This window comes from Psychrobacter sp. PSi21 (assembly GCF_054960615.1).
The window spans coordinates 1-57,671 of the sequence record NZ_JBHNYR010000001.1 but is presented as its reverse complement, the minus strand read 5'-3'; the positions used below and the strand labels follow the sequence as shown (position 1 = coordinate 57,671).

53 protein-coding genes and 1 tRNA gene (1 of these 54 running past the window's edge) are annotated in these 57,671 nt (G+C 46.1%); 37 read left to right on the top strand and 17 right to left on the bottom strand.

Going from position 1 to position 57,671, the window contains the following annotated elements; all coding sequences use genetic code 11:
- On the bottom strand, positions 1-354 hold the start of the coding sequence (gene hflX / locus ACFI32_RS00270) for a ribosome rescue GTPase HflX (protein ID WP_462624486.1). Its footprint begins 1,050 nt before the window's first position; only the first 354 of its 1,404 coding nucleotides appear in the window; its start codon is at positions 352-354; the stop codon falls past the left edge of the window.
- A gap of 305 nt (positions 355-659) precedes the next feature.
- On the opposite strand from hflX, the gene ACFI32_RS00265 reads away from it, so the two are divergent.
- A complete protein-coding gene (locus tag ACFI32_RS00265) occupies positions 660-1,457 on the top strand; it encodes a lysophospholipid acyltransferase family protein (protein WP_462624485.1) in 798 nt (265 codons plus the stop codon).
- A 102-nt stretch (positions 1,458-1,559) separates the two neighbouring features.
- On the opposite strand, the gene ACFI32_RS00260 is transcribed toward ACFI32_RS00265, so the two are convergent.
- Complete coding sequence (locus tag ACFI32_RS00260; RefSeq protein WP_462624483.1) at positions 1,560-2,600, bottom strand: aldo/keto reductase; 1,041 nt, start codon at positions 2,598-2,600, stop codon at positions 1,560-1,562.
- A gap of 67 nt (positions 2,601-2,667) precedes the next feature.
- Entirely contained in the window at positions 2,668-3,165 is a 498-nt protein-coding gene (fkpB, locus tag ACFI32_RS00255) for an FKBP-type peptidyl-prolyl cis-trans isomerase (protein WP_462624482.1), read from the bottom strand.
- 234 nt (positions 3,166-3,399) lie between these two features.
- Here fkpB and ACFI32_RS00250 point away from each other — a divergent pair, with 234 nt between their 5' ends.
- The 20 genes from ACFI32_RS00250 (at position 3,400) to ACFI32_RS00155 (ending at position 26,793) form a co-directional block, all read left to right on the top strand.
- A complete protein-coding gene (locus ACFI32_RS00250; protein WP_462624481.1) occupies positions 3,400-4,050 on the top strand; it encodes a DUF1294 domain-containing protein in 651 nt (216 codons plus the stop codon).
- Positions 4,051-4,704: 654 nt separating this feature from the next.
- The gene (locus ACFI32_RS00245) at positions 4,705-5,130 is read left to right on the top strand and encodes a hypothetical protein (RefSeq protein WP_462624480.1); all 426 of its coding nucleotides are present in this window, start codon (positions 4,705-4,707) and stop codon (positions 5,128-5,130) included.
- A gap of 19 nt (positions 5,131-5,149) precedes the next feature.
- A complete protein-coding gene (locus ACFI32_RS00240) occupies positions 5,150-5,857 on the top strand; it encodes a hypothetical protein (protein WP_462624479.1) in 708 nt (235 codons plus the stop codon).
- 63 nt (positions 5,858-5,920) lie between these two features.
- Entirely contained in the window at positions 5,921-6,430 is a 510-nt protein-coding gene (gene tssB, locus ACFI32_RS00235) for a type VI secretion system contractile sheath small subunit (RefSeq protein ID WP_462624478.1), read from the top strand.
- A gap of 7 nt (positions 6,431-6,437) precedes the next feature.
- Positions 6,438-7,916 carry a type VI secretion system contractile sheath large subunit gene (tssC, locus tag ACFI32_RS00230; RefSeq protein WP_462624477.1) on the top strand — a complete coding sequence of 493 codons (1,479 nt, stop codon included), beginning with the start codon at positions 6,438-6,440 and terminating at the stop codon, positions 7,914-7,916.
- Between the two features lie 53 nt (positions 7,917-7,969).
- A complete protein-coding gene (locus ACFI32_RS00225) occupies positions 7,970-8,473 on the top strand; it encodes an Hcp family type VI secretion system effector (protein ID WP_462624476.1) in 504 nt (167 codons plus the stop codon).
- Between the two features lie 153 nt (positions 8,474-8,626).
- Positions 8,627-9,106, top strand: a complete 480-nt coding sequence (tssE, locus tag ACFI32_RS00220) for a type VI secretion system baseplate subunit TssE (RefSeq protein WP_462624475.1) — start codon at positions 8,627-8,629, stop codon at positions 9,104-9,106.
- Positions 9,107-9,242: 136 nt separating this feature from the next.
- Positions 9,243-11,066, top strand: a complete 1,824-nt coding sequence (gene tssF, locus ACFI32_RS00215) for a type VI secretion system baseplate subunit TssF (RefSeq protein ID WP_462624474.1) — start codon at positions 9,243-9,245, stop codon at positions 11,064-11,066.
- Positions 11,030-12,022 (top strand): type VI secretion system baseplate subunit TssG, encoded by a 993-nt coding sequence (gene tssG / locus ACFI32_RS00210; RefSeq protein WP_462624473.1) that lies wholly within the window; start codon positions 11,030-11,032, stop codon positions 12,020-12,022. The genes tssF and tssG overlap by 37 nt, the downstream gene beginning before the upstream one ends.
- 126 nt (positions 12,023-12,148) lie before the next feature.
- Entirely contained in the window at positions 12,149-14,962 is a 2,814-nt protein-coding gene (tssH, locus tag ACFI32_RS00205; RefSeq protein WP_462624472.1) for a type VI secretion system ATPase TssH, read from the top strand.
- Positions 14,962-16,083 carry a type VI secretion system protein TssA gene (gene tssA / locus ACFI32_RS00200; RefSeq protein ID WP_462624471.1) on the top strand — a complete coding sequence of 374 codons (1,122 nt, stop codon included), beginning with the start codon at positions 14,962-14,964 and terminating at the stop codon, positions 16,081-16,083. The genes tssH and tssA overlap by 1 nt, the downstream gene beginning before the upstream one ends.
- A 100-nt stretch (positions 16,084-16,183) precedes the next feature.
- The gene (locus tag ACFI32_RS00195; protein ID WP_462624470.1) at positions 16,184-19,066 is read left to right on the top strand and encodes a contractile injection system protein, VgrG/Pvc8 family; all 2,883 of its coding nucleotides are present in this window, start codon (positions 16,184-16,186) and stop codon (positions 19,064-19,066) included.
- Between the two features lie 2 nt (positions 19,067-19,068).
- Positions 19,069-20,502 (top strand): hypothetical protein, encoded by a 1,434-nt coding sequence (locus ACFI32_RS00190; protein WP_462624469.1) that lies wholly within the window; start codon positions 19,069-19,071, stop codon positions 20,500-20,502.
- Positions 20,502-20,921 (top strand): hypothetical protein, encoded by a 420-nt coding sequence (locus tag ACFI32_RS00185; RefSeq protein WP_462624468.1) that lies wholly within the window; start codon positions 20,502-20,504, stop codon positions 20,919-20,921. Before ACFI32_RS00190 ends, ACFI32_RS00185 begins: the two co-directional genes overlap by 1 nt.
- Positions 20,922-20,955: 34 nt before the next feature.
- A complete protein-coding gene (locus tag ACFI32_RS00180; RefSeq protein ID WP_462624467.1) occupies positions 20,956-21,414 on the top strand; it encodes a hypothetical protein in 459 nt (152 codons plus the stop codon).
- Entirely contained in the window at positions 21,415-22,881 is a 1,467-nt protein-coding gene (locus tag ACFI32_RS00175; protein WP_462624466.1) for an RHS repeat domain-containing protein, read from the top strand.
- 397 nt (positions 22,882-23,278) lie between these two features.
- Positions 23,279-23,644 carry an IS630 transposase-related protein gene (locus tag ACFI32_RS00170; RefSeq protein WP_462624818.1) on the top strand — a complete coding sequence of 122 codons (366 nt, stop codon included), beginning with the start codon at positions 23,279-23,281 and terminating at the stop codon, positions 23,642-23,644.
- Complete coding sequence (locus tag ACFI32_RS00165) at positions 23,619-24,146, top strand: IS630 family transposase (RefSeq protein WP_462624465.1); 528 nt, start codon at positions 23,619-23,621, stop codon at positions 24,144-24,146. Before ACFI32_RS00170 ends, ACFI32_RS00165 begins: the two co-directional genes overlap by 26 nt.
- A 245-nt stretch (positions 24,147-24,391) precedes the next feature.
- Positions 24,392-25,546, top strand: coding sequence for a DUF6708 domain-containing protein (locus ACFI32_RS00160; RefSeq protein ID WP_462624464.1), 1,155 nt, complete (start codon positions 24,392-24,394; stop codon positions 25,544-25,546).
- A 26-nt stretch (positions 25,547-25,572) separates the two neighbouring features.
- Positions 25,573-26,793 (top strand): DUF6708 domain-containing protein, encoded by a 1,221-nt coding sequence (locus tag ACFI32_RS00155; protein ID WP_462624463.1) that lies wholly within the window; start codon positions 25,573-25,575, stop codon positions 26,791-26,793.
- Positions 26,794-27,171: 378 nt separating this feature from the next.
- Here ACFI32_RS00155 and ACFI32_RS00150 read toward each other — a convergent pair whose 3' ends face one another.
- From ACFI32_RS00150 to ACFI32_RS00135, 4 genes are all read right to left on the bottom strand, one after another.
- Complete coding sequence (locus ACFI32_RS00150) at positions 27,172-27,504, bottom strand: protein tyrosine phosphatase family protein (RefSeq protein WP_462624462.1); 333 nt, start codon at positions 27,502-27,504, stop codon at positions 27,172-27,174.
- Between the two features lie 147 nt (positions 27,505-27,651).
- Positions 27,652-27,978, bottom strand: coding sequence for a protein tyrosine phosphatase family protein (locus tag ACFI32_RS00145; protein WP_462624461.1), 327 nt, complete (start codon positions 27,976-27,978; stop codon positions 27,652-27,654).
- 158 nt (positions 27,979-28,136) lie between these two features.
- Positions 28,137-29,852 carry a SulP family inorganic anion transporter gene (locus ACFI32_RS00140; protein WP_462624460.1) on the bottom strand — a complete coding sequence of 572 codons (1,716 nt, stop codon included), beginning with the start codon at positions 29,850-29,852 and terminating at the stop codon, positions 28,137-28,139.
- A gap of 69 nt (positions 29,853-29,921) precedes the next feature.
- On the bottom strand, positions 29,922-30,317 hold the full coding sequence (locus tag ACFI32_RS00135) for an ArsR/SmtB family transcription factor (protein WP_462624459.1): 396 nt from the start codon (positions 30,315-30,317) through the stop codon (positions 29,922-29,924).
- Positions 30,318-30,603: 286 nt separating this feature from the next.
- Between ACFI32_RS00135 and ACFI32_RS00130 the strand changes: the two genes are divergently transcribed.
- Both ACFI32_RS00130 and trxC read left to right on the top strand, forming a co-directional pair.
- Positions 30,604-31,494 carry an MBL fold metallo-hydrolase gene (locus ACFI32_RS00130; protein ID WP_462624458.1) on the top strand — a complete coding sequence of 297 codons (891 nt, stop codon included), beginning with the start codon at positions 30,604-30,606 and terminating at the stop codon, positions 31,492-31,494.
- A 177-nt stretch (positions 31,495-31,671) separates the two neighbouring features.
- A complete protein-coding gene (gene trxC, locus ACFI32_RS00125) occupies positions 31,672-32,106 on the top strand; it encodes a thioredoxin TrxC (RefSeq protein ID WP_462624457.1) in 435 nt (144 codons plus the stop codon).
- Between the two features lie 121 nt (positions 32,107-32,227).
- Here trxC and ACFI32_RS00120 read toward each other — a convergent pair whose 3' ends face one another.
- From ACFI32_RS00120 to ACFI32_RS00105, 4 genes are all read right to left on the bottom strand, one after another.
- Positions 32,228-32,629 carry a hypothetical protein gene (locus ACFI32_RS00120; RefSeq protein WP_462624456.1) on the bottom strand — a complete coding sequence of 134 codons (402 nt, stop codon included), beginning with the start codon at positions 32,627-32,629 and terminating at the stop codon, positions 32,228-32,230.
- A gap of 143 nt (positions 32,630-32,772) precedes the next feature.
- Positions 32,773-33,132 (bottom strand): SirB2 family protein, encoded by a 360-nt coding sequence (locus ACFI32_RS00115; RefSeq protein WP_462624455.1) that lies wholly within the window; start codon positions 33,130-33,132, stop codon positions 32,773-32,775.
- 29 nt (positions 33,133-33,161) lie between these two features.
- Positions 33,162-33,515, bottom strand: coding sequence for a BolA family protein (locus ACFI32_RS00110; RefSeq protein WP_462624454.1), 354 nt, complete (start codon positions 33,513-33,515; stop codon positions 33,162-33,164).
- A 280-nt stretch (positions 33,516-33,795) separates the two neighbouring features.
- Complete coding sequence (locus ACFI32_RS00105; protein ID WP_462624453.1) at positions 33,796-34,608, bottom strand: M48 family metallopeptidase; 813 nt, start codon at positions 34,606-34,608, stop codon at positions 33,796-33,798.
- Positions 34,609-35,237: 629 nt separating this feature from the next.
- On the opposite strand from ACFI32_RS00105, the gene ACFI32_RS00100 reads away from it, so the two are divergent.
- Positions 35,238-35,312, top strand: a tRNA-Gly gene (locus tag ACFI32_RS00100).
- 203 nt (positions 35,313-35,515) lie between these two features.
- Here the strand turns inward: ACFI32_RS00100 and pnuC are convergent.
- Together pnuC and nadR are read right to left on the bottom strand one after the other, a co-directional pair.
- Positions 35,516-36,265, bottom strand: coding sequence for a nicotinamide riboside transporter PnuC (pnuC, locus tag ACFI32_RS00095; protein WP_462624452.1), 750 nt, complete (start codon positions 36,263-36,265; stop codon positions 35,516-35,518).
- Positions 36,266-36,346: 81 nt separating this feature from the next.
- Entirely contained in the window at positions 36,347-37,459 is a 1,113-nt protein-coding gene (gene nadR / locus ACFI32_RS00090) for a multifunctional transcriptional regulator/nicotinamide-nucleotide adenylyltransferase/ribosylnicotinamide kinase NadR (RefSeq protein ID WP_462624451.1), read from the bottom strand.
- 622 nt (positions 37,460-38,081) lie between these two features.
- Between nadR and ACFI32_RS00085 the strand changes: the two genes are divergently transcribed.
- Together ACFI32_RS00085 and glyQ are read left to right on the top strand one after the other, a co-directional pair.
- Positions 38,082-38,282: a PspC domain-containing protein gene (locus tag ACFI32_RS00085; protein ID WP_462624450.1), complete on the top strand. Its 201-nt coding sequence runs from the start codon at positions 38,082-38,084 to the stop codon at positions 38,280-38,282.
- A gap of 352 nt (positions 38,283-38,634) precedes the next feature.
- Positions 38,635-39,573, top strand: coding sequence for a glycine--tRNA ligase subunit alpha (gene glyQ, locus ACFI32_RS00080; protein ID WP_462624817.1), 939 nt, complete (start codon positions 38,635-38,637; stop codon positions 39,571-39,573).
- A gap of 8 nt (positions 39,574-39,581) precedes the next feature.
- Here the strand turns inward: glyQ and ACFI32_RS00075 are convergent, their stop codons facing one another.
- Entirely contained in the window at positions 39,582-40,040 is a 459-nt protein-coding gene (locus ACFI32_RS00075) for a DUF6998 domain-containing protein (protein ID WP_462624449.1), read from the bottom strand.
- A gap of 120 nt (positions 40,041-40,160) precedes the next feature.
- On the opposite strand from ACFI32_RS00075, the gene glyS reads away from it, so the two are divergent.
- Positions 40,161-42,260, top strand: a complete 2,100-nt coding sequence (glyS, locus tag ACFI32_RS00070) for a glycine--tRNA ligase subunit beta (protein WP_462624448.1) — start codon at positions 40,161-40,163, stop codon at positions 42,258-42,260.
- A 360-nt stretch (positions 42,261-42,620) separates the two neighbouring features.
- The gene (locus ACFI32_RS00065) at positions 42,621-42,917 is read left to right on the top strand and encodes a hypothetical protein (RefSeq protein ID WP_462624447.1); all 297 of its coding nucleotides are present in this window, start codon (positions 42,621-42,623) and stop codon (positions 42,915-42,917) included.
- A 150-nt stretch (positions 42,918-43,067) separates the two neighbouring features.
- Here ACFI32_RS00065 and zapA read toward each other — a convergent pair whose 3' ends face one another.
- On the bottom strand, positions 43,068-43,520 hold the full coding sequence (zapA, locus tag ACFI32_RS00060; protein WP_462624446.1) for a cell division protein ZapA: 453 nt from the start codon (positions 43,518-43,520) through the stop codon (positions 43,068-43,070).
- Positions 43,521-43,634: 114 nt separating this feature from the next.
- Positions 43,635-44,075 carry a hypothetical protein gene (locus ACFI32_RS00055; protein WP_462624445.1) on the bottom strand — a complete coding sequence of 147 codons (441 nt, stop codon included), beginning with the start codon at positions 44,073-44,075 and terminating at the stop codon, positions 43,635-43,637.
- A gap of 177 nt (positions 44,076-44,252) precedes the next feature.
- Between ACFI32_RS00055 and ACFI32_RS00050 the strand changes: the two genes are divergently transcribed.
- The 6 genes from ACFI32_RS00050 to ACFI32_RS00025 all read left to right on the top strand — a co-directional run bounded on the left by ACFI32_RS00050 (position 44,253) and on the right by ACFI32_RS00025 (position 50,718).
- Positions 44,253-44,906, top strand: coding sequence for a UPF0149 family protein (locus ACFI32_RS00050; protein WP_462624444.1), 654 nt, complete (start codon positions 44,253-44,255; stop codon positions 44,904-44,906).
- Positions 44,907-45,095: 189 nt separating this feature from the next.
- Positions 45,096-46,301 carry an acetylornithine deacetylase gene (gene argE, locus ACFI32_RS00045; RefSeq protein ID WP_462624443.1) on the top strand — a complete coding sequence of 402 codons (1,206 nt, stop codon included), beginning with the start codon at positions 45,096-45,098 and terminating at the stop codon, positions 46,299-46,301.
- A 327-nt stretch (positions 46,302-46,628) separates the two neighbouring features.
- A complete protein-coding gene (locus ACFI32_RS00040) occupies positions 46,629-47,342 on the top strand; it encodes a LysE family translocator (RefSeq protein WP_462624442.1) in 714 nt (237 codons plus the stop codon).
- 800 nt (positions 47,343-48,142) lie between these two features.
- On the top strand, positions 48,143-49,357 hold the full coding sequence (locus ACFI32_RS00035) for an RtcB family protein (RefSeq protein WP_462624441.1): 1,215 nt from the start codon (positions 48,143-48,145) through the stop codon (positions 49,355-49,357).
- A gap of 132 nt (positions 49,358-49,489) precedes the next feature.
- A complete protein-coding gene (locus ACFI32_RS00030) occupies positions 49,490-49,726 on the top strand; it encodes a hypothetical protein (RefSeq protein WP_462624440.1) in 237 nt (78 codons plus the stop codon).
- Between the two features lie 143 nt (positions 49,727-49,869).
- A complete protein-coding gene (locus tag ACFI32_RS00025) occupies positions 49,870-50,718 on the top strand; it encodes an SDR family oxidoreductase (RefSeq protein WP_462624439.1) in 849 nt (282 codons plus the stop codon).
- Between the two features lie 90 nt (positions 50,719-50,808).
- Here the strand turns inward: ACFI32_RS00025 and miaB are convergent, their stop codons facing one another.
- On the bottom strand, positions 50,809-52,281 hold the full coding sequence (miaB, locus tag ACFI32_RS00020) for a tRNA (N6-isopentenyl adenosine(37)-C2)-methylthiotransferase MiaB (RefSeq protein ID WP_462624438.1): 1,473 nt from the start codon (positions 52,279-52,281) through the stop codon (positions 50,809-50,811).
- 848 nt (positions 52,282-53,129) lie between these two features.
- On the opposite strand from miaB, the gene ACFI32_RS00015 reads away from it, so the two are divergent.
- From ACFI32_RS00015 to ACFI32_RS00005, 3 genes are all read left to right on the top strand, one after another.
- On the top strand, positions 53,130-55,106 hold the full coding sequence (locus ACFI32_RS00015) for a lytic transglycosylase domain-containing protein (protein ID WP_462624816.1): 1,977 nt from the start codon (positions 53,130-53,132) through the stop codon (positions 55,104-55,106).
- A gap of 480 nt (positions 55,107-55,586) precedes the next feature.
- Positions 55,587-56,309: a T2 family ribonuclease gene (locus ACFI32_RS00010; protein WP_462624437.1), complete on the top strand. Its 723-nt coding sequence runs from the start codon at positions 55,587-55,589 to the stop codon at positions 56,307-56,309.
- 336 nt (positions 56,310-56,645) lie between these two features.
- Entirely contained in the window at positions 56,646-57,629 is a 984-nt protein-coding gene (locus ACFI32_RS00005; RefSeq protein ID WP_462624436.1) for a malate dehydrogenase, read from the top strand.
- The last annotated feature ends 42 nt before the right edge of the window (positions 57,630-57,671 follow it).

The following is a 57,671-nucleotide window of genomic DNA, read 5'->3' as shown; positions in this document are numbered from 1 at the left end:
ACGGGCGCGCTGAGCAAAGATGTCCAAGATCAACCCTGTACGGTCAAGCACGCGGCACTTGGCCAGCGCTTCAAGGTTACGCTCTTGTGAGGGCGATAGACTGTGGTTAAAAATGACAATGTCCGCATCATGCAGGCGTACCAGCTCAGCAATCTCTTCGGCTTTACCTGAGCCGACAAAATACTTGGCATCAGGCTTTAAGCGTGAGCCAGTCACCAGTGCCAAGCGATCTGCTCCTGCAGAATCCACCAGCAGCTCAAACTCTCCTAAGTCATCAGGGTCTTGAATTTGGCGAATGTCCAAATGTACTAAAATGGCGCGTTCGCCACCTTCATATCGATCAAAATATTCCAAAAATTATCACCTATTATTCAGTAAAAAGTAGTGCTTAAAAGCACGTGGGTCGTGGTTTATATGTGGTCTGCCTCACTGATATTAAAGCGTATTTACACAATTTGCGCAGATTTTATGTTACGGCATTGCCTGTTAATGGTGTCATGATTGAAAAAAATCGCCACCTGCAATCATGCTTGGTGAACAAATCGTCACTGAACAAAAGAAGTTTGTTATACTTGCTGAGTTTTTTATCGACTCACCAGTTGTCAGTGGTCAGCAGCGCCTGACTTGATTTACAACGACTTCAATTATGAGGGATACAGATGAGCCAATATCGTTCAGGCTTTTCAGTCAAGCGGCAGCTAAACCGCAGCAAAAAAATCGTTGGCATGACCACCACCATCGCAGGCGGATTTCGTGCTGCGCAGCGTATCGGTGCGTTTCGTCAGCCACCGCGCGATAAGCTACCACGTTATATTCAGACCTTTTGTCGCAAAATGGCAGGCTCTTTTGGGGTAAAGGTGGTCGAGGTTGAGCCAGTGCCGCAGTATCATGGCCTATGGGTATCAAACCATGTGTCATGGATGGATATTCCTGTCGTAGGCACAGTCAGCCCTGCTTTTTTCTTATCAAAGGCAGAGATCGGTGATTGGCCTGTGTTTGGCAAACTGGTGCACGCTGCAGGGACGCTCTTTATTCAGCGGGGCTCTGGTGATGCAGGTTCCGTTGCCACCCAAATTGCCAGCTTCTTAAAAGACGGTTTTCCTGTGATTTTCTTTCCTGAGGCGACCACCACTGATGGTACAAAGGTGAAGCGCATTCATGGCATGTTATTGCAGTCGGCCATTGATGCCAACGTGCCTGTACAGCCGATTGTGCTGTGTTATGTCAATAAAGATGGGGCGCTGAGTAAAGAGCTGCCGTATTATGGCAAAATGACCATGAAAGACAGTCTCAAGCGGGTATTGGACAGCAAGGATGTGACCGCTTATGTGTTGCCGCTTGAGCCACTGGATCCTGCGGGCAAAAGCAAAAGCGAGTTGACCAACCAGCTCCAAAAACAAATGCAAGAGGGCTTAGCGGAGCTACAGTCGCGCGTCGTGACTACGAAAGCGCCATAAACCGTTGTTAGGGACATACCCCAGTACAAAAAATGGTAGGTAAAAAAGGCGTGAACCTTAAAAGTTCACGCCTTTTTATTGTGGTGTCAGTAACCTGATGCCTTACGGTGCAGGGTTGGGCTGGTGTGCATGAACGGCGTCAATGGCGTCCAATACGTCCTGGCTCAAGGTTAGACTGGCACTGTCGATATTGCTTTGTAGCTGCTCGATAGAGGTGGCACCGATGATGTTACTGGTAACAAAGGCGCGCGAGTTGATGAATGCTAAAGCCATTTGCGCCATATCCAATCCAGCATCGCTGGCGATTTTTGCATATTGCGCCGTTGCCCATGTGGACTCGTCACTGGTATAGCGCGCATACTGGTCGTATTCTGTCAAACGTGCGCCTGTGGGACGTTTGCCATCCAAGTACTTGCCTGATAACACGCCAAACCCTAGCGGCGAGTAGGCCAGTAAGCCGACGTTTTCGCGGTGCGAAATTTCGGCCAAGCCTACTTCGTATAAACGGTTGAGCAGGCTGTACGGGTTTTGAATGGTGATGGGTGGGATCAGACCATTTTTGTCCGCTTCCCATAAATAACGCATGATACCCCACGGCGTATCATTGGATAGCCCATAAGCGCGAATGCGGCCTTTTTTGATTTCATCATTAAGGACGCTGATGGTTTCTAAAAATGGCGTCAAGTCATCAACAGATTGTGCGGCCATGGCTTCAGTATAACCACGTTTGCCAAAAAAGTTGGTCTGGCGTTCAGGCCAATGCAGCTGATAGACATCAATATAGTCGGTCTGTAAGCGCTGCAAGTTGTTATCAATGGCTGCGCTGATGTGCTCGCTATTAAAACGTGTCTGACCATCTCGCAAAAAATCCATGGGCGAGATTTTACTGGCCAAAACGACCTTATCTCGCTGCTGGTATTTTTGAAACCAAGTACCGATAAACTGCTCAGTCGAGCCTTGCTTGTTTTTGTCGGCAGGCGAGGGGTACATCTCTGCGGTGTCCCAAAAATTGACCCCTGCATCGAGTGCGAAGCTCATTTGCTCATGGGCTTGGCTCTCACTGTTTTGTTGACCCCATGTCATCGTGCCCAAGCAAATCTTAGAGACTTGCTCATCAAGCTGCGGTAGTGTTGCATACTGCATAGTCATGTCCTTTTTTATTGTTTATGAATGTCTATTTGTGGTGTTGTCGGGCGCACAGCATGACCGATTACATCAGCTGTATGCCTGTTACTCCTGGCGGCGTGACTTTAAAAATTTGAACTTTAAACAAGACGGCCTGTCCTGCTAAAGGATGGTTAAAATCGACCTCGACCTCATCTTCAGTAATGGCGCTGATGACACCGGGTAAGGTGTTTTTACCCTTGTCTTCAAACTCCATCATCATGCCAATCTCAGGCGTACCCGATGCATGAGTAAATTGAGTGCGGTTAAAGGTCTGGACGTTATCTGGGTTCCAGTCGCCAAACGCTTGCTCAGGATCAAGATGAGCGCTGCGGGTATCGCCTGCGCGTAGGTTCATCAATACCTGCTCAAACCCAGACAGCAAGCTTTCATCGCCAATGGTCAATGCCACAGGCTCAGGACGAGTAAAGGTAGAGTCGATCACCGTGCCGTTTTCGAGCGATACTTCAAAATGCAGTTGTACGCGGCTGCCTTGAGTGATGCGGGTGTCTTCATTTGGATTGATAAATTGAGAGTCAGTCATAAGCGGTCTTAGCAAAAATAAAGAAAAATCAAAAGTGATAGGATGCTCAGTTTAGCATATGCACTTTATTCCCGACTGTTATGTAATGCTAAAAATCAATCATGCCGTTCGTGATCTGGTATGCAACCCCGTATACTCAGTACTATCAGCTGAGTGGTACAGGTAGTGGGCAATGTCGTGTTAGCGGATTTTATGCTTTGAATATTGTTTTTTTGGGATATTAGGTGGGTGGTTATGAGTGATAGGCAGCAAGGCCGGATCAAGCAGTGGAAAGCGGATAAAGGGTTTGGTTTTATCGAAACAGAAACGGGCGACGAGGTGTTTTTTCACATCAGCGCCTTCAAAGCGCCGCGCCATCCTGAAATGGGTGAGTTAGTGGTCTTTAGCTTAGGTCGTGACAAGCAGGGTCGCCGCCAAGCCACGCAAGTACAAGAACTGAGCTTTGTACAGCAGCAAATGGCGCAAAAGAATAAGCAAATCCGCCGCCGCAACGCGCAGCGCCGGCAACAATCTGACTTTGCCGTTGGACAAAAAAAGCGGCTGTTTATCGGGATTGGGTTTTATGTGGTTTTGCTGCTGTTAGTATTTACAGGGGCGCTCAGTTGGCTGGTGGTAGGTTGGTATGTGCTTATTGGTATCATCACCTATCTGACGTATGCCAAAGACAAAGCTGCCGCGCAAAATAATCAATGGCGCACGTCTGAATCTACGCTGCATGTGCTCAGCGCGCTGGGTGGCTGGGTAGGGGCCATGATCGCGCAGACCTATCTGCGCCATAAGTCACAAAAGGCCGAGTTTCGGATGACTTACTATCTGACTGTACTGATTAATATGGCAGTGTTACTGGTTATATTGGCAAAGCCTAATTTCATTGGCATGCTCTAGTCAGCATCATCATCATAGCCTGAGCGATGATAAAAAAACGCCCATCCAGATAGCGGATGGGTGTTTTTTTATCGTAGTCACCACCAAATGCGTTTTTGATCTTACCGATTATCATACGTTATTATGAGAGACAATCGTTTGGTCTGGAGGATGCCGCTGAGCGCTCAATCTCATCAAGTGTGTGTTCTTGATAAGCACTTATATATCCATGCGATTATCTATGTTTAGTGAGTATTTATAGAAGATTAATTAAATAAACAAAAGTTCATATAAATTTAAGGGTATTAGGTATTTTATATTCTCTACGCTTATCGTGATAAAAAGTCAATACTTATGGCGAAAAATTATATTTGGTCATATTTTGGTGATTTATTGGTATGGACGGATTGTTTATTCAGATAAGTGGTCTATCAAAATACAGACGAATTGATGCTAATGATGTTACGATAAGGCATAACTGGTCAGATATATTAAGATTTTTTAAATAATTTCATTATAAAGTGCTTGGTTTTATTGAAAAATTGTCAACTACATGTATAATCTAACGCTTGTTGGTACAAGTAAACTTTTGCTCTACCGTGCATCATCGTAAACATGATCAAACCAACTTATTGTTTTACCTTCCACAAAATATACTTTATGAGTAGCTTACCCATGACAAAGCAGTCTATAAGATTGGTGGCATTAACTTTTTTGTCTTCAGTGGTGGTTTTGACCGGATGCAAAAGTAATCCAAAACAAGCCTCTATGGTAGTCGTGCCCGATTTTCCTGAGCCTTCACTGCGATATATGGCCCAAGATACTGACCCTAATGACATCAAAGCTGAGCAGTGGTTGAGCATAGCGCAGACAGAGTTTGCAGAGAAGCACTATGCAAGAGCTTTGCGCGCTGCGAATGAAGCCCTAAGAACACAAGGCGATCTCAAAGAAGCACGCAAAATCGCCATGTTGTCAACGATCAAGATCACGCAAAACTACAGCAAGGCCTATCATGATGCGGATGTGATGTCTGTAGAAGGTAGCGAAAATTTTAGAGAAGATCTGGCCCGTGTCACCACACTGATCAATACGGCAAAATAGGAAGAGGCGATAATTGAGCATGGCAAACGGTCGATATAACTCCCAACAATATGTCAAAAAAGTAGCAACTGGGCTCAGAGCAGTCTTTGCCAGTACCGTGCTGATGGGTCTGACCCTGACAGCAGTACATGCAAAAGATGGCGCTGACCAAGCTGCAGTCTTGACTGAGAAGTATAATGCACTTGAGGGCGCTGACTATGAATCAGAAGCCTTGCACGAGCTGGTCGATGAGCTGAACTACAGGGTACATGAGCATCCTGAAGACTTTAAAGCTTGGGAGATGTTAGCAAAAATCTATGATTACTATGGTGATTATGATTATGCAATCTATGCGGCCAGTGAGGCAGTCAAGCTAGGTCACCGCACAGACACCCTACAGCGGGTGTTACTGAGCAGTAGTGTCAGTATGGCGCGAGATCAGCTACAAAGTGGCTATCAAGAAGGCATTGACGATAAGCTGTTTTTACAAAATTATCAGGCGGCGCTGAGCAGTATTTATGGTGAGGTTCACACCTTCAATTATGATGAGTCGCTTCCTAAAAAAGTCCGTACCTATCGCCCAAAACGTCAATCAAGAAAAGTCAGAAGACACTCTCGTGTGAAACAGAGGGTCTCTATACCGACGACTAAAAAGCGCGCACGTACAAGGTCAACTCCTGCGCCTGTTCAGAGAGCCAAGCCGACAGCACCCAAGCCAAGATATCCTTTCCGTATATTGGATCAATAGGATCCGAAGAAAAACTGACTACAGAAACTTTATTTAACCATTCAATACTTTAGGTAATTCACTATGGCCAAGCAAGATAGCGTTCAAAAAAAACTATCCAAAGTTCGTGCGCCTCGCGTCCACCTGACTTACGATGTTGAGATCGGCGACTCTATGGAAACCAAAGAGATTCCATTTGTCGTTGGGGTGTTGGGAGAGTTCTCAGGCGATTCAACATTAGCGCAACCAAAGCTTAAAGACAAAAAGTTTGTCGAAATTGACTTGGATACTTTTGATGAAGTCATGTCAGGCCTTGCACCGCGCTCGACCTTTAGGGTTAAAAACGAGCTGAGTGACAAAGCAGGTGATTTTTCAGTTGATTTGGCATTTAACGGCATTGATGATTTTCGTCCTGAAGCCGTTGCCAATCAAGTAGAGCCGTTACGTCAGCTGGTAGAGGCTCGTGACAGACTGGCCGACATTAGAAATAAAATTTCAGCCAATGAGAAACTTGAAGATCTGCTGGATGACGTGCTCAAAAACACCGAACAAGTCAAAAAAATGGCAGAACAGAATGTAAGTGACGGGGAGTAACCAAGCAATGAGTGCACAAGCCCAACAACAAGCGGTAATGGATGATGAATACGATCTACTCGAAGACATTGTCAATCAGAGCAACATTGCACAATCTGTAGATGAAAAAACCCGCGCTAAAAATCAGATATCAGAATTGGCCTCTGAGGTGATGCAAGGTACGGTCATCATGTCTGATAATTTGGCAGCCTCTATTGATACGCGTATTGCCGAAATCGATGCACTGATCTCAAAACAGTTAAGCACCATTATGCATGCCCCTGAGTTTCAAAAGCTTGAATCTAGCTGGCGCGGCTTGCATTACTTGTGTAGCCAGACGCCGTCTGAATCGATGCTCAGAATCCGTATGCTCAATACCAACAAACGTGAGCTGACTAAAGATTTTCAGTCTTCTATTGATTTTGATCAAAGCACATTGTTCAAAAAGATATATGAAGAAGAGTTTGGTAGCTTTGGTGGTGAACCTTATGCCGCCATCGTGGGCGATTTTGAATTTACACGCCAAAATGCAGACATGTATTTGCTTGAACAGATGTCTCACGTCGCTGCTGCTGCTCATGCGCCGTTTGTGTCGGCTGCGTCATCTGAGATGTTTGGACTCGATTCGTTTACAGATATCGGACGCCCAAGAGATTTGTCCAAAATCTTTGAGACGGCAGAATATATCCGCTGGCGCGCCTTTAGACAGTCTGAAGATTCACGCTATGTGGCGTTGACCGTTCCTAGCTTTTTGGGGCGCCTGCCTTATGATCCAAAAGATGGCACTGTGGTTGAAGGTTTTAATTTCACAGAAGACGTATCAGGTACTAACCATGACGACTATCTGTGGGTCAATGCCGCCTATGCTTTTGCCTCGCGTTTGACGGATGCATTTTCTGACTACCGCTGGTGTGCTGCTATTCGCGGTGTTGAAGGTGGTGGTCTGGTTGAAGGCTTGCCTGTACATACCTTCAAAACAGATGAAGGAGATCTGGCTTTAAAATGCCCGACTGAAATTTCGATTACTGACCGCCGCGAAAAAGAATTGAGTGATTTGGGTTTTATCCCATTGGTGCATTGTAAAAATACCAACTACGCTGCCTTTTTTGGTGCGCAATCGGTTCAAAAAGCCAAAACGTATCAAAACGATGATGCTAACGCCAATGCAGTACTGTCCACACAGCTGCAATATATCATGGCAGTTTCTCGTATTGCGCATTACCTAAAAGCGATGATGCGCGACAAAGTTGGTAGCTTTTTGTCTGCTGGCAATGTCGAGACTTTTTTGAACGATTGGATATCACGTTATGTCTTGCTCGATGACGGCGCGTCTCAAGAAGCCAAAGCGCAATATCCGCTGCGCGAAGCTTCGGTACAAGTTGTAGAAGTGCCAGGCAAGCCTGGTGTCTACAAGTCGGTGGTTTTTTTAAGACCACATTTTCAACTTGACGAACTGTCTGTTTCTCTGCGACTGGTTACTCAACTGCCGCAGTCTAGCAACAGCTGATCGTCTTTATCTAACCTTAAACTTAACTTTAATGACTTTTCAAGGGTCCTAAAATGAAAGATATTTATATCCAGTTCCGTGGTAAATACAAAGTTGACGGTGAGTCTCGTGACAGTGAGCATAAAGGCTGGCTTGAGGTGAACACTTGGGATCATTTGATCCGTCAACCAAAATCAGCCACTGCTAGTAGTGTTGGTGGTCATACCTCAGAGCGCTGTGAACATGCTGACATGACGTTCTTGAAAGACTTGGACTCTACCAGTCCTAAGCTTTGGGAAGCCTGTTCTGCTGGTTACACCTTTGATGAAGTTCAAATTGACTTCTACCGCGCTAATGGCGACAAGCGTGTTAAGTATCTTGAAATCAAACTCAAACATGCACTTATTTCTCATGTAGATCCTTCAGTTCAACAAGAAGGTGTGCCAACTGAAGAAGTAGGTATCAAATATGCTGCTGTTGAGTGGACATACACTCAGCAAGATATCAACGGTACTGCCAAAGGCGCAGTTACTAAGAAATGGTCATTGGCTAACAACACAGCGACCTACACGGCGTAAGGTTAGATGCCATTATGACGTATCCTATAATGTAAAAAGAGAAAGGCTTATCAGTAGGCCTTTCTTTTTTCGTATTAAAATACAGGTATGACTCCAGACAGTTTTTATCAGTAAAACTGCCATATCAACACCCAGATATAGGTTGCTACGAACATGAATTTTGGGAAAAAAGACATTGGATTTAGACCAAATTTGTTTGAGCAGTTGTTTGATGATCAGCCTAAAAAAGCAGGTCATGACATAGTGGTGAGGCGTCTAAACATTGAAGAGCTCAAGTCTTCTGTAGCAAGAGACTTAGAGTATTTGCTAAACACCCGCTCTGTATTTTCAAATAAGTTATCAGAGTATGAGCATGTAAACTCATCGATACTAAATTTTGGTATATTAGATTTTGTGGGGTTGAGTAGTGCCAATCCCAATGATTGTGACTATATCTGCCGCCAAATTGCCAGCACTATTGAGTGTCAAGATACACGCTTACAAAATGTGCGAGTCAGTCTAGATATTGGTGCAGTAGAAGTGAATCAGTTGTGCTTTTCTATTGAAGCATTACTAAGGGTTTATCCCTCACAAGAGCTGGTCAGCTTTGATGCCTATTTTGAGCCAAGCTCACAGCGCTATCAGATTACATGAGTTGATGTGTCAAACAGGTTACATGAGACTGAGTTAATGGCTTTGACGGTAGTATCAATATTCGGTATTAACATGGTTGGATTGATGACTAGTTTGGTTTACAGATCACACCGCTCCTAGATGAGTAAGAGGTAATATGGACAGTTTGCTACCCTATTTTGAGCATGAGCTTGGTTTATTTAACAAGCAATCAAAAGCTTTTGCAAAAAAATATCCCAAAATTGCCAATCGTTTGCTTATGGCACACGATACGGTGGACGACCCGCATATTGAGCGTTTGATTCAAGCGTTTTCTTTGATTAGCGCGCGCATTAATAAAAAGCTTGATGACTCTTATGCTGACTTTACAGAGTCTTTGTTACAAGTCGTTTATCCTGATTATCAAAAACCTTTTCCATCGACGTCGATTGCCCAATTTAATTTGGGCGTACATGGTAATACGCTGAGTGAGGCGGTAACCGTTCCGCGCCATGGCGGCTTTGTGACTCAAAAAATAAAAGGAACGGCCTGTCAGTTTCAGTCAACCCAAGCGGTCACTTTATTGCCCCTGGGCATAGATGATGTCAGTTTTGATACCTCTCAAGAGATCTATGATCCAGCGAGTGGTTATTTAAATGGTTGTATCAAGATTAAGTTTGCAGCTTTGAACTCAGGCTTTGATTATAGTGCGTTACTCAAGCACCCCATAGACATTTATATCGATGCTGATGCCAGTCAAGGTACGAGCTTGTGGGATTTGTTGTGCTGTGATGTCAAGTTGACACACATTCATGGCAATAATACGCAAAAGCTCGTGGACAGTCCTTTTGAAATACTGGGGTTTGAGCCTGAGCAGCAGTTGCTGCCGAGTCACAATGTGAGTAATGCTGCTTCAGCGCTGTTAAAAGAGTATTTTTACTTTCCAGAAAAGTTTAATTTTTTACGGTTGAACCTCGGACAGATTGCTCCAGCGCTCAAGCTTGGTGCATCGGGATTTGAGCTGCATTGTTTTTTTAAATTTGACAAAAAGAACACCATTAAGCTCAAAAACTTGCAGCAACTGAGTGCCAGCAGTATCAAGTTATTTTGTACGCCAGTGGTCAATTTATTTCAATCAGCGGCCAAGCCGATTCAAGTCAACCACAAAAAGGTGTATTACGATCTGGTGCCAGACACACATGCGCTATACCAGCATGAAGTCTATGATGTGCTAAAGGTGATCGAATCCAAACAAGAAGACAATCGCTTACAGCAGCGTCGTTATTATCCATTTTATGCGCTCAATCATTATGAGCAACAAGATGAAGGGCGTTATTACCATATCAAACGTGACAAAGATATGGCTGATTTTCATCAAGGTTTTGAATATCAGATCATGTTTATCGATAAGGCACGTGATACTTCATCAGGCACTGTCAGTATGAGTGCCTCATTACTATGTACCAATAGAGACCTGCCATCGCAAGTCAGCTTCGGTCAAAGCCGTGGCGACTTATTTAGTGACAGTATGACTGGATTTAGTGGCTTGTCGTTACTCAAGCAGCCGACCAGAACGGCAAGATTTGACTACACTGGTGATGAGCGCTGGCGCTTGATATCTCTTGTCAGTCTTAATTTTTTATCGCTCGCGTCACAAGATGCTGAGCTTCTAAAAGAATATTTGAGTTTGTACGATATCGCAGGTTCAGCCGCCAATAAGCTGCTAATAGAAGGGATTTCTGCAGTCTCAACTCATGTCAAAACCCGCCGTATACATCGCTATCCCCAGCCGGGATTTGTACGGGGTACAGCGATTGATATCAGTATCAATCAAAAGCAGTTTGCTGGCGTTAGTATTCGTCAGTTTGCTCACTTGATGGCATACGTTTTTGGTTATCATGCCAGTTTAAACAGTTTTGTAGAAGTGGCCATGATTGATGCGACGACTAAAGAGGAGATTTATCGATGCTACCCACGCAGCGGCCTCAGTCCTCTTATCTAACGGGCCTAACGACCAACCCGCAGTCTTATGAGCTGTTGCAAGCAGTTCGTTTGATACGTCATGCGGCGACCAGTACCAATGAGCCAATCTCGGTGCGCTATCGCTCATCGCTGTCTTTGGCCTTTCCTTTGGCTGAAATTGAGTCAATGACGTTGACCCCTCAAGACAGCATGAGCCCTGACGCTTGCGATATCGAACTTTATCCCAGCATCATTGGACTGACAGGCCCGATATCTGCGATGCCGGCGCTATATACAGATTATCTGGCGTCTCGGGTCAATCATGGCAAAGATACCGCCGCCCCTGCCTTTTTAGATTTATTTAACCATAGGCTAACGCATTTGTATGTAGAGGCGAGCTGGTTTTACAACCTGCCACTGCAATATGAGGTGGGCGCCGCTGATGACAAATATCTGGTCAGCTTGCGCAGGTTGGCACGGCAGCCCAAAAAAGTAACTAAGTTAGATAGCCTGATTGCTTATGCTGGCATGATCTCGCCTGGACGTTTGACAGCCGATCAGCTCTCGCATGTGTTGTCTAAGTTTTTGGATATCTGCGTGAGTGTCGAACAGTTCGTCGCTGAATGGTTTGATCTGCCAGCTGAAGAACAAACAGCGTTAGGTAGGCAGCATGCCAAGCTGGGAATGTCTACTTTTTGTGGCAGCCGTGCAGTGCAATACGACAGCAAAATCAGAATCGTGTGTCATCAACTGAGTGCCGAGCGTTACTTGAGGTTATTGCCAGCAGGAGACTTATATCAAGTCATCATCGACTTTGTACGCAAGTGGTGCGGTGTGACACTGGCGGTCGAGATGCAACTTGAGCTGGATAAAACACATATCAAGCCCTTATCTTTAACCGAGCAGCGGTTTGGCGGTTTGGGCCGTGGTGGATTTTTGGTGTCCCAGCCCGCAACGCAGCATCATGATGACACTCGTTATCTGCTGCCTATTTGATACTCCTAAAGGTAATGCAGCCAGCTGCATAACTGTTAAAACATAGTAGACACGTTGCTGATGGATGTTGCCATCAGCACTCATAATAGTGATTAAAAAACAGTCAAATTCAAAAGGATATGCTCTATGAGCCAATTAAAAGCGGTTATCACTCGTCTGAGTCCAAGTTGCCGTCAATGCCTGCAGCAGGCGGCGCGGTTGTGTATCAATATGGGTCACAAGGAAGTTGGCGTGGTGCATTTGCTACATGAATTGGTGAGCACGCGGGGTAACGATGTCGACCTCATCTTAGACCATACCAAGATTGAGAAGCGCGCTTTATTGGCAGGCATGACAGATTATCTAGAGAGCATGAGTCAAGCGGCGGGTTCAACGCCAGTATTCAGCGAGCGTTTGATTACCTTGTTTGAGGATGCGTGGCAAGTAGCAGCCAGTCAGCCAAACATAGATGCCAGCCATGTGCAAGTCCGCTCAGGACATGTGCTATTAGTGCTGCTGACTTTTGATGCCTATGACGCCTTGCTAAAAATATTGCCTGATGAGCTGGCATATATTGATCGTTTCACCTTAAAGGATGATTACGAGCGTCTGTGTCAGGGCAGTATCGAGTTTGATGTGTCGAGTACAGCCAATAACACTCAGCCCAGCTCAGAGCAAGTTGATGCAGATAGTACGGGTACAGACAGTGTCTCCGATCACCCTGCACTGGATAAATATACGTATGATCTGACGGCTAAGGCCGCTGCTGATCAAGTCGATCCTGTGATTGGGCGCGAGTTTGAGATCCACCAACTGATCGATATCTTGATCCGTCGTCGCCAAAACAATCCGATTTTGACTGGTGAGGCTGGTGTGGGTAAAACGGCAGTCGTCGAAGGACTGGCGCAAAAAATCATTGAAGGCAGTGTTCCCGATCAGCTCAAAGACGTGTGCCTTCGCAGTCTGGATCTGGGACTGTTACAAGCAGGTGCTAGCGTCAAAGGTGAATTTGAAAACCGACTCAAACAAGTGATCGAAGAAGTACAAGCTTCACCAAAGCCGATCATCTTATTTATTGATGAAGCGCATACCTTGATCGGCGCAGGTGGTCAGGCAGGACAAAACGATGCGGCCAATTTACTCAAACCAGCACTGGCTCGCGGTGAGCTGCGTACCATCGCAGCGACGACATGGCTTGAATACAAAAAGTTCTTTGAAAAAGACGCCGCATTATCCAGACGCTTTCAGGTCGTCAAAGTAGAAGAGCCAGATATTGATACAGCAGTGGCGATGATTCGTGGTTTGAGTGCAAAAATGCAGGATCACTTTAACATCATGATTGAAGATGATGCATTGCAAGCCGCCGTTGAGTTATCGGCGCGCTATATCAGTGATCGTCAGCTGCCTGATAAAGCGGTCAGCGTTTTGGATACTGCTGCTGCACGGGTGAGCTTGTCTAAGACGGCCGTGCCCAATCAGCTCGACAAGCTATACGCTACAGATAAGCAGCTCAAGCTGCATATCAACCATCTAGGACAACAGCTCGAGCGCATTGGCAACGTTGATGAAAAAGAAAAACTCACGCAGCAAATCGCGCTATTGGACACGCGCCGTCAAGACAACCAGCAGACCATCGCTGCGATGACTGAGGCGTGGCAAGAGCAGCAACGACTGAATCAAGCACTTGATGCGCTAAGTACCGAGCTAAATGGTCAGATGGATGCTCAGGCGCGCCTTGAAAAACAATCTGAATATCAAGCCTTAGAACTGGCGTTAGAGCATGCGCAAGATTCATATCGCCTAGTACATGCGGTGCTTGATCGCGATGTGGTCAAACAAATCATCTCCGATTGGACAGGTATTCCGCTCAATGATATGGCTGGTGACGAAAAAAATCACTTGCTGAAGCTGGCAAGTACGTTAGCACATCGTGTAGTGGGTCAAGACCATGCCATCGACGCTATTGTCAAACGTATACATACCGCAAAAGCACATCTTGATGACCCAAGCCGTCCTCAAGGTATATTTTTGCTGGCAGGGCCAAGCGGTGTTGGTAAGACAGAAACGGCACTGGCATTGTCTGAGGTGCTCTATGGTGGTGAGCGCAATCTTATCACGATCAACTTATCAGAGTACCAAGAGGCTCATAGTGTGGCGTCTTTAAAAGGCTCGCCTCCAGGTTATGTTGGCTACGGAGAGGGCGGCGTATTGACTGAGGCCGTCAGACGTCGTCCTTATAGTGTACTGCTGCTTGATGAAATCGAAAAAGCCCATCCTGATGTTTTGGATTTGTTTTATCAGGTCTTTGATAAAGGCGTCATGGAGGATGGAGAAGGTCGCCTTATTGACTTTAAAAACACGCTTATTCTGTTGACCAGTAACGTGGGTTCATCTGCCATCATGCAGCACTGTATCAATACCGATCCTGATAATACTGAGTTTACGATGCCTGATAGTGATCAGCTAAAGCATCTATTAAACCCGCATTTGTACAAATCGTTTAAGCCTGCGTTCTTGGGCCGCTTGACGGTGATCCCTTATTATCCATTAACCGATGATGCACTCGCGGCCATTATTCAGCTCAAACTCGACAAAATAACGGCACGTATCCGCAGCCACTATGATGTGACATGCAACATTGATCCTGAGGTGATTGAGCTTATCTTATCGCGCTGCCATGAAGTGGATTCGGGCGCGCGTAACGCGGATGCCATTATCAGCCATACCTTATTGCCACAGCTGGCAAGTGAACTGCTGGCGCATGATAGTAGCAAGAGCGTACTGACCAATATCAATATTACCGTTGATGAAAACGATGCTTTTGTCTGTCAAGTGATTGGGGAGCCTATTGTTTCTGTGAATCATATGGCCTCATCGAGCGATAGTGATAATGAATCATCAGCTACTGATAGCACGGATGCCAAGTCTGAGTCGCACGCTAAAGAGAAGGAGTCACTATAATGACGACCAGATCACATGACTTACCCAGTATCGAGCAGTTGGTTGCCCCCATTGAAAATACACACCAAGGTGTCGGTGAGGATCTGACCTTTGACCCACGGTTAGATGCCATTGTCGCTGCCCGCATTGAAGATGATCCGTTACTCGCGCAAGGTGACTGGGTGACTGATCTCAAAGTTGCGGATTGGGATTTTGTCAATACGCAATGCGCTGAGCTGCTCACCACAACCAGTAAAGATTTAAAAATAGCTTTGTGGTATGTGGATGCGCTCAGTCATACCGATCATTTGACAGGCATTGCTCACGGCTTGGCAATGCTTGAGGCCTTGAATGATGAATACTGGCTGACCATGCATCCACCGTTAGATGGTGATGACGACAGTATGGATATCCGAGCAGGTCTGCTGTCTTGGTTCGTCAAAACGCTGAGCGATGATCTTAAGCAGCTGCCATTAGCAGACAGCAGTCAAGGTGGCTATAACTACAATCATTTTTTGAGCGCGCGTGAGCACGACAAACAGCGCCAGCAGAGTCATGAAGTAGACAGTACGCTGTCACTGAGTGATTATAACCATGCAATAAGACACAGTGAGCCTAACTGGCAGCAGACATTATTGAGCGCGCTTGAGACCACCAGTACACGCTGGCAAACGCTAACTGACCAACTTAACGATCTCATGGGTATGGATGCGCCAGTTTTCGCCCCAGTGACGGAGCTGTTAGGAACGCTAAAGCAGCATCTGACCCCGCTAGTGCCTCAATATACAGAGCAGCCAGCGGTGGAAGATACGGCAACCACCCATAGTGATGAGACGGGCAGTACAGACATGTCAACCTCATCAAATAATGCGGCAGTGGTATCTGGCTTTAATCCACAGAATCGAGACCATGTGGCAAACCGTCAGCAAGCCTTAAAACAAATGGCCCAAATTCAAGATTATTTTGCCATCAATGAGCCACACAGCCCTGTCACCTTTTTGCTGGGCCGTGCTATTGAATGGGCTGATATGCCACTGGATCAATGGCTTGCGCGAGTCATCAAAAGTGAAGACCAACTGTCTCTACTCTCTGACATGATTGGTATCAAACCTGCACCCCCCCAGCAGGACAGTGACTATTGATATCCCTGATGGTTCTTATAAGGCATACCAGTATCAGTCGGAGCGGCGCAGTGCTGCTACAGGCACACTCATAAATCATAACAAACCATAGGAGCCTGATATGGCTTGGACACAAGGGCATCGTCATATACAGCTTGGCTGCGATCATCCTGATATTGCCACCAGCATAGTGAGTAAGGCCGCCTTGGTAGAGAGTTTACTGGGCGCCGATCTACCGAGCAGTGTCTGGGACGATGACACACTAATGCCCACGCCTTTGGCGTACCCAAGCCCCTATCATCTTGACCAGCGTGCGCAGCCTTACCAAGCGCGTCAGCAGGCGCTATATTGTGGTTATCGCTACAGTATCACGCTCGTGCACGAGCGCGCAGGGTTGAACATTGCTGAATGGATTGGACAGGGCTTGACCCTGTACTGGCACACCGGAGATCACGCGCAGCCGCAGCAGACGCGCCACGGCATCATCACTGAAGTGGCCGCGCTGGGCAGTAACGGCGGTATGGCGACTTACCGCATCATCTGTGAGCCCGCGCTCCATCAGTTGCGCCTAAGCAGTCACAACCGCCGCCATCATCATCTCAGCCTTGCCGATCTGGTCACCGAAATCACCGCGCCGTTTGATCTTAATATCGACATGGATGATCGGTTAAAAGACTGTCATATCCAGCACAGCGTCCAATACAATCAGACTGACTTGGCCTACTTGCAGCAGCATTTGGCGCGCTTTGGCATTACAGGATACTACCACCATGAGCAGGACAACCATACCCTGAGGCTCTTGCCGCACGATGCCGAGATACTCAGACCAAGTAGCGCTGATATCCACAGCATACTCAGCCAAAACCCAGCAAGCCTCGCCGATCGTCAAGACCGTATCATCACCTTAACCCCCAGCACGCGCCATCACCTAAGTGAGGCGCAGCTGTATCGCTATGACAATCGTCTGCGCGGTCACCACAGCGGCGCGCATCAAAGCGATCAGTCGCCAGCGCACCCCAGCACCCATCATCGGTTTATGCACAGTCACACCCATATGGATGATGCGTCCTTGACCGCGCTGGCCACCCGCTACCAGCAGTACCAAGAACAAGTCGCGCACCAAGGCGTCATGACAGGTAACATCCGCCATCTAAAGCTGCCGCATGCGTATCTGGTTGAAGGCAACCCCTTTGTGACTGAGCCCATCAGTTTGGTGGCGATTTATCATCAGATCAACAACCATCTGCCTATCGACTGGCTGGGTAAAACCCCCATTGACCCCATTACCTTGCAGCCCAGCGCGACCAATAGCAAGGTCAATATGGATAAACAGGCCGATCAGGTACATCATGTCAGTGCCCTATATCAGCCTTATCCCTATCACCATCACATTCCCTTTGGCAGCGACCTTGCCCAAACGGGCGCAGCGCACCCCAGTCTCACAGGCCTGATGAGTGCCAGCATTGTGGCCAATGACAGCAGCCGTATCACCACCGACCGCAATCACCGCGCTCACATTCGCTATCACTGGCAACATGGCAATGACGCCTCTGGAGCTGATAACGAGCACTGGGTGCCTATCGCCAGTCATCTGGTCGCTGATCATATGGGGCAGACCCACCCACTGCGTCATGGTCAGCACGTACTCATTGACTTTATCGGTGGCGATCTTACCCATCCCATCATCATCGGCAGCACCCATAACGGCCAAGGCAATCCTGATGCCCAGCACAACAGCATCGTCAGTGATAGTGATGCCATTGATGCCACCAGCCCGACATGGTTTAAGGGATCAACCCATGCCCATCCCATCGATGGCATCAAAACCCAGAGCATCGATTCAAGCCGTACAGGGGAAGCGACCAAAGACAGCGCCGCCAATGGCTACAACCAGCTGCTCTTTGACCACTATCCCAGCCGCGAACAAATCTCCTTGTATAGCAGCAGCCATCAAAGCAGCCTCAATCTTGGTCACCTGCACCAGCATACCGACCATGTCCGTGGTCTGGCACGCGGCCGCGGTATCAGTATCGAAACCCAAGCGGCAGGTAGCGTGCAGGGCAGTACTGGTATGCATATCAGTAGTCATTCGCCAGCCAGTCACCATATGAGCCATGGTAGCCACAGCAAGCTACAAACCGCCGATCAGCACCAAAGCGCCTATCAAACACTGATGAGCACCCATCAACCCGTGGGTCTGCAAGGCAGTAGCAGTACTGTGGCAGAGGACGGCCAAACCCCTTATGCCTTGTTCAGCAAAGACACCGCCGATACGGCCATTGATGGTGCAGGCGCATGGCAACAGCGGCACATACTGATCGACTCACAGCACGACATGGGTATCATGACGGGTCAGCACAGCCAGCATAATAGTACACAAAACACGCATAGCCATGCCACAGCGCATACCCATCACCACAGCCAAACCCAGATCAACCAGCTGGTGGCAGGCGATATACACTACTATGCCAATAAAGCACAAATCCACACCGCAGCCCACGGTGACATGACGATACAGGCGCATCAAAGTGAAATGCGTCTGGACAGCGAGCAGATCTTGCGTATCCATAGCCGCAGTAGTATTGACATCATCGCCCCTGATACGTTAACGCTAAAAGCAGCAGGTAGTGGTATTGAAATATCAGGTGGTAATGTGACGTTTATCACGTCAAGCCAAGTGGGTTATAAGGCAAGTAAGGTGGATTGGGGGAGTGGGGGTGGAAGTGGCTCTCCTAATGTATTCTTACCAAGAGCAAAATTACCCGAAAACTTAGACTTCTATCTTCGTTACATTGTTAAAAACCAAGATGATGAACCACTTCCTTTTACTAAATGTCTGCTTATCAAGCCTGATGGTTCGACTGAAGTATGCACAACTGACTATGAAGGTAAGCTAAAACTTATTGTAGATGATGAATCAAAATATTATGCGTTACATGTGATTACTAATGAAGTCGATGAAGCCATAGAACCAGATGAAAATGATACAGAGGTTGGAGAATAAATATGTCCAATTATTATACCAGACTTAAATTAACGTCATCTATAGTCATTGACATGAGTTCAGTGAAATATGATCTTACCGTTACTTATAAAAATTTATACCCGAAACCAGGAAGTAAAACGCCATCTATTAATGAAACCAACTTGAGTTTTGATGAAAATGGGTTATCTCAGATACAAAAATTATCCAACCGTGAGATAGAAGAAATAATGTATTACATCACAGATAGCTCAGGTAGTTTAGTAAAAAAGGTTACGGCTAAGCGCTTGTCTAAAGCGGGACGGAGCAGTGTTTATCCCTTGAAGTTATCTGAGAGTAAATCATTAAATGATCCGAAAAATAATAAAATAGTTGGAGTAGATGATACAGAAGTTGGATGGATGATTATAGAGAAGCAGGAGACACTACATGATTTTCTAACAAGAATATATCAGTATTCTTATCGTAAAAATGTAGAAGAAGTAAATTTTCGAAAAAATAATTCGCATCTACAAGGAAATCCTATTCTTAACCTCTATCCTGGAGACTTTGTTATTATATCTAACTCTTCAAATGATAAAAATAAAGAACTGGCGAGAATGAAGAGAGATGCTAAAAATGCGAAGACTGAGTTCGATAAAACAAAAAAAGAGTTCGGTTTTGAGAGTGAGCGGTTCGCAAGAAACATGGATTTCTTACATGATGTATTATCAAGCTCAGAATACGTAGCACTAACTGAAAAACCTGAAAATCAGTCAAAGCCTTCAGATGATGTTAACTACGCTGCTGTTGCAGCAGGAACTTCTCAAGGAATAGTTACTTTCAACGAAGTAGCCAATAAGAAAGTCACAGAAGCATACTCAAAAATTGTTGAGGCTATGGAACATGAGAAATCTAAAAAGACTAAACTTTCGAATCCTAAAAACTTCAAGTTATTTAAGCAGAAGTATAGTCAGCTATTCAAAAATTTTGATAACTCGTTTTCACAAAGTTATTTTAAATACAATGCGGGAGTACAGACAGATAAGCTAAGACGTCAGATAAAGAAAAATGTCTATGCGCGCTCTCCTACATATAAGGGGGGAATAAAAGCTTATGTGAAAAACTTTAGAAATATGGGGAAAGTAGATAAGTTCACAAAAGTAGGAGGTAATTTGCTTGTGGCTGTTAGCGTTGGTGATGCAACTATGAACGTAAAAGATGCATATGGTACAGGAGATAGCAGTCATACTCAGAAAACTATTATTAAAGAAACTTTGAAGCTAGAAGGAAGCCTAGGTGGAGCAGGTATTGGATCAGGAGCAGTAATGTTAGCCGCAGGCGCATTTGGTATTGGAACTTTCGGTATAGGCTTTATCTTAGTTGGAGTAGTTGCTGCTGGAGTAGGAGTCGCAGGAGGTATATATGGAGCAGGGTTAGGTGAAGATGCTGCTGAATTTATTAATAAGAGAATATGATGAAACAAAAAGATATTTTAGAACTGATTGCTATTTTTATTTTTATAGGAGGAATGTTTAGTTGGATGACTACATACCAATTGAGTGTTATTTATTTTAGAAAATATAAGAAAGATATTTCTATGATTTTATACTCAGATGAAACGTATTATGATAAAAAGATGGATGGATATGATATCCATTTTTTTATCATCGCAATGGCTAATATTTATATGAATTATCATCTGAAATATAAAAAATATGGCTCATTTAAAATACCACAATTGGCTTGGTATCCTAAAATTAGTGATAAAAGTGCGCTTAAAATTTACAAGAAACATAAAAAGCTAGTCATGGGTTCGTTTTTAACTTTTTCATTAATGGTTTTCTGGTTTGTTGGCAGTAGTTTATTTATTTGGTTAGCTAAAAAAATAGGATGATATTAACATAAGAGCGTTAGTTTTATTGAAAAATATGAAGACAGTAGTGATACCAAAAGCGCGCGGCAGTAGTGATCAGACCGAACGCACGGACTATACCTTTAATAAAATAGGACAGATGCTAACAGCAACAAATGAACACAGCCAACTCAGCCTAACCTATGATGCCAATGGTCAATTGATTAAAGAGCAGCAGTCAAGCTGGTTAACTATCGATGGCGTAGAGCAGAAATACAATCTTGAGCTACAGCATCATTATGATGAAGTTGGCAATCGCACCAAAACCATCCTGCCAGACGGTAAAGAAATCAACCAGCTCTACTATGGCTCAGGACACCTGTATAACCAAAGCCTATACAACCCCAGCACCGAGCAGCATATTGAGCTGCGTCATAGTGAGCGTAACAAACTACATCTGGAGATCAGTCGTCAGCAGGAGGCTATTACCCACACTTATGAGCACAGTCCTGTAGGGCAGTTGTTGAAGCAGTAAGTGCATGTACCGCAGCATCTTGCCATTGAAAGAAGCTATCAATATGACCCAATAGGACAGCTCATTGATGTACAGCGTCATACGTCATTGGCGAGTGGCTCTGAATTAGGATATAGCCAAAGTCATAAGCATCATTATCAATATGATGCAGTCGGTCGTTTGATTCAACATGATGCGTTAGGCGACCATTCAAACTTTACCGAACGCTTCGACTTCGATCCTAGTGGCAATCGCCGATCACTCCACAGTAGCCATCTTGATAATGACCGTGCAGCAAATCACAAGACGCCAGAGAGCTATCAGGCAAATGGTAGACCCAGCGAAATTGTCTCTGATGATCAACTTATCCGTTACCGCTATGATGAGCACGGCCGAGTATCGCACAAAACTATAGTTAAACGAGGCTCAAGCGATAGCATAGTACCGTCGCAAAAAGCGCTGGTCATGAACTATAACGCTAACCATAAACTCAGTGAGTCTATACTCACGGTTCAGGATGGTCAGCAGTCTACGGCGACGACCACACACTATTACCATGATGCTTTAGGCAGACGTATACATAAACACAGCATCACTCAAAACAGCGATCAGGTGCAGCAGCGGCAAATGCACATACTCTGGAGTGGTGATGCGCCTATTCAGGAATATACAGATAGCCACGTATACAGCACCATCTATGATCAAGACAGTTTTGTCCCTATTGCCAGACTGGTATGGGCACAAGCAGACGTCGAGTATGATTCGGACATACGAACTTATTATTACAGCAATGATCAGCTAGGTACACCGCAAGAGCTGGTTGATGATACAGGTAAGTTAATCTGGCAAGCCAACTACCAAGCATGTGGTAAAGTACAGGCTCAAATGTATTGGGATAGTACGACAGCTAGCTATCAAGAATCAGCTCCTGATACGGTGTGGGTAGACGATGTGGAGCTGGAGTATTTGCAGCCTATTAGGTTCCAAGGTCAACATTTTGATAGTGAGACAGGACTACATCATAATGGCTTTCGTTATTATGATCCTGATATGGGAATGTTTACGAGTCGTGATCCAATCGGGTTGATGGGTGGTGATAATGTGTTTGCCTATGCACCAAATCCAACAGGATGGATCGATCCGCTAGGGTTGAAAGTATTTGGTTGTAATGCTATCAATAAAACTGGAGGAGGGAATGGTGAAGTTGAAATTGATGGTGAATTTAGAAAGGTGTGCACTTATTCTTGTACAGGTCCATCTGCTGGAAAAGTTACTATTAAGTCTAGTAGTAGCATGGGAGTTTCAGGATCAGAATATTGCAGAGGTGCAAGGCTTAACACTATTGTCACACCTAGCGGTAAAGTAACTGAAACAACAGATGGGTTTGGAAAGTTCAAGATTAATACAGATTCTTGGTATTGGGATGGTTGGGGAAGAACAGATGATATTTATAATAAATTGAAAAACCTTAGTGAGCGTGATGAATAGAGGGAAGTTATGAGTAGATTAATTTTTTTACAAATTGTTCTTTTACTTCCGTCATGTGTATATTATATGGAAGTGGCTTTATCTATAAATAAAAGCTATGGCGTAAATATATATAAAGCAATGAATTTTTATTTTTTCTTTTGTCTTTAATGGTTATTATTATCGGTATTAAAATAATTTATAAAAATTTTAAATATGAAAAAAATAATATTATCGGTATTTTTATCTTTTTTAGCTATATTTTTTGCTTTTTTGGAGTTTAAGATTGTATATTACATGATAAAGGATTTTTTTTATATAAATAAAAATAATGTCTATGTTAGTATTATCTGTGATTTTATTATCAGTCTATAATAAATCTTATATAATATCGATACAATAGCTATAATAAAATCATATAACAGTATTAACCACGACTTATTCAATCGACTTTCGCAAGCAAGTATTACGTAGCGTTAAAGAAGGTATGACTATTCGAGAAGCCGCTATCTTTTATGAGCTGAGTACCAGTACTATTCACAGTTGGCAGCAGGACTTAGTGCCTAAAATAACTAGAAATAAAGCACCAACTAAAATACCTAATGAAGCCTTATTGAAAGACGTTGAGCAATATCCTGACGATTATATGTACGAGCGAGCACAGCGTTTAGGGTGCAGTAAATCAGGCATTGAGTCAGCTTTAAAACGCCTTGGTATCAGTCAAAAAAAAGACCTTAAAGCATCCAAAAGCCTGTCCGATGAAGAGAACGATATATCAGAATAAGCTTGATAGCTTTATACAGCAAGGCTATCCCATTATTTACATAGATGAAAGTGGCTTTGAGGCTGAAACTATTCGTCCTTACGGTTATGCGCCGATAGGTAAGCCTTGTATCGATAGTTACAACTGGCAAGGTAAAAAAAGAACTAACGTCATTGGTGCTTTATACAAAAAGATGCTGTTTGCACTAAATTACTTTGAGCAGAATATCAATGGCAACATATTCTATGATTGGTGCAAATACACATTGATTCCAAGCTTAAATACTTCATGCGTGATCGTCATGGATAATGCCAGCTTTCATAGACGAGTACAAAGACTACTCAACAGGCACGGTCACAGGCTTTTATTTCTACCGCCTTATAGTCCTGATTTGAACCCTATCGAAAAAAGTGGGCACAGGCAAAGTTTCTGCGCCAAGGATGGACGGAAAATAATCTGCCTAAACTGTTTCATGATATGGGATGTTCTAGTTTTATTGTGGATTGACTATACCAGAAGGTAATCTGGAGCAAAGCAACAAGCCCTTTTGGAAAACTGTCATTAACCTGATTATGTTTTTATGTGCGCTGATTCTTCTATTGTTTATAGGTGCTTTTCTTCTAGATATGATGGGTGCTGCAAGACCACACGGGGACTATCCAAGTTTGGTCGATAAACTTTGGTATGTGGTTAGTTTGGGTTGGTTATAGCTTAATCAGAGTTCTATTACGCTGCGTTCTTTACTTTAGAAAATAAGTGAATAAAACGATGATCGATATGACAGGACGTGGTAAAAACAGGACTTATAGCACTATCGGTAAGACGTACCATACAGAAAATTTGCAATACCAGCTCATCCCATACCGACGGCTTGATTATCCCTTACGCCCTCAACGCACTGTCGTACAGTTTAATAGTACCTATATGGAGCTGATTGACATGTGGGATTTCAGTCGTGGTGAGATTGTTTGGAGTCAACTTTTAATTCTATCTGTTGCTTTGTTTGGTCTAGGTACTTTTAATTATATGGTGTTTCTAGAAGTAAATAGAAATGGCATTGGTTTATTTATTGTATTTTTATGCATAATGATTGCGATTGTATTCGGAATGGTCTATGCAATATTAAGGCGTCTTAGCCGAGAGCTGTTTACCTATACCTATTTTCCTATACGTTTTAATCGAAAAAATGGCAAAGTCTATGTAATCGGTAATAATAAAAAGGTAGAAACTTACGATTGGCAGGATTTAAACATACATATGGATGCAGAGGTTAATGCGCCTTGGGATGTGCGTTGCTGTGATGTGGATGACAAAGGCGTTATTCAGCGCACTTTTAGTCTACCTTTCCGTTATCAGAGAGTTCATAAGGTCTTATATGGACATTTCGAGTTTGTTAATCGCTATATGTCTGCCAAAGATGATAAAGAGCTCGCCGAGGTCGCCAGTAGTATTCGTCATATATTCCCCATTCATAAGCGTAAAGAAACCTTTAAAGAAAGTGTGCAACGTTCCTTACTTGAATATCATTATAATTTTGATGATACAGAGTTTCCAGAAAAAACGTTACAATTAGACTGGTTATTTGCCATAAATATTCCCTTTTGGCTTTTAAAGTTATTAGGGCGGCGACTGTCTATATTAACCTCAAAAACGCCTTATTTCCCAAGCGAGATAGAAGCCCAATGCGACGTAGATCCTAATGACAAGTTTGACCTAAATAAAAACCCGCCTGTATCAGCGCTTATTAAAGCTACCACAGTATTAGAGAAAATCTTTTATGCGATTATGATAGCAGTCGTAACGCTTGCATCCTTGTCTATACTCGCCTTAATCATTGATATCATCGGTGCCATGCGACCACATGGCGACTATCCAAGTTTCTTTAAGATGCTATGGGATATGTTGTTATTTAGATGGTTATGATTCATAGATAGAGACTACTAACTCGTATGATACACGCTAATGGCAGACACCCCATTGCTAAAATGGGTTACTTAGAAGTCGGAAAGCAGATTGGTGTTACTTTAGGACATATCAATATCAATAAGTGCAAAGGAGGAGGCGATTTTACATGGCTTAAGCAAGAAGGCTATCCTGATATTACGGAGCTACTACCACAGCGCACAGTGGTACAGTTCAACTCGACTTATATGGAGCTGATCGGAAGACACGATAGAGTGAAAGGAACTGCCACTGCTTGGATGATATTTTTTATTGGTGCTTGGGGATATGGGATCTATTATCTTACATTAATATTTCTTTCAGCGATTGAAAAGAATGGTGTACTTTTTTTGAGTTTTATAGGGTGTATAATTTTATTATTTGTAGGGTTTATATCAGTCTTTATTAGAGTGCTTTTTACCGAAATTTGTACCTTTACCTATTTTCCTATTCGTTTTAATCGTAAAACCCGCAAGGTTTATGTGCGTCAAGCCAATCGCAAAGTTGAAGTCTTTAACTGGGACGACTTGCAGTTCTACATGTCTACCAGCAAACCTGCTCATGATGGCGCTGATATCAAGGCATTGGTGACCACAAATGATGGCGCAACGGTCAAGCAGATGTTTGCCTTTCCCTTTGTCAGCGACACAACGGCAAACGAAAATATCGGCGGCAAACAACTCAAGCAGCATTTTGAGTTTGTACGCCGTTATATGGAAGCGTCAACGGATAAGGAGCTTGAGGCAGTCAAAGATGCCATTCGCTATATCCATCCTGTGCATGAAAAACGAGAAAATCCATTGGTCTCTTTTCAAAGAGTGGTGCTGGGTGGGCATAATACCTACAGTAACATGGAGTATCCAAAAACCTCTTTTACCCCTGATATCTCTTTATTAGCGATTACCCCGATTTTATGGCTGCGCTATTTGGGTCGTCTGCTTTCTATCAATACCAGTATCACGCCACGCTTTAGCGAGGCTATAGAGTCCGAGTGTCAGATTGACCCCAATGATCCTTATGATTTAAACAAACACCCGCCTGAGGGAAGCCGCCAAGACAAAGTATCACTTCGATACAAGCTTGTTTTTGCTGTTGTCTTATTTGTGTCTACTATTATCATGCTGATTTTCTCAGCATCTTACATTGATATGCTAGGCGAAGTGAAAGGTGGTGATTATCCAAGTTTGCTTGATGGGCTGCTTCGTATTTTATCTTTTGGCTTGTTATGAAGTGATAGAGTGAAAGAATAAGATAGTGATGTTTATCATAGTACGTATAATACTGGCATTATCCGACTTTTGTTTTATTTAATATGATTTTACCTATATTTATCAATCGACTGTCAATCCTACCTTGCATCATGAGGTGCAAAACAAACTAATCTGGGAGCGCAAGCACAATTCTTATGATATTTTGCCTGTCACCGCAGAGCTACAAGCAGCGTTTGCCAATCAAAACTAAACCGTTAAACGCAAATGGTATTCAGGTATGACGGTGAATGCGATATGGTTTATCGGGTAGATGCTGATTATTGCTTAATATTTTGATAATAAAAAACGCCCATCCAAATAATGGATGGGCGTTTTTTTTGTCTTGATGACTAACAGTTAGTCGTCGAGCAGATCCATTTGTTTTGCTGCTTCATAGATACCTGTTGAGCGGTTACCCGTGCGGCAAAATAACAAAATAGGCTGTTCAGCTTGGTTAAAAAAGTCAGCAAATGCTTCTACGTGCTGTTGGTTCAGCTCATGCCCTGCAAAAGACACTTCTTTATAGGCAAGCCCTGCGTCTTTAGCAGCCGCCTCGATCTCAGCGCTGGTTGGTTGTCCCGCTTCTTCACCATCAGGACGGTTATTAATGATGGTCTTAAAGCCATTTTCAGCAATCATTGGCACTTGATCGGGGGTGATTTGGCCAGTCATACTCACTTGATGACTCATAAAAACTCCTTTGTGGTTATTAGTGGGCACTCAGTATATTGCACTGAGTGTAAATAAAAGGGGAAAAGATCGATAATAGCGCGTTCCAGCGTATGCGGACGGGCGCGGTTTTTAAAGGCATATTCTGTAAATACCGCCTTGTCAGTGCTATAGCAATCCTTGCATCAACGCACTTTGATACAGCAGTTTGGCGCGTGCCCCTGTGCCGCAAAACATCAATACAGGTTTTGGCATGGCATGGTAGTAGGCAGCGAATTGCTCAACTGTTAGTAGGCTCAAACGCTCATCGTCAAAGGGCAGATAATGATACGTCAGATTGGCATGCTTAGCCGCCGTCGCTAAGGCGCTACTAGGGGGCTGCGTATCGACTTCGTTATCAGGGCGAATATTGAGCACTGAGCGGTAGCCCAGCTCGGCCAATTTGCTGCACTGACTGGGGTAAATTTGCTTATAAATCGTTAGCTCATTGGTCATAGATAAGGTCTGTTATGGTCATAGATAAATAAAAAAGCCATCGCACTGCGCGATTGAGGACAAATATTCCAGAGCACGCAAGCAGGGCAATGGCCGTGACCTTACTATAACTTATCTGAAAACACCAACGGTTATCATCACGTTAGCGTATTTTGCTGTCATGGCTCGCGCTTGGTCAGCGCATTGACCGCGTCCATGGTGCTCAAATAGACCTGCCCTGACAGCTTAGTGATCAGCGGAGTATACTCGATGATATCCATCACAGGGCCTTTGATAAAGCTAAAGTGTAGCCGCTTGTCTTGCGTAGCCAGCTCTTGGTTGAGCTTAATGAGCATCTCTTGAGCCGTCAGATCAATATGGTTGACCGCTGCCATGATAAGGATGATGTCTTGCGCGTCGGGATATTGTTCACTGGCTTGGACGATACGCCGATGTACCGATTCGCTGTTGCCAAAAAATAAGCTTTCATCAATGCGCAGCATCACCAAATTGTGAAAAGTGATCACATTATGCCGATTGATATTGCGAAAGTGCCCCGTGCCTGCCAGTTGCCCAACGATCGCCACATGCGGCTGGCTAGACTGCCATATCAAACTGGCAAACGACACCATCAAGCCAATAACCAGCCCAGTATTGAGTCCAAAGGCGAGCACACCAATAAAGGCAGCCATAAAGCTGGCAGCATCAAGGCGGTCGCGCTGCCATGCAGACCTCAAAGTTGCGATGTCTATCAGGCCAATAATCGAGGCCATGATGGTTGCGCCTAATAATGCATAGGGTAGCGGGGCAAGGGCATTGCTAAATGCGATCAGCGCCGCCACCATCACCAAGACGGTGACAAGGCTGGCCAGTGGCGTCTTGGCACCTGAGTCTACATTGATGGCGGTACGTGAAAAGCCCCCTGCCACTGCAAAGCTTTGAAACAGTCCACCTGTCAGATTGGCCAGCCCCAGTCCTGTTAATTCTCTATTTGCATCGAATGCCTCACTGCGCAGCCGCGCATAAGTGCTGGCGACCGAGCTACTCGACACAAAGATAATCAAAGCCATCAGCCCTGCAGTGGGCAGCAAGTCCAAAGCGTCGTGAAAGTCCGCCAAATAGGGCAGGGTTAATGTTGGCAAGCCTTGTGGAATCGCCCCGATAGTATCCACGCCAGACCGCGACCAATGCAGCAGCATGCTAAGCACGATAGCAAGGCACAATAGCAGCAGCGGAAATAGGCGCTCCGCCCATTTGGCCATCGACGGCCCAAGCCATGAGTGCCACACCCAACGACTGCCATAGCGGTTGGCAACGAGTAAGCCAAAAGCAATGATACCAATGCACAAGGTGAGTGGATGCCACTGTTCGGCATAGGTTTGCATACTTGATAAGTAGCCGACCAAGCTGCTGCCACTGACAGGAATTTGGGTCAAATATTTGAGCTGACTGACAAAGATCAGTACCGCCGCGCCGCTCACAAAGCCTGCCGACACGCCGCGACTGATAAACTGCATGATCCAGCCGAGCTTAAGCCGCCCCGCTATCCACAGCAGCGCCCCTACCATTAAGGCCAGTAGACTGGCCATCAGCGCATATTGCTGCGGCCCTTGATCGACGTAAGGGTGCAAGCTACTGGCAGTCATGATGGCGGTGATCGCCACAGGACCGACGGCTTGTACATTGCTGGAGCCAAGCCATGCATAGACGATAACGGGGACAATCGCTGCATATAGGCCGTACACTGGCGGCAGTCCTGCCAAAACCGCATAGCCCAAGCTTTGCGGAATGACCAACACTCCAACCACAAAACCTGCGACCACATCAGTCGGTAGTGCGGCTATTTTATATTGTCGCAGCCAAGTAGGTATCAGACGCGCAGCACGAGCAACCATGAGTATGTCTTATCCTCTTATATGAGTGATGCCCAACGTGGCATCCACGTCATACGTTTCTTCGCACGTTTATTTTGTAGTGGCACAAAAGCGTTGATAAAGCAGCTGTAGTACCGCAAGCGCGTCTTCACTGGCAATACGGTAATAAATCTGTTTGCCCTCACGGCGCGTGGCGACCAGCTGGTCTTTGCGCAAGATACCCAATTGCTGCGACAAACTCGGTTGTCCAACACCGACCAAAGACTCAAGCTCGCTGACGCAGTATTCTCCTTGCGTCAGCTGACAAAGCAGCAGTAACCGATCTGGGTGTGATAACGATTTAAGCAACTGGCTGGCTTGTTGTGAGGCGGCCTGCATCTGTCCTGCTAAATTAGATGGCGTCATGTCATCGTCAGGTAGGTCACTAGGGGCGGGGTCATTACTTGACCTACCAAGCACATCGTTCACATGGGTATTTGTTGTCATTTTAATATCCAAAGTTATTCACAAATTATCAAAGGTGTTTACTGATGGCGCGGTCATTGAGCGGTGACCAGTAATTGGCTATTTAATCGCCCCACTTAGCAAACAAAAGTGTCACTATAATATAAGGTCAATTATCAATGATATAAAGGAATATATCAAGTTATATTTTTTTACATTATATAAATTGATATATTATAAAGATATTGTTATCTTAATGATTAAATAAATAGCATTATTAGGCGTATATCCAGTGCGCATCATCACTTTCATATAGATTAGGACCGCTATGCAAGTTCATTCTTTTTTACATGCAGATACCGAGACTTATACTCATGTTTTGGCCGATGCCGAGCAGCAGCAGTGTGCGGTAATCGACCCTGTATTGGATTTTGATCCAAAGTCGGGGCACACGGGCACGTCAGGCCTGAATGAAGTGATCGACTTTATCCGTACTCAAGACTGGGCGCTGGCCTATATTATTGAAACACACGCGCATGCCGATCATCTATCAGGGGCAATCCCGCTCAAATCAGCGCTGGGCGGTGAGCTAGTCATGGGGCGACACATCACTGAAGTGCAAAAGATTTTTAAGCAGGTGTATCACTTTGATACCCGTTTTCGTACCGATGCCAGCCAGTTTGATAAGTTAACCGATGAGGGTGACACTTTTATGCTCGGAGGTATCAGTATCACAGCCATGCATGTGCCTGGGCACACACCTGCGGATATGGCTTATGTCGCCAGTGACGATCAAAAGACAGTGGTCTTTGTGGGAGACACGCTATTTGCGCCTGATGTGGGTACAGCGCGCTGTGATTTTCCAGGGGGTGACGCGGCTACTTTATATCGCTCTATCCAAAAACTGCTGGCACTTGATGACGATACGGTCATCTATTTGTGCCATGATTATCCCAATCAAGGCCGCAAGCATTGCCCGACCACCACGGTAGCGGCAGAAAAACAAGGCAACATTCATGTCAAAGACGGCATCAATGAGGCTGAATTTGTACAAATGCGTGAGCGCCGCGATGCCACGCTTGAGATGCCACGGCTGATTATCCCCTCGGTACAAATCAATATTGACGCAGGTCATCTGCCAGAGCCAGAAGCCAATGGCACCCGCTATCTCAAAGTTCCGCTCAATGTACTGGGTAACAAATCATCAGGTGATCAATAATTGGGCGGTGCATAATAAGCAGGTACGGATAAACAGATACGGCAGATTAAAGTATCAATATATAATCGCTGTTATCATGAAGATAATATTATAAGCGGCTAAGCTGATAAGCAGGCTCAAACATCATAATAACCGCCTACTACCAGCCTATCATCAGTATTAAAAAGGAGTGAGTACATGAGTGTATCAAACCATCATATTGTTTGCCCGCATTGCCATGCGACCAACCGCGTGCCATCTGATAAGCTTAGTGATGCGCCAACGTGCGGCAAATGTGGTCACGCGCTACTAACCAGAAGCGTGCAGGAATTAAACGCGCAAACCATCAGCAAAGTCGTACAAAAAAATGACGTGTTGACCATCGTGGATTTTTGGGCGAGCTGGTGTCAGCCATGTTTGATGATGGCGCCGCAATTTAAGAGCGCAGCCAGTCAGTTGCCGCAAGTGGTGTTTGCCAAATTGCAAACCGACAAATACGAGCAGGCTGCCGCCCCTCATAACATCCGCAGCTTGCCCACTATGGTGGCGTTTCGCAACGGTAAAGAGGTCGCGCGTCAATCAGGCGCATTATCCAGTGGTCAAATCATCCAATGGATCAACAGCTTGTCATGATTTTTGGCAAAAAGTGAACAATAAAAAAGCCAGTATCATTGGTGATACTGGCTTTTGTGTGTGGTCAAGTTGTAGCGGCCATGCGCCCAGTGTTAGCCCAGCGGTGCTGATCGTTTATGCATTACTCACCATAGATTTTTAGGCCAGTGACAAAGTTACAGCGTTTCATACGCCCTGACTGGACAATGGCATCACGCTCACCATAGAGCCGTGACAGCTTGGCATCACGCGCTTTGGTATTGTTACTTTTACCCAGCCCAAAGTTGATGTTGGGTGAGATGCCCCAGCGCCCTGCAGAAATGCCGACACCAACCCCTGAAGCGGATAAGGTTGATTGCTCTTTACGGGTTGCTTCAGCGTAGCGATTGACGCGCACATACTCTTGGTTTAACGCTTGGCAGTCATAGCTTTGGTAGTTGTTCGGCGGTATGTATTGCGGAGTGATATTACCCATTGAGGCGCAGCCTGTCAGGATGGCGACACTGGCAGCGGCCACGAAGGCGATGGTAAATAAGGGCTTCATAATGACTCCATCAGGCTCAAATAAGGTATCCATTTAAGATAGCAAAAATAGCACCAGCAGGATACCAAAAACACTGATCGCATCAAAATAGCGTTGCGTGTTTTCGTCGCCGTCTGCCGTTGTCACATTCCCACCGTCGTTGATTAAAATAAATTGTCAGGCTTGACCACAGCCAGCACCACAATGCCCACATAAGCGAGCGCGGCGATAAAAATACCTGCCTTGCTTTGGATGCTGGTTGCTTGTGGGTTAAACGCTTTGATGCTGGCGCTGATCGCTGCGACCAGTAAGATGATTTTGGCAAACACCCACTGCACAGGCGCATTGACACTCATCAACTGCATCAGCATCCAACCACCTGATAGAATCAGCAGCGCGTAGACGATATGAGTGGCAATCTTGATAGGGCGCGGCGCACGGTTACCAGCACTCAGCACCAGATAGCTTTGGTACAAAAATAGCGCAATCACCAAGGCTGCCATCAACATATGTAAGTGTTTCATAAACTCTCAATCCTTAATCTTTACCCTTATTAACCCGCGTTTTTGCCAGCGCATAGTGGGCTGTCAGGGCTTTGTCCTTGCCACTCATTGGGTGTATAAGCATGAATGGCCAAGGCATGCACGCTACCGCCTTGTGAGGTCAGCTGCTCTGATACCAACTGATACACAAGCTGGTGACGTGCCACCAAGCGCTTACCCGCAAAGTCATCACTGACGAGAGTGAGCTTAAAATGACTCTCTTTTCCCTCAAAGTAGCCCGCATGATTCATCGACTCATTGAGAAGCTCAATGTGTTGCGGCTGTAGAGGCGCTAGCGCTTGATGGAGCGCTGTTGCAACAGGAGCAGAAGAGGGGTGGTCAGTAGCAAAGCTGGGCGTATTCATAGCGCTCCTTTTTGGAGTTTGGGTCACATTAGGCCAAATAGAAATGGTGACATGATGGGTCATGCGTTGATAACGGGCACAAACTACCATGCCATGATGCCGCTCATTATAGCAGAGATGACCATAGTAAAAGATAATGGTCAGTGATATCGCTGACGGTTAGGCGTGCCCTTGGTGTGCAGTCTACAAGTACCTAACTGACTAAAAAAACAGAGCGCCTACGACCGCTGGCGCTCTGCAATAAAGATAGTAAAAAATCAGCAAGCTAATATGCGTATTGTTAGCGGCGCGTTTTTTGATATAACGGCAGCACTTTAGGCATTAAAGATTGCAACTGAGAAATACGGCTGCTGCTGCTTGGGTGCGTGCTCAAAAATTGTGGCGGCTCGCCTTGGCTGGCGCGCTGCATTTTTTGCCATAGCGTGATAGACGCTTGCGGGTTGTAGCCTGCACGTGCCATCAGCTCAAGCCCCATCTGATCGGCTTCACTCTCTTGAGTGCGGCTGTGCGGACGGCTGATACCAACATCACCTGCCAAGTTGGCCAATTGCGCTTGACCTTGTGATAAGCCAAAGACGCTAGCGGCAATGCCGATACCGGTCTGCGTGGCATATTCACGCGAGAGGCGCTCACGTGAGTGCTCACGCAGCGCATGTGCCATCTCATGCCCCATAATCGCGGCGATCTCATCATCGCTCAGGTTTAAGCGGTCAACGATACCGGTATAAAACATCACTTTACCACCAGGCATGACAAAGGCGTTGAGCTGATCGGATTTGATGGTATGCACTTCCCATTGCCAGCCTGCCGCGTCAGGGCGGTACGTTCCTACGTGAGCGACCAAACGGTTAGCGATGCGTTTGAGACGGTTCAACTGTGCTTGATTGGTATCAAGTAGCCCCTTTGCGCGCGCTTCTTGGATACTTTTCGCGTAGCTTTGCGCAGACATTTGTAGCACTTGCTCGCTCGATACCAATAAGAGCTGTTGACGGTCAACGCCAACCGCGCCGCTATTGGTAGTGCTGGTACAGCCTGTCAGGCTCATGGCTGAGACTGACGCGGCAAGTACCGTGGTGGTTAAGAATTTTTTCATCAAATTATCCTCACGACTTATCATCAATTATAAAATCAAACAAAATATAAAATGGTGACCAATCTCTAACCCACTTAATGCGGTTAGATGCCATGCGCTGTTATGCAACACTGTCGGCCACACTAATAACACTGAGTATAATAATGCGCCGTAGACAAAACCAAGAGGTGAAAAGTAACAAAGCTACCTATCATTGTAAGTATGTTGCACAAAGCAGTAGCGCATCGGTATAAAAACAATCATTAAGCCATGAGACATTACCATCAAAATACGGCGCAGCCATCAATTAGTAAGATAATAATGAAGCAGATCTTGTCAGTAAACCCAAACGGCATCCTATGGCCGATACTGAATCAAAAAGACATAACCTGCGCCTTGCTCTGTTGCTAGAAATTTTTTAAGACGGCTATTTGAGTCAATTTTTGAAAATATATTTTAAAATCAATACTCTGTGTTATGGTTGATTCATAGTAGCGCTGACCTTGCAAAATAAATTTAAAAAAAAATGAAAAAAGGTGTTGACGCCCTCAGAAATTCTGCTAGAATATCCAGTCTATCGAGACAACAGCATTACAGAGTAAGCCTGCAATCATTCGCAGCAACGATGTAAACCAGCTTATTCGATATCAGCGGGATTAGCTCAGTGGTAGAGCATAACCTTGCCAAGGTTGGGGTCGAGAGTTCGAATCTCTTATCCCGCTCCAAATATGGCTTGCAAAAGCACCAAAACCTCACTTCTTATCTAAGAAGTGAGGTTTTTTTTGTCTGTGGTTTTTATAGCAAACTGTATTTTTAGTCGCGCGGCATAGCCATGGATTTTTATCAATAACAGCGCCATCTACATGGGTATATGGCATGGATAGACGGCGCCGTTAGATAAATTAAGAAGATATATTGATAAGTTCGCTTACGTAGTGGCACCAAGTGCTGCTTGCTCACTGCGATGCCACTCATACAAGCCGATAAAGGCATTGACTTGGTATACCATGGTTTGGATGGCAAAGATATAGTTGCCTGACATCAAGTTGACGATCAGCCAGACAAAATTGACGATGATCCATAGCCACCAGTTAAATGAATAGCGCAAAATCATCGCTGCCTGCGCGGTGATAGACAAGACAAACGCCACAACGTTGATCCAAAAGAAAGAAATCACTCCCAAAAACTTGCTGTTATCATCCTCAATCACGCCAAAGCCGTAGCTGGCCAATAAGTCATTGACTGTCGGGAACAAGGCCAACCCTATGACGATAAAAGCCGCGGTGATAAGCCATACCCACTTGCTGGCAGATTTGGGCACCATATCACCATCAGGGTCAGTGTGCTTAGACCAATAAAAAATGCCATAAACGTGGGTAAAGAAGTTAAATAGCGGTGCGAGCATCAAACCCACTGCGCCCGAAGTGGCCTGTACCACCACTTCACCTGCGGTTGCTGCCATGCCCAGACCGTTACCCATAACGTTTTTGCGAAAGGATAACGACACCACACAGATCAAGCCGATAAACGAGACCCCAAGATAAAACATGTCCAGACCAGTATGGTCGGTGGTGAGCCAAAACCCTGTTGACAGGGCGATCACACCGCAGATGAACCAAACGATGATCCATTGCATGGCCCATTTGCCAGTAATATTGTCTAATAATTGAATGCGCATAGCTTCATTGTCCTCAAAAAATCATCGTGCCGTAACTCAAGTCATTTTGTTTTTAATCGTTGTTTCTAAAAGTGGTTTTTATTATTTTGTTTTGCCATAAATGTGTTGATCGATAAAGGATAGCGCCTGCTGGTAGCGTGCGTCATAGTCCGGCTCATCGATCAAATAAGGCGTTATATCATGCCGCGCAAAGATATCGACCAAGCGCTGCTCAAAGCGGCCACGTGACGCGGCATCACCCAAAGAGCGCATCCCATCGGCGACCCACGGCGTATTGTTGTCCAACATGATGGTAAAATCAGCGCGAAACTCGTCAATACAAGCGCTAACAAAGGGATGCGTACGTCCTTCGTATTCTTCACAAAAAGCTTGCGTGGTGACAAAGTCCGTATCAACGATGGTCACAGGCGCTGTAGCCGTTTTGGTTGCTGCGCGCATCGCCTCAGCATGGTCTAACGCAATCGGAGCATAGTCACTGTATTGAAGTCCGACCTCGCTGCCGCCCAAGTCTGTACCGACATATAAGCGGCCCATCTCAAGCGCAAAGCTGGCACCGTAGTAATTTGCCAGTTTATGTACCAGCGTGGTCTTGCCTGAGCTTTCACCGCCGACGATGGCGACCGTTTTGGTATAGTCGCCGCGTGCTTGCGGATGAATGGCAGGCCAATGTGCGATTGGATCACAGGCGATGGCAAGCGAGTCAAATTCAGGCTGCGGCGCAATGGCTAATATGGGTAGGGCAGGCGTGTCTTGTAGCGCAATCGCCGTAGGGTGCGCCTCTGTCAGTACCAATACCGAGGTATCGACAATGTTGAGCGTTTGACATAAGCGCTGATATCTCGCTGCGCGTGCCGCAGAGGGCACGTCGTCTTGTGGATCACAGTCCTGTGCGGCTGGTGGTTCATAGCTGAGACCATATTCGGTCAGATCGGTGTCCGTGGTGGTATGAACCTGCACGAAGGGCAAATCAGCACAGGCCATCTGTAGCCAGCGCGCTTTGTCTTGCACAGTAATAGCAAAGTCTGGGTGCGGCATGGTTGCAGGGGTGATGACCACATGTAAGTCTTGTACCTTGCCTGCTGCCGCCAAGATATGGCGCATGTGTCCCAAATGTAATGGCTCAAAGTCGCCAATCATCAGGCCAACTTGGCGCGGAGTAGCGTGCTGCGTATCAGGCAATGTTTGCTGTGTCATAACCGTCCCTATTATTGTTAATCATGGTATGTGGTACTTTTTATGAGTGATGGCGGTTGCTGCTTATTCTATATGCCTTGTTCTGTATGTTTTGGCATATAGCCATCTGTTTATCAGCATGGTATAAATTATCTGATTCAGATGCAGGTGGGTTATTGTAAAAAGCGCCTTGATTGTGATGGGTAGATGTAAATAACCATGAGATTGCAGGGAGAACGGTACCTGCTCGCCGCAAAAGATAAGCAATAAAGGCGTAACAAAGGAGTGTTTGAAATATTTTGAAATAACTATTTAGAATCAGGGGGTTATGCAACCTCGCGATAGATAAGGGCAAGTTTACGTAGCATAAACTCACAAACTACACCTACAGCTTAAACAGTTAGCATGGGTATGCTTGTTATAATCGATCACAAGTTAGCGATAATCAGACTTGAGCTTGATAGCGTAACCAAACATAAGCCAAAAATAATAAAAAAGGCCAGTGTGGTTTTCTATCTTCATATTGCGATGCCGCATACAGCAACAGTCTGAACCGCTTGCTTGTCACATTATAAAAATATAATAACGTTTGAAAATCGTTTCAGTAAATGTCAGTAGAGAGGTATCAATTTTGGCTAAAATGATGAAGTTACATCGCTCACGCAATAACCGCATGCTCGCTGGTGTGATGGGCGGCATCGCCGAGTATTTGGGTTGGTCACCATTTTGGGTACGCATACTGTTTGTCGTCGTATCGTCACTGAGCGCCGCTGTTCCTGGTATTTTGATTTATATCATTCTATGGTTGGTGATGCCCAACGCGACCGATCAGTCTTACTCTTAACCATTACTGCTTGCCTTGCTGATAATTGAACAAAGCTTTATCTTTAATAAAAAATCAAAATAATAATAATAACAATAGTTTATGAAAAATAAAAAGCCTGTCAAAACAGGATGCCCACAGCTCGTTTTTCCTCCTGCCCAGATGCCAACACATCTGGGTATTTTTTTGCTTGCTAAATTTAGTTGCTGTAAATATGGATAAAAAGGCCATTTTTTAGTAAGGTGAGCAGGCAAATAGATATGCAGTCAGATGGCTGCCCAGACCAAAGCAGCAATTGTGCTTGGGTTTGGTCTACTACTACTTATTCCACAGTGACTTTCTTATGACATCCGACTCTATGACCTCGCAACCGATGACTTTTCAAGATTTGATTTTAACGCTGCAGAATTACTGGGCGTCTAAGGGCTGCGTGATTTTGCAGCCTTACGACATGGAAGTGGGCGCAGGCACCTTTCATACTGCCACTTTTTTGCGCTCGTTAGGGCCTGAGCGTTGGAACGCCGCCTATGTGCAGCCATCACGCCGTCCAACCGATGGCCGCTATGGTGACAATCCCAACCGCTTGCAGCATTATTACCAGTTCCAAGTGGTGCTCAAGCCGAATCCGCCCAATATCCAAGAGCTGTATTTGGACTCACTACGCGCCATTGGTATCGACCCACTCGTGCATGATGTGCGCTTTGTCGAAGACAACTGGGAATCGCCAACGCTGGGCGCGTGGGGGCTGGGCTGGGAGATTTGGCTCAACGGTATGGAAGTGACGCAATTTACCTACTTCCAGCAAGTTGGCGGTATCGAGTGCTTCCCAGTAACAGGTGAGATCACATATGGTCTTGAGCGCTTAGCCATGTATGTGCAAGGCGTCGATAGTGTCTATGATCTGGTCTGGGCAGATGGTGAGTTTGGCCGCGTCACCTATGGCGATGTGTTCCATCAAAACGAAGTTGAGCAGTCGACCTATAACTTTGAGCACGCTGATGTGCCGATGATGGGCGAGATGTTCGATTTTTATGAGCAGCAAGCAGACAAGTTGGTCGAAGCAGGCTTGCCATTGCCTGCTTATGAGATGGTATTAAAAGCCTCACATGCGTTTAACTTACTCGATGCCCGCGGTGCGATTTCGGTCACGGAGCGTCAGCGTTTCATCCTACGTGTGCGTACGCTTGCGCGTAAAGTTGCGTTTGGTTATGTCGAAGCACGTGCCAAGCTTGGCTTTCCGATGGCTGATGAGGCGCACCGCGCCGAGGCACTGGAGAAGTATTTGCCAAAAGAAGACGGTAAGAATAAGTAGTTTACATTCTAGATATTGATCCTATGCACTCGGTCATGGTCAGACACCAGTTCATTGAGTGCTTTGAGTTTAGTGATAGAGATTTGAAACTGACCATTGCTAGGTCGCTTTTTATTTGCAAATTGTTCCCATATAAGTAAGCCTGAGCCGTTATATATTTCTTCAAATGTGCCATCTGGCATTATTTTAATAATAATTGCGTGTTCAGGTTCACTTCTAAAGGAAACAGACTTAGATTGGGTGGCTTTTATTTCAACTTTTAAACCGTCTTTCGTTACAGCATCGTAGCCTTTGTTACTTGCAGGTAATAGTTTCAGATCGTACGCATCCGCTACTAAGCATTCACCCAAGCTACCCACTAAATGACCGTCTGGGGTGAAGTGTCGACCAGGAAACATGTTTTCCAATTCATTGACGGTGCTATAGAGTTGTTTAACTAGAGTCTGTAGTTTTTCATAGTTTATCATTAAGGGCTTCACAGTATAAAAACAGTGTCCCATGATAATATCATCAACTGTTGATGGCCACGACTTTGCTATAATTCATTCAATTTTTATATAAAAAATTCTTAATAAACCGAGACTATCATGAGTACCATTCTATTTGAACTGGGGTGTGAAGAGCTACCCCCAAAAAGCCTAAAACCACTACGTGACGCCTTAGTAAGTAACGTTACCGCGCAGTTGAATGATGCCAATATTGACTTTGAGCGCACTACTGCGTTTGCTGCGCCGCGCCGTCTAGCCGTTCAGATCCATGACGTTGCAGATAAGCAGCCTGACCGCACTGAGCAAAAACGTGGCCCTGCCATCAAAGCCGCCTTCGACAGCGATGGCAATCCGACACGTGCGGCAATGGGCTTTGCCAAAGGTTTGGGTATTGAGGCCAGCGAGCTGACCACCATTCATACCGATAAAGGTGACTATGTGGGTTTCGAGCAGACCATTGAAGGCCAGCCCGTCACCCAGCTGCTGCCGCACATTTTCCAAACCGCGCTGGACAACTTACCGATTGCCAAGCGTATGCGTTCAGGCGCACATAAAGAAGAGTTTGTGCGTCCTGTGCAGTGGGTCGTGTTGATGCAAGATGATCAGGTGATTGACGCTATCATTCAAGGCCACCAAACGGGCAACCAAACCCGTGGTCACCGTTTCCACAGCCCTGAGTATCAAGTCATTGAGCAGGCGACTGACTATGAAACGCTGTTAGAGCGCCTTAACGTGGTGGCAGATTTTGACAAGCGCCAGATGCTGATCAGCAACCAAGTCAATGCTTTGGCAACAGAAGTGAACGCGGCGGCCATCATGCCGCAAGCGCTGCTTGATGAAGTTACCGCATTGGTTGATTTCCCCATTGCGCTACGTGCAAGCTTTGAGCCGCGCTTTTTACAAGTGCCGCAAGAGGCGCTGATCTCGACCATGCAGGCCGATCAAAAGTATTTTTGTTTGACCGATGAAGCAGGCAAGTTGCAGCCTTACTTTGTGTTTATCACCAACATCAAGTCCAAAGATCCCAATCAGATTATTGAAGGCAATGAAAAAGTAGTGCGTCCGCGTCTGGCCGATGCTGAGTTTTTCTTTTTGCAAGATCAAAAGCAGCCCTTGTTTGCGCTGACTGACAGTCTAAAAACGCGCGTTTTCCAAGAGCAGTTGGGTACGATTTGGGAAAAATCTGAGCGTATTGCCAAACTGGCAGGCTTTATCGCAGGCTTGATGCAGCAGCAAGGCACCGCAGTGAATGTGGATGATACCGTTCGCGCCGCCATGTTGGCCAAAGCGGATTTGGCCAGCTCATTGGTTGGAGAGTTTCCTGAGCTACAAGGCATCGCAGGCACATATTATGCGCGCTTGAATGAAGAGTCTGAAGCGGTGGCAGCCAGCCTAGAAGAGCAATATTTACCGAAATTTAGTGGTGATGTGTTGCCGCAAACACCGATTGGCATTTGCTTGGCATTGGCAGATCGTTTGGATACGGTCGTGGGTATCTTTGGTATTGGTCAAGCGCCAACAGGCTCCAAAGACCCGTTTAGTCTGCGCCGCGCCGCCATTGGTATTTTGCGTATTTTGATCGAAAAAGAATTGCCAATTAACTTGGTGGCATTGGTCGAGCAAGCGGTTAAAAACTATGCCAGCGATGAAGGCAGTAAAATTGCTAAAATGGGCGATACCTTTACCCAAGTAATGGCGTTTTTAAATTCACGCTACCGCGCGATGTATACCGAGCAAGGCGTGAATGTCGATACCATCCAAGCCGTACAAGCGATCAACCCGCATATGCCGCTTGATTTTGATCAGCGTATCCGCGCGGTGCAGGCGTTTAGTACATTGCCGCAAGCCTCAAAACTGGCAGAATCTAACAAGCGTGTTGCCAATATTTTGGCCAAGTCAGAAGTAGACGTGGCAGAGAGTATTGATGAGACGCTGCTGACTGAAGCAGACGAGCAGGCGTTATACCGCGCAGTGAAGCAGGCGCAAGAAGATGTCACGCCGCTATTGGCACAGGCAGACTACACGCAAGTGCTACAAACCTTAGCCAGCTTGGACGCGCCATTGACTCAGTTCTTTGAAACCGTAATGGTAAATAGCGATGACGCGGCGCTTAAAAATAACCGCTTGGCACTGCTCAAGCAGGTGCGTGCCTTGTTCTTGACCGTTGCTGATATCAGTGAGTTGCAGTTGGCCCCTTAATGGCTTGACTGACTACTAACTATCAGTACTAAAAAATAGTACCAAAAAACAGTATCAAAAAAACTGGCTCACCGTAGCCAGTTTTTTTGTCGCCCATAACGTGATGGTTGTCTATAGATTGGGTATCTCAATAGATCGTCGCCGCCGCAAAGACCAAAGCCAAGATTGTGCGTGCGGGGCAATTTACAGTACACTGACTCTGGGGCGTGTCCCTAATTCAATCATTTATCACCATTTTTAAAATAGAGACACACCCTAAATCTCATCACATCAACTACCCTTGAGCATCACTGAAAATAATCGAGGTGGTGATATGATGGGGTAAGACGATGATGACTCTATTGACCGAGGAGCTGCGCCGTGTTTGCTGTTATCAGTACGCTTATTATTATTTGGATAGTCATGTGGGTGTTTTATAAATTCATGTACCCACGTGCGCCCAAAAGCATGCGACCCAAAGAAGGTGATGTGCTCACGCCGCGCGAGTGCGACTACTGCGGCAATCATTTGGCCGAGTATCGCGGCGTATTAGAGCCTCAGCCTGCGCTTAATACGGCAGCACCCACCGCTGACTCTGCGCCCAGCGAGCTGTTTTTTTGCAACTATGAGCATCAAGCAGACTTTCATGCAGGCAAACGCTATGGCGCAGAAGGGTAGGGTTGGGCCGCTACGCCCAAAGCGCCGCGACCAGTGACGTTCCTTTATGCCACTGTCACGCGGCTGCGGGGCGGTTGCATAAGCATCAGCTGTGTTTTAGCTGCCTTGCCTAATCATAACCGTCGCCCAGACAGAATGGCTGAGCATGGTTTATAAGATGGTTTTGGCGTCTCTGACGATTTTGCTGAGCAGTTCGCTGGCCTTTTTGTTGTCATCGCTTTGGGCGGCGTCAGCTTTCTCATAAGCATGAATTTTTTCATACAGGTTTAGGCATGAGAGCAGCAATAAGTTTTCTTGATTGATATTGGGTGATTCTTTTTTGATGTCGAGCGCAAAGTTGTTGATGTAATAGACCGCTGAACGCAGTTCGGCTTCTTCATTGACAGGGCAGAAAACACTATAGGTAACGCCAGCGATGGCGATAGAGACTTTTTTCATCTTGGGCGCGCTATCTTCGGCTTTGGGAGCCGCGTTTTGCGGCGCGGCTGCGGGTTTTGCGGCAGGTTTGGCCTCAGCGCTGCTTTGAGTGCTGCTTTGAGCATTGGTTTTTTGCGCAGTTTTTTGATTGGTATGTTGCTCAGCGGGCTGTTTGTTGTCAGTCATAAAAGATCCTACGAGGTCACGTCAGTAATAAGGGGCGTCAAAACACAAAGGTCGGGACGGCAAGGGTGCGCCGTGCGCTACAGGGTAGCGTGGTCGGCATGATACGTGCGGCTATCAGTCGCCCATTTGATCGATTTGGGTCAAGCGCTCAAGCACCACTTGCGTACGCTCTGCGGCGAGCTGATTTTTTTCATGCAGGTCTTGGTTGCGTTTTTTAATGTCGGCGTTTTGCTGCTTGAACAGTTGACTTTGCTGCTCAAGGCGCATATTGCGATGCTGCAATTCTTCGATTTGATTTTGCAAGTCGTCATGATCTTCGCCAAGCATGCGGTGCGCTTCGGCCAAGCTTTGATAGCGGTTGTCCAAATCGCTTAACTGCTGCTGCAAGGTGTCACGCTCAGCCGTATTCGCGCTGTGCTGTTTTTTTAGCGCCGACAGTTCTTCAACATTGTGATTGGGCTGTTGTTTGAAGTGATTAAGCTCAGCACTGACAAGCTGGTACTGCTTTTTGATGTCGAGTATCATTTTTTCTAATGTTTTGAGTTGGTCGTACATAGTCAGTTTTTACCCTTAATAAATGAGCGTGAATGAATTGTGGTCGCTACGTTTAATAATGCCATAGGTGACCGCATAATATCTATATCAACAAAGTAATTGCACCGATTGTGCGTGTTTTTTCTGTTTTCTTAACCCTTGCATGATGAGGGTTCACCAATAAGTAGGATAAAGGTTATGAATGACAATATTTCTGGTTGGAATGCATGGTCAGAAGCGTTTGACGGTTGGACAGATGTGAGTATCAGTGAGGTACACGGGCTGATGACTGGCTTGATGACCGCCTGTAACGCCCCTGATGAGCAAGGCTGGGCGACGATACTGGATGAGCTGAGCTTTGCGCCGCTGCCAGATGCCGCGTTGACCATCCTCACTGAAGATGCGGAAGACACGGTATTTCAGCTCAAAGACAAAGATGATGCCTACGCTTATATGCCGCTACTGCCTGACGACGAACACGATCTATACGAGCGTGTGATGGCGCTAAAACAATGGGCCAATGGTTTTATGACGGGGTTTGGCATCACGGATTGTAGCTTGAGTGTCGAAGAAAATGAGATGCTGTCTGATCTGGCCAAAATCGGTGCGATCCGATTAGAAGAAGACGAAGCATTTGAAGGCGGCGAAGAGTCTTATCTGTATATCTATGAATTTGTACGCATGATACCGGTCAGCTTTGCCACTCGCAAACGCAAGTCGGTCAAAGAGTTGGCGCTGATTTCAGGCTTGCCTATGGGCGCTAAAACCACCAAAGAGCTGCAAGCTGAAGGGCATTTGCCCAAGCCAATGCCGCCGGTGGTCGATGTGATGAATCAAAACAACCCTTCATAGCATTGGTTCATAGCATTGATGGCAACGCTGGTCATAGCACTGGCACAAAAGGTTAGGACGCGGCATGGCGTCGGTTTATCCATGCGGTCTTATATTACAGCAGTGGTTACGGTTGCCGCATAGAACTTAGGTGTCATTATGCTACGATAAACCATAACCACTGCTGTTTTTGTATCACAAGGAGCTCCAATGTCTTCTCATATCGACTATCCCAGCCAAAGCCTAGACTGGCTGTCACGACTGATTGGCTTTGACACGGTCAGCCGTCACTCAAACCTTGCGCTGATTGAAGACGTGCAGGCCTATTGTGAGCAGCTGGGCTTGCCTGTGGTCTTGACTTTTAATGACGATAAAAACAAGGCCAATTTGTTTGTCACTGTGCCTGCAGGCGCGGACGCCGATGTGATCAGCGGCGGTCTGGTGCTCTCCGGTCATACCGATGTGGTGCCTGTGGATGGGCAGGAGTGGACGTCTGATCCTTTTACTACCACCATTCGCGGCGACAAGCTATATGGCCGCGGTGCGTGTGATATGAAGGGCTTTATTGCCTGTGCGCTTAGCCTTTTGCCTGCGGCGACCAAGTTGTCACAAGAGGGTAAACTGCGTCGTCCTTTGCATGTGGCGCTATCCTTTGATGAGGAGGTCGGCTGTTTGGGCGCGCCACTGATTTTGGCAGATCTTGCCGAGCGCGGTATCAATCCTGAATATTGTATTGTGGGTGAGCCGACCAATATGACCATGGTGGTGGCACACAAAGGCATTTCGGTCTATCGTTGCCGCGTCCATGGCAAATCAGCGCATTCTTCGCTCACCGCGCAAGGCGTCAATGCCATCAGTTATGCCAGCCGTTTGATCGGCTTTGTCGATACGCTTGCCGATGAGATCAGCACCCGTGATGACAACGATGCATTGTTTGATGTGCCATATTCCACGTTGTCGGTAGGTACGATACAAGGCGGCACAGCGACCAACATCGTGCCCAACTTGTGCGAGTTTACCTTTGACTATCGCAACTTGCCGCACATGACTCAAGAGGACGTCATCGTGCCCATTCAAGCGCACATCCAAACGCTGCGTGAACAGATGCAAGCGCGCGCACCTGAAGCGGATATTGAGCTGCAGCAAGAAGAAAGCGTACCCGCGATGACCGACGCGGACAGTAGCGCGTTACAGGCGCTGGTATCGGCGCTGGTATCGGCGCTGACAGCGGACAATAAGCGCCATAAAGTGGCCTATGCAACAGAGGGTGGACAGTTTACCAATGCTGGTATTCCCACTGTCATTTGCGGTCCTGGTAGTATCGAGCAGGCGCACAAAGCTGATGAATATGTGCCACTGAGCGATATGGAACGCTGTGACGGTTTTCTACAGCGCTTGCTTGAAAGCTGCTGTTAGGATAATCTATCATAACAGATGTTTGCTCTATACATGCTATGTGCTTCCGTGCTGCGTTTACGTTATGCCACATGAGCCATCGCTTGATGGCAAAAGATTGCCTTTCACCTCATGAATGCCGTGATGACCACCTTGGTCATAAACGGTTCAGATGGCCGTTTACCGTAGCCCCTTTCTAGCGTATTGGCTTGTTCCCAAACACCGTCATCATGGCGGTGTTTGTTTTTTGGTGCTGAGTGTGCACCAGCGCTTTTGTGCACGCATCCTGTATTTGGCCCATAGCAGCTGAGTACGGGGTTTTTACTTTTGTGACGTAGGGGCAAGATGATGTCTATACAGCTTTTTATGGTTTTTTTCGCCAGCGTGTTTTTGATTTCAGCCACGCCCGGCCCAAACATGCTATTGGCGTTCCAGTACGGGTTGAATTACGGCGTCAAGCGTACCCTCTGGACGCTGGCAGGACTGAGTCTTGGACTGTTTATCTTGCTGCTATCGACACTGCTGGGAATTGACGCTATCAGCCGTGAGTCACCGTGGCTACTCAGCGTTATCAAAGCGGTTGGCGCGGCATATCTGGTCTACTTAGGGCTGGTGGCATGGCGTGATGCTGACAAGGACGGCAGCCTGATGACAGATGCTCGTGAAATGGGCGCAGAGGCAGAAGCCTTTAACCGCGCCTATCCTGAGCCGCGCTCGCTCTCAAGTGCCGCCATTCGCACCCCACCAAGTAACCTCAAGCTATTTCGCACGGGGGTATGGGTGTCCTTATCCAACCCCAAAGCGATTTTGTTTTTCGCCGCCTTTTTTCCCAAGTTTATCAACTTTAGCGCCCCGCTATGGCCGCAATATGTCATGTTGACGATAGGGCTGTATATGAGTGAGACGATTTGGCAGCTGATCTATACCGTAGGCGGCAAAAAGCTGGCAGGTTGGCTGGATGTGGGGCAGCGTTTGGCATGGCTCAATCGCAGCTGCGGTATTCTTTTTATCATTATTGCTATCGCTTTATTTGTTGAGGTATTTAATCATATTTTGACTTAAAACAGTAATGGGCTTAAAAGTTATAAAAATAAAATATTGACTTTTATTTTTAATTGTTTATGATATGCGCTATATCAATTAAGGATAGCGGGTTCAAAACTTATTTTTGAATGACGATCTTTATTCAATCACCTTGCTATTGTCGCTCTGAGACAATGGCCACAACTGACGGAGGAATTATCATGTCCCACCTTAACGTAACGACCGTTTTGAAGAGTGAATCAATCACTGATATGACAGTAGTAATGACTTCGCGTCGGTTTGGCTAAGCATTTGATAAGGCACTAACCTGCTGGGATGGGGTTTATTTAACCTCACTATCTTTACCGCTTCTCCTTTCTGCCAAGTCTATATCGATGTCAGCACCTTGCTGATGACGGGTAGCGTATTTTACGCGCACTGAACCCAATACGATATATCCAAAATACCTTACTATTATCACTGTCATTCGCTGATTGATCATAAGCTGGCGCGTTTATCGCCCATGCTTTGAGATTTTGCGGGTGTTTGTCTGTCATGCTGCGTGAGTTATCGCGCTTTATCTGCATCGATAGATTCATCATGACATCACTTGTGCCAACTGCACTTTTCATTACGGTTCACACTTATCAATAAATCGATGTTTTTATAAAACCTAACCAATAGCGTTTTATAAAACAATAGATATTTTATTGCCTAAAATTTATATCATTTTTGATTAAAAACCTCATTTAATTGAGCGGGATGAGTAATGTTAAAATTTAGTAAATAAAAAGCGGCAATCAAATATCTAAACAATAAAAATAATGGAAAATTAAATCATGAGTGTTCAATTAACGTTAAATAAAAGTGGCAAGCATGGTGTACCTGTCAAAATCTATACCGCAGATGTCGAGCAAGGTGCGATGCAACAACTACGCAACTTGGCGCAGCTGGAGTTTATACACTCACATATTGCGGTGATGCCTGATGTGCATGTGGGCAAAGGCGCAACCGTTGGTAGCGTGATTCCAACCAAGTCAGCTGTGATACCTGCGGCAGTGGGCGTGGATATTGGCTGCGGTATGAACGCGGTACGCTTGTCGCTGACGGCAAGCGATTTGCCCGATAGCTTAAAAGCGCTACGCTTGGTGGTCGAGCAGCAAGTGCCTGTGGGCTTTAATATGCACAAGCAAATCCAAGCAAAAAACTCCACACTTGACCCGCTTGGCAAACGTCTAAAGCCGATCACCGATAAGCATCCGGGATTACTTAAAATGCTTAAAGGATTTGAGCGCACATGGGCGAAGCAGCTGGGTACGCTGGGCGGTGGCAATCATTTCATCGAGCTGTGCTTGGATGAAAACCAAGATGTCTGGGTGATGCTGCATTCAGGCAGCCGCGGTATTGGCAACTGTATCGGGCGTTATTTTATCAATCTGGCCAAAAAAGAGCGTCAATCGCGCTTTGGTCATGTACCTGATCGCGACTTGTCCTATTTTGCCCAAGGTTCTGATAGCTTTGCTGATTATGTCGAGGCAGTCGGCTGGGCGCAGGATTACGCCCTAGAGAATCGCCGCGAGATGATGCGGTTGGTGATCAAGGCGCTGCAATCGCCGCAAGCAGGGTTGCCACGATTTGCCCTGACCAAAGAGGCCATCAACTGCCATCACAACTACGTCAATGAAGAAGTGCATTTTGGCGAGCAGGTCTATGTGACCCGCAAAGGTGCGATCAGTGCTTATGCCGGTGAGCTTGGCATTATCCCCGGCTCGATGGGCGCTAAGTCCTTTATCGTACGTGGTCTTGGGGCAACAGAGTCGTTTTGTTCGTGCTCGCATGGTGCTGGTCGGCAGATGAGCCGCGGCAAAGCAGTGCGTGCGTTCACCATTGATGAGCTAAAAGCGCAAACCGATGGCGTCGAATGTCGTAAAGACAAAGGCGTCATCGATGAGATACCCGGCGCATACAAAGACATTGATGAAGTGATGGACAATCAAAAAGACTTGGTTGAAGTGGTGCATACGCTGAAACAAGTCATGTGCATCAAAGGCTAATACCAAGCCTGCAAATCATCTTAGCGTCGTCAAACTTGCTTAATGTACTGGATGTACAATTTGCGCTCGTTTTCCTCGCTAATATGGTTTTCGGCGTTGGTATCTAAAAAGAATTAAAGAGTAGGTAAACATATGAGCTTAAAACAAACCTTAAAAAAGGCCAAACAGATTGAACGGCAGTTAGCACAGCAAGCTGAAGCAGGTGTACAGCAATCGCACGGTGCAGTGAAGCCGCGCAATTATTTGGCGCTTGATCCACTGTTAAAAAAAGGTGGTATTCACGAAAAAGAAGATATCGATATCGTCCGCAAAAAACGCCGCCGTGAGACCAAGCAGCAGCTGCGGCAAACCGATTGGTTGTCAGAATAAAGGTAAATAATGGTTTGAAAAAGTCGCTTGATACCAACCATGGGCGGCTTTCCATTAATCTAAGTAGTTAGAATGGCAAATATCACTTAACCAATAAAACCAAATATATAAAAGTTATTAAAAAAAATATAAAGGAGGGTACTATGAGACTGCTCAACAAAGTAGCGCTGGTCACAGGCGCAGCACAGGGCATCGGTAAAGCGATTGCCGAGCTTTTTGTCAAAGAAGGTGCCACCGTCATATTGAGTGACATCAATGATGATAAAGGCAAGCAGGTATGCGATGAGATTAACCTCAATCGTCAACAATGGCACGAGTCAAAGCCCGCAGAGTATTTGCATCTGGATGTCTCAAGCGAGGATGATTGGCAACATGCAGCGGAGTATATTGAGCAGCACTATCATCGCTTAGATATCTTAGTCAATAACGCAGGTATTACTGGATTTTTGGAGACCACAGGCGCACACGATCCTGAACATTTGGATATGGCAAGCTGGCATAAGGTGCATCAAGTCAATCTCGATGGCGTGGCATTAGGGTGTAAGATGGCAATCGCATTGATGAAAAATCGCTCAACGGATAAAGGCAGTAACGCAAGTATCGTTAATATTTCCTCGCGCTCAGGTATGGTTGGCATTCCGTTAGCCGCTGCTTACGCTTCAAGCAAGGCTGGGGTCAGAAATCACAGCAAATCTGTTGCCTTGTATTGTGCTCAAAATGGCTACGATATTCGCTGCAACTCGATTCACCCTGCGGCTATCTATACACCGATGTGGGATACAATGTTGGGTGAGGGCGACGCACGAGAAGAGGCGATCAAAGCGATCAGCAAGGATATCCCGCTTGGCTATATGGGGGACGTTATGGATGTGGCTTATGCCGCGCTCTATTTGGCCAGCGATGAGTCAAAATATGTGACAGGTACTGAGCTGACGATTGATGGTGGTATTTTGGCAGGCAGTACAGCTGCCCCAGCTCACTCAGATGAATGACGTGCAGTTTTCAAATATTGATAACAAAAAAGCCGCTCACTATTTGTTGTGAACGGCTTTTTTTATTTGCTTAGAATGGTCTTTTAATGGTTATGCTAAGACGTCGAGTAGCTCGCCTTTTACCATATGCGGGCTGACAAAGTCGGTGACGCGTACGCTGACGATTTTACCAAGTAACTCGTCCATTTTGTTTTCGTCATAAGGGAACATCACCGTACGGGTGTTATCCGCTGTGCCAATTAAGCAATCAGGATGACGATTGGCAACTTGCTCAACCAACACGCGCGTTGTTGTACCGACCATCTCATGTGTTTTAGCAAGTGTTGAGTCAACGATCACTTTCTGAAACTCCGCCAAACGTGCTTTTTTGGTCGTGAAGCTCACATCATCTGGCAGCTCTGCCGCTGGCGTGCCCGGACGCTTAGAGTAGATAAAGCTGTACGAATGATCGAAGTTCAATGTCTTTGCCAAGTTTAAGGTATCTTGGAAATCCTCGTCAGTCTCACCAGGGAAGCCAATGATAAAGTCGCTCGACAAGTGAATGTCGGGGCGGATGGCTTTCAGTTTATTGATCTGATTGATATACACATCAATGGTATGGTTGCGTTTCATCGCTGCTAATATCGCATTTGAGCCACTTTGTACGGGCAGGTGCAAGTGTGATACCAGCTCTGGCAATTGCGCATACGCGTCAATGATGTCATCGGTAAACTCAAGCGGATGGCTGGTGGTATAGCGGATGCGCTCAACCCCATCGACGTGCGAGACATAGTGCAACAGCTCAGCGAAACGGCAAATACTGCCATCGTCTTTTTCGCCGCGATAGCCGTTGACGTTTTGACCAAGCAAATTGATCTCGCGGATACCCTGCGCGGCAAGGCTATCAATCTCTGCCAGTACATCATCAAGTGGACGCGACAGCTCTTCACCGCGTGTATAAGGAACGACGCAAAATGAGCAATACTTTGAGCAGCCTTCCATAATTGAGACAAAGGCTTTATACCCTTCGACTCTCGGCTCAGGCAAAAAATCGAACTTTTCAATGCTTGGGAATGACACATCAATGGTGCCAATACGATTTTTTGGCGCGATATTACGCTGATCGTTGGATTGATCATACAGCTCAGGCAGACGATGCAAGGTTTGCGGGCCAAAGACCATATCAACATATGGCGCGCGCTTTTGAATATTATCGCCTTCTTGTGAGGCCACGCAGCCGCCAACGCCAATCACGAGATCAGGACGTTTTTCTTTGAGTTTGCGCCAGCGGCCCAGCTCTGAAAACACTTTTTCTTGGGCTTTTTCGCGGATGGAGCAGGTGTTCATCAACAGTACATCGGCTTCATCAATGTTGTGCGTCACTTGCATACCGTGCGAGTCGCCCAAGACATCGAGCATTTTGTCTGAGTCGTAGACGTTCATCTGACAGCCTTGGGTGGTGATAAAGACTTTTTTCACCGGAGCGGTATCCGCTGGCGCAGGGGCCTGCGCTTCGAGTGCATCAACGCTAGGCGCGGCGGTAACGCTATCGTCAAGGCGGGGGTTAAATACGGAAACACTCATAAGCGACAGTCCATGATTGACAAACAAAAATATAGCGGCAATGAGCCTTTAATTGGTGGCGTATTTTATCATAATCATCTGCCAATGTGAAAAGTAACACAGACTATCTGTCAAGAATTGTTGTGGTTATTTTTAATACTATCAATTGCTTATCGTTGTCACTGTACAGAACTGGGTGAATAGACAGTCAAACAAACTACGTTTTTGTGTAGGCAAGTTACCGATGTGGGCTGGCGATATGGTGTGACTGTCTGATGATAGGCGCAGCTTTAGCGGTTGTTTTGCTACAGTTTTACTGCGTGGTTGCCAAAAATTGCCTTGCACGCGAACTTTTTGTTACGCTGCGCTGTCGTTTTTACTGACAAATGGTAAGGGCATGACGTCACGCCGAGCATAATATAGTATGATGCTCCAATCTATGTTTGTATGGTCGGATTTGGTTGCCTTTTAACCCTGTTATTTGGCCTTGTAGACAGAATGACGACACGGCTTTGATACCCATTGCCATCATGGTTGATAAATCAAGATAGATCAGTAACGACGGCAAACCCTTGATATTTTGAGTATTTTGGTATAAAAAGATGACATGATGGCGGGGCAGAGCACCCTACCATGCCTGCACCACACACTGGCGACTGAGCTGTAAGCCTCACGCTGATATCAAGCACTATGGATCATTGATAAAGAGAGTAAGTATGATAAAGCAGACCGCTGCCAAACGCCGTCACCATCCCACCGAGCATCGCGACCAGCAGCAGGCGCAACCGACAGACGGTTCTCAGCAGGGGTGGTCGGCTCGCTGCCGTGTCGGCTCGCTGCGTATCAGTGCGCTGAGTGTGGTCACTGCCATGAGCGCATTGGGACTCGCCCAAGTGGCCTGCGCTCAACCGGCACCGTATGAAGCCAGCTATCAAACCGACAGCAGTATCAACTCATTTACCGCTGCCGCTCAAGCTGCCGATCGCGGTGACGTTAGTGCGCTCTATAACTATGAGCAAAACATGAATGGTGGCTTGTTTGCCATGTATCCAGCATATTGGCGTATGAACTTAGACTTAAAGTCCCAAAGCTCAGCAGCAATCGCACAGTTTGTGCGCCAATACTCAGGTACTGTGATGGCGGAGAAGTTGGTGGCGGACTATGCAGAGGTTAAGGCTGAATCAGGCGACTATGCCTCAGTACGACAAGTCGCCAACCTCATCACCAACGCGGACAGCAGCGAGCGCTGCGCCATTGCCTTGGGTTTTAATCATGGCGGTGACACCATGCGCGCGCTGGCTGAAAAACCAGAAGTCTGGCTGACCACGCTCAAGCAGCCAGCCCTTTGTGAGCAGCTGGCGATGGAGATGAATGACAATCCGCTGATCAGCAACAAAGACCGCAACCAACGTCTAAAGCGCATGCTGCGTAAAGGTGAGACGGGTGACATTATGGCGCTATCTGCGCGTTTGGGTGCGCCGATTGCGTATGCGACGCTCAGTGACATTCAGCGCAATCCAGCAGGCTTTATTAGCCGTATGAACGCCCAGCCATACAGTCAAACCAATCAATATTTATACTTATATGCCATTGGCCGTATTGCGGATAAATCGTACCGTGAAGCGGCGTCGCAGGTAAACTTTGATATCAAACAAGATCAGCAGCGAAGCATACCGCTGTTAAGCGATGACACGCGCCGCTATGCGTACCGTATTATTGGTGTGAAACGGATGAACTATAACACTGACGACGGCTTTAGCGCTGAGGCAGTAGAGTGGTTTCGCAAAAGCTTAGACGATGATTTTAACTTTGAAGAAGCTGAAGATTATGCCATGGCAGGCATCCGCTTTGGGCGCTGGAATGATGTGATTGAAGCCATCGCTCAGATGGATGCTGAGATTCAAAAAGAAAACCAATGGCAGTACTGGTTGGCGCGGGCTTACGAGCAGTCAAATGATGCCAACAAGCGCAGTATCGCCAAAAACATGTATCAGCATTTGGCCAAAGACAATGACTATTACGGACTACTGGCAAAAGACAAAGCCGGACAGCGTTTTGATGCCAGTCGTTTAAATGGCAGCAATCTCCCCAGCGTTAGTAGCGCTGATCGCGCCCGTGCCATGCATGACCCCCATTTTGCACGCGCCTTTGCTTTATATAATGCTGATGCCAACCGTGCCTATGCCAACCGCGAATGGAACTGGGCAGTTAAAAAAGCCCGCGATAATCGCGATGACAACCTCATCATCGCCGCAGCTTTGCAAGCGCATGATATGGGCTGGCTGGATCGCGCCATTTATGCCATCGATAATACCGACCGCGTGGACAGTTTGGCCTTATCACATCCCATGCCGCATCAAGACAGCGTGGTACGCTACAGCCAATCGGTTGGTATTGATCCAGCATGGGCATATGGCATCATGCGTCAAGAGAGTCGTTTTGTCAGCGGCGCCCGCTCACATGTTGGCGCCAGCGGCTTGATGCAGATTATGCCAGGGACTGCCAAATACATCGCGCGCAATCTTGGCGAGTCTTATAGTGCCAGCCGCGCCAATAGTGGTGATACCAATATTCGCTACGGTACATGGTATATGAGTGATATTTTAGCCAAGCTCAACTACCAGCCTGTATTGGCTACCGCAGGCTACAACGCTGGGCCAAACAAAGCCAAACGCTGGCAGCCCGATTATGGCTCATTGGCTGCCGATCAATACGTTGAGACCATTGCTTATCCAGAAACTCGTAACTACGTAAAGCATGTGATGGAAAACGCAACCATCTATAGCAGCCTACTTGGCCGAGGCCAGCCCATCAGCCAGCGTATGGGCATGATTCCTGCAGGATAAACCTGATAGTCAATAAATGGCGTTCTGATTTGGGCGCTATTTTGCTATTAACAGTGAAGGTGAATAGCATTGAAAGCCGACACAAGTAGATCAATGTTTGTATCACCGATTTGCGAAGAATAAGCCAGCAGCCGCTATAGATTGCGGGCTTATTTTTTTATCTGGCTGTTTGACTACCAAACAGTCATGCCACTTAGGCAGAGGATTTCCTGACCCAAATATATTTAGTATGCTGTTGTAACCTAACAAATGCGCTGATAATGCGCCCAAGGTTACGATTTTGCTATAGAGAACGATAAGTGTTTTGTTAAGATTACATTAGTTAGCGTCCAAGATTTTGCATTGATGTTCAGTATATCGTCGTTATCGATCCCTCATCATTGCATGTGCGCTCGTCTTCTCAATGACTTATTTCAATGTTGAATAATAGCGCTCAAGCCCATATCCCATGCCTGATTACTGTTGAATACCTGATTTCTTATGATAAAAAAATCTCCAAAATTGCCTGAGTTGTCAACTGCTTGTCGGTCTTCGTCGTTACCACCATCTTCTCACGGTCAAGGCCTACGCTGGCAACTGCCATTTGGTTTGGTAGGGGCGGTGCTCATGCAAGGCACACTATCATTATCAGCGCAGGCCGCGACCACCGCCAAAGTTGGCCAGCGGGTACTGATGATTGAGATGACCCCCGCTTTATGTAGTATGCAGCCCTCGCGTGCGCGCATGCGTCAATGTCTTGAAGGGTATTCTTTAACAGTCTCTGGCCTTGATTTGGGCTATGGTGACCGCTGCGGCCGTAACAGTGAGCCGCGGTTAACCCCCCTTCAGCTCAAGGTGGTGAACCGCATCATGCCAGACAACAATGTACGCAGCCGCTCATGGCAGCAGTATGGAGCATGTAGTCCCTATAGCAGCAGCAGTTATTTTCGTCAAATTGTGAATATCGCGGGTAATCTAAAGATGCCCAGTGAGATGAATACAGGTAACAGCTATACCGTGTCCAAGTCGCGCTTTATCGGGCAGATGACACGTTTGAACCGCGGCATGAGTAGCGCCAGTATTGACTTAATTTGTCAAGATGGCAGCCGTCGCCAGTCGATACTGACCGAAGTGCATATTTGCTATGAAGGCAGTAAGTTTGGTCAATGTAGTGCAGTGATAGATAGCTGCGGTAGCAACTTTATTATTTTGGGTGGCAAATAAGCCGCCACTTCAACCACACTCAGCATTGTTATGCCTGACTCGCTTTGAGGGGTTAGTCGTGTCTGAGTGAGAATGCCAACGATGCGTTTGAAAAACAGTGGTCATTCATTACCATGCTTTCCTCTTACTTATACTATCATAAAAATTAGTAAAACTTTGTTCGTATAAACTAGTAACAATATAGACCACCGCTAGTCCCTGAATCTATCTAGACGGTCTACCAAACGAAGTGCTACACTAACCCTCGGTTTGTGACTGCCCATATTGGTCAGGTTTGCCAGACTATATCTAAAATGATAATCATGAGTTATCTAATAACTAATCAGGGAGTATTTTATGAAACAGCCTTTACGTGTTGCCGTGACTGGCGCTGCTGGTAACATCAGCTATGCCATGTTATTTCGCATTGCATCTGGTGAGATGCTGGGCAAAGATCAGCCAGTCATTCTACAGTTGCTCGAAATCACGCCCGCACTAGACGCTCTAAAAGGCGTGGTCATGGAACTAGAAGACTGTGCATTCCCTTTGTTGGCGGATATCGTACAAACTGATGATGCAACGGTTGCGTTCAAAGATGTAGATTATGCCTTACTTGTTGGTGCCCGTCCTCGTGGCCCTGGCATGGAGCGTAAGGACTTGCTTGAAGCCAATGCGGCGATTTTCTCAGCACAAGGTAAAGCATTGAATGACGTGGCAAGCCGTGATGTGAAAGTCTTGGTCGTGGGAAATCCTGCAAACACTAATGCCTTGATTGCTCAGCGCAATGCGCCCGACCTTGACCCACGTAACTTTACGGCCATGACTCGTCTTGACCACAACCGTGCTATCGCGCAGTTGGCTGAACAAACAGACAGCACCGTCAATGACGTGAAAAAAATGACCATCTGGGGCAACCACTCATCAACTCAGTATCCTGACCTGACGGCTTGTACTGTTAATGGTAAGCCTGCGCTTGATTTGATCGACCGTGACTGGTATGAAAACACTTATATCCCAAGCGTACAACAGCGCGGCGCGGCCATTATTAAAGCACGTGGTGCCTCTTCTGCCGCATCAGCAGCCAATGCTGCCATCGCCCATATGCGTACGTGGGCACTGGGTTCTGATGAGAATGACTGGGTCTCTATGGGTGTGTATTCAAAAGGCGAATACGGCATTGCTGAAGGCTTGATTTACTCATTCCCATGCACATGCAGCAATGGCGATTGGAGCATTGTTGAGGGTGTTGATGTCTCATCAGACTTCTCAAAAGAGAAAATGGCTGCCACTGAGCAAGAGCTGAGTGAAGAGCGTGATGCAGTAGCACACCTATTGCCATAAGCTATTGTTCGATATGGTTTGATACAAAAAGCCCTCTAATAT

Bases quoted from the DNA above. Each gene is read 5' to 3' on its own strand.
- ACFI32_RS00265 (WP_462624485.1), top strand. From the start codon at position 660: ATGAGCCAATATCGTTCAGGCTTTTCAGTCAAGCGGCAGCTAAACCGC.
- ACFI32_RS00260 (WP_462624483.1), bottom strand. From the start codon at position 2,600: ATGCAGTATGCAACACTACCGCAGCTTGATGAGCAAGTCTCTAAGATT.
- fkpB (WP_462624482.1), bottom strand. From the start codon at position 3,165: ATGACTGACTCTCAATTTATCAATCCAAATGAAGACACCCGCATCACT.
- ACFI32_RS00250 (WP_462624481.1), top strand. From the start codon at position 3,400: ATGAGTGATAGGCAGCAAGGCCGGATCAAGCAGTGGAAAGCGGATAAA.
- ACFI32_RS00245 (WP_462624480.1), top strand. From the start codon at position 4,705: ATGACAAAGCAGTCTATAAGATTGGTGGCATTAACTTTTTTGTCTTCA.
- ACFI32_RS00240 (WP_462624479.1), top strand. From the start codon at position 5,150: ATGGCAAACGGTCGATATAACTCCCAACAATATGTCAAAAAAGTAGCA.
- tssB (WP_462624478.1), top strand. From the start codon at position 5,921: ATGGCCAAGCAAGATAGCGTTCAAAAAAAACTATCCAAAGTTCGTGCG.
- tssC (WP_462624477.1), top strand. From the start codon at position 6,438: ATGAGTGCACAAGCCCAACAACAAGCGGTAATGGATGATGAATACGAT.
- ACFI32_RS00225 (WP_462624476.1), top strand. From the start codon at position 7,970: ATGAAAGATATTTATATCCAGTTCCGTGGTAAATACAAAGTTGACGGT.
- tssE (WP_462624475.1), top strand. From the start codon at position 8,627: ATGAATTTTGGGAAAAAAGACATTGGATTTAGACCAAATTTGTTTGAG.
- tssF (WP_462624474.1), top strand. From the start codon at position 9,243: ATGGACAGTTTGCTACCCTATTTTGAGCATGAGCTTGGTTTATTTAAC.
- tssG (WP_462624473.1), top strand. From the start codon at position 11,030: ATGCTACCCACGCAGCGGCCTCAGTCCTCTTATCTAACGGGCCTAACG.
- tssH (WP_462624472.1), top strand. From the start codon at position 12,149: ATGAGCCAATTAAAAGCGGTTATCACTCGTCTGAGTCCAAGTTGCCGT.
- tssA (WP_462624471.1), top strand. From the start codon at position 14,962: ATGACGACCAGATCACATGACTTACCCAGTATCGAGCAGTTGGTTGCC.
- ACFI32_RS00195 (WP_462624470.1), top strand. From the start codon at position 16,184: ATGGCTTGGACACAAGGGCATCGTCATATACAGCTTGGCTGCGATCAT.
- ACFI32_RS00190 (WP_462624469.1), top strand. From the start codon at position 19,069: ATGTCCAATTATTATACCAGACTTAAATTAACGTCATCTATAGTCATT.
- ACFI32_RS00185 (WP_462624468.1), top strand. From the start codon at position 20,502: ATGAAACAAAAAGATATTTTAGAACTGATTGCTATTTTTATTTTTATA.
- ACFI32_RS00180 (WP_462624467.1), top strand. From the start codon at position 20,956: ATGAAGACAGTAGTGATACCAAAAGCGCGCGGCAGTAGTGATCAGACC.
- ACFI32_RS00165 (WP_462624465.1), top strand. From the start codon at position 23,619: ATGAAGAGAACGATATATCAGAATAAGCTTGATAGCTTTATACAGCAA.
- ACFI32_RS00160 (WP_462624464.1), top strand. From the start codon at position 24,392: ATGATCGATATGACAGGACGTGGTAAAAACAGGACTTATAGCACTATC.
- ACFI32_RS00155 (WP_462624463.1), top strand. From the start codon at position 25,573: ATGATACACGCTAATGGCAGACACCCCATTGCTAAAATGGGTTACTTA.
- ACFI32_RS00150 (WP_462624462.1), bottom strand. From the start codon at position 27,504: ATGAGTCATCAAGTGAGTATGACTGGCCAAATCACCCCCGATCAAGTG.
- ACFI32_RS00145 (WP_462624461.1), bottom strand. From the start codon at position 27,978: ATGACCAATGAGCTAACGATTTATAAGCAAATTTACCCCAGTCAGTGC.
- ACFI32_RS00140 (WP_462624460.1), bottom strand. From the start codon at position 29,852: ATGGTTGCTCGTGCTGCGCGTCTGATACCTACTTGGCTGCGACAATAT.
- ACFI32_RS00135 (WP_462624459.1), bottom strand. From the start codon at position 30,317: ATGACAACAAATACCCATGTGAACGATGTGCTTGGTAGGTCAAGTAAT.
- ACFI32_RS00130 (WP_462624458.1), top strand. From the start codon at position 30,604: ATGCAAGTTCATTCTTTTTTACATGCAGATACCGAGACTTATACTCAT.
- trxC (WP_462624457.1), top strand. From the start codon at position 31,672: ATGAGTGTATCAAACCATCATATTGTTTGCCCGCATTGCCATGCGACC.
- ACFI32_RS00120 (WP_462624456.1), bottom strand. From the start codon at position 32,629: ATGAAGCCCTTATTTACCATCGCCTTCGTGGCCGCTGCCAGTGTCGCC.
- ACFI32_RS00115 (WP_462624455.1), bottom strand. From the start codon at position 33,132: ATGAAACACTTACATATGTTGATGGCAGCCTTGGTGATTGCGCTATTT.
- ACFI32_RS00110 (WP_462624454.1), bottom strand. From the start codon at position 33,515: ATGAATACGCCCAGCTTTGCTACTGACCACCCCTCTTCTGCTCCTGTT.
- ACFI32_RS00105 (WP_462624453.1), bottom strand. From the start codon at position 34,608: ATGAAAAAATTCTTAACCACCACGGTACTTGCCGCGTCAGTCTCAGCC.
- pnuC (WP_462624452.1), bottom strand. From the start codon at position 36,265: ATGCGCATTCAATTATTAGACAATATTACTGGCAAATGGGCCATGCAA.
- nadR (WP_462624451.1), bottom strand. From the start codon at position 37,459: ATGACACAGCAAACATTGCCTGATACGCAGCACGCTACTCCGCGCCAA.
- ACFI32_RS00085 (WP_462624450.1), top strand. From the start codon at position 38,082: ATGAAGTTACATCGCTCACGCAATAACCGCATGCTCGCTGGTGTGATG.
- glyQ (WP_462624817.1), top strand. From the start codon at position 38,635: ATGACTTTTCAAGATTTGATTTTAACGCTGCAGAATTACTGGGCGTCT.
- ACFI32_RS00075 (WP_462624449.1), bottom strand. From the start codon at position 40,040: ATGATAAACTATGAAAAACTACAGACTCTAGTTAAACAACTCTATAGC.
- glyS (WP_462624448.1), top strand. From the start codon at position 40,161: ATGAGTACCATTCTATTTGAACTGGGGTGTGAAGAGCTACCCCCAAAA.
- zapA (WP_462624446.1), bottom strand. From the start codon at position 43,520: ATGACTGACAACAAACAGCCCGCTGAGCAACATACCAATCAAAAAACT.
- ACFI32_RS00055 (WP_462624445.1), bottom strand. From the start codon at position 44,075: ATGTACGACCAACTCAAAACATTAGAAAAAATGATACTCGACATCAAA.
- ACFI32_RS00050 (WP_462624444.1), top strand. From the start codon at position 44,253: ATGAATGACAATATTTCTGGTTGGAATGCATGGTCAGAAGCGTTTGAC.
- argE (WP_462624443.1), top strand. From the start codon at position 45,096: ATGTCTTCTCATATCGACTATCCCAGCCAAAGCCTAGACTGGCTGTCA.
- ACFI32_RS00040 (WP_462624442.1), top strand. From the start codon at position 46,629: ATGTCTATACAGCTTTTTATGGTTTTTTTCGCCAGCGTGTTTTTGATT.
- ACFI32_RS00035 (WP_462624441.1), top strand. From the start codon at position 48,143: ATGAGTGTTCAATTAACGTTAAATAAAAGTGGCAAGCATGGTGTACCT.
- ACFI32_RS00030 (WP_462624440.1), top strand. From the start codon at position 49,490: ATGAGCTTAAAACAAACCTTAAAAAAGGCCAAACAGATTGAACGGCAG.
- ACFI32_RS00025 (WP_462624439.1), top strand. From the start codon at position 49,870: ATGAGACTGCTCAACAAAGTAGCGCTGGTCACAGGCGCAGCACAGGGC.
- miaB (WP_462624438.1), bottom strand. From the start codon at position 52,281: ATGAGTGTTTCCGTATTTAACCCCCGCCTTGACGATAGCGTTACCGCC.
- ACFI32_RS00015 (WP_462624816.1), top strand. From the start codon at position 53,130: ATGAGCGCATTGGGACTCGCCCAAGTGGCCTGCGCTCAACCGGCACCG.
- ACFI32_RS00010 (WP_462624437.1), top strand. From the start codon at position 55,587: ATGATAAAAAAATCTCCAAAATTGCCTGAGTTGTCAACTGCTTGTCGG.
- ACFI32_RS00005 (WP_462624436.1), top strand. From the start codon at position 56,646: ATGAAACAGCCTTTACGTGTTGCCGTGACTGGCGCTGCTGGTAACATC.